At 43.0% G+C, this 57671-nt stretch carries 44 protein-coding genes (1 of these 44 cut by a window edge); 18 read left to right on the top strand and 26 right to left on the bottom strand.

Features of this window, described 5'->3' with window-relative positions; translation table 11 throughout:
* The first annotated feature begins 474 nt into the window (after positions 1–474).
* Positions 475–909: a hypothetical protein gene (locus tag ABH008_RS14465; protein ID WP_347986322.1), complete on the top strand. Its 435-nt coding sequence runs from the start codon at positions 475–477 to the stop codon at positions 907–909.
* Positions 910–983: 74 nt separating this feature from the next.
* Here the strand turns inward: ABH008_RS14465 and ABH008_RS14460 are convergent, their stop codons facing one another.
* The 5 genes from ABH008_RS14460 to ettA all read right to left on the bottom strand — a co-directional run bounded on the left by ABH008_RS14460 (position 984) and on the right by ettA (position 5840).
* Positions 984–1553, bottom strand: coding sequence for a hypothetical protein (locus tag ABH008_RS14460; protein ID WP_347986321.1), 570 nt, complete (start codon positions 1551–1553; stop codon positions 984–986).
* Between the two features lie 212 nt (positions 1554–1765).
* The gene (locus tag ABH008_RS14455) at positions 1766–2389 is read right to left on the bottom strand and encodes an RNA-binding protein (RefSeq protein WP_347986320.1); all 624 of its coding nucleotides are present in this window, start codon (positions 2387–2389) and stop codon (positions 1766–1768) included.
* Between the two features lie 40 nt (positions 2390–2429).
* Complete coding sequence (hflX, locus tag ABH008_RS14450; protein WP_347986319.1) at positions 2430–3698, bottom strand: ribosome rescue GTPase HflX; 1269 nt, start codon at positions 3696–3698, stop codon at positions 2430–2432.
* Between the two features lie 11 nt (positions 3699–3709).
* Complete coding sequence (gene hfq, locus ABH008_RS14445; RefSeq protein ID WP_347986318.1) at positions 3710–3955, bottom strand: RNA chaperone Hfq; 246 nt, start codon at positions 3953–3955, stop codon at positions 3710–3712.
* A gap of 220 nt (positions 3956–4175) precedes the next feature.
* On the bottom strand, positions 4176–5840 hold the full coding sequence (ettA, locus tag ABH008_RS14440) for an energy-dependent translational throttle protein EttA (protein ID WP_347986317.1): 1665 nt from the start codon (positions 5838–5840) through the stop codon (positions 4176–4178).
* A 249-nt stretch (positions 5841–6089) separates the two neighbouring features.
* On the opposite strand from ettA, the gene ABH008_RS14435 reads away from it, so the two are divergent.
* The gene (locus tag ABH008_RS14435) at positions 6090–6431 is read left to right on the top strand and encodes a hypothetical protein (RefSeq protein ID WP_347986316.1); all 342 of its coding nucleotides are present in this window, start codon (positions 6090–6092) and stop codon (positions 6429–6431) included.
* Positions 6432–6533: 102 nt separating this feature from the next.
* On the opposite strand, the gene ABH008_RS14430 is transcribed toward ABH008_RS14435, so the two are convergent.
* Both ABH008_RS14430 and ABH008_RS14425 read right to left on the bottom strand, forming a co-directional pair.
* Positions 6534–7364: a S1-like domain-containing RNA-binding protein gene (locus tag ABH008_RS14430; protein WP_347986315.1), complete on the bottom strand. Its 831-nt coding sequence runs from the start codon at positions 7362–7364 to the stop codon at positions 6534–6536.
* A 331-nt stretch (positions 7365–7695) separates the two neighbouring features.
* On the bottom strand, positions 7696–8616 hold the full coding sequence (locus ABH008_RS14425) for an NAD(P)-dependent methylenetetrahydromethanopterin dehydrogenase (RefSeq protein ID WP_347986314.1): 921 nt from the start codon (positions 8614–8616) through the stop codon (positions 7696–7698).
* A 292-nt stretch (positions 8617–8908) separates the two neighbouring features.
* Here ABH008_RS14425 and ABH008_RS14420 point away from each other — a divergent pair, with 292 nt between their 5' ends.
* Together ABH008_RS14420 and ABH008_RS14415 are read left to right on the top strand one after the other, a co-directional pair.
* Positions 8909–10537 carry a hypothetical protein gene (locus ABH008_RS14420; protein WP_347986313.1) on the top strand — a complete coding sequence of 543 codons (1629 nt, stop codon included), beginning with the start codon at positions 8909–8911 and terminating at the stop codon, positions 10535–10537.
* Positions 10531–11841 carry a hypothetical protein gene (locus ABH008_RS14415; protein ID WP_347986312.1) on the top strand — a complete coding sequence of 437 codons (1311 nt, stop codon included), beginning with the start codon at positions 10531–10533 and terminating at the stop codon, positions 11839–11841. Before ABH008_RS14420 ends, ABH008_RS14415 begins: the two co-directional genes overlap by 7 nt.
* A 14-nt stretch (positions 11842–11855) precedes the next feature.
* On the opposite strand, the gene ABH008_RS14410 is transcribed toward ABH008_RS14415, so the two are convergent.
* The 5 genes from ABH008_RS14410 to ABH008_RS14390 form a co-directional block, all read right to left on the bottom strand.
* Entirely contained in the window at positions 11856–12077 is a 222-nt protein-coding gene (locus tag ABH008_RS14410) for a hypothetical protein (RefSeq protein ID WP_347986311.1), read from the bottom strand.
* Positions 12078–12725: 648 nt separating this feature from the next.
* Positions 12726–14468 carry a DEAD/DEAH box helicase gene (locus ABH008_RS14405; protein WP_347986310.1) on the bottom strand — a complete coding sequence of 581 codons (1743 nt, stop codon included), beginning with the start codon at positions 14466–14468 and terminating at the stop codon, positions 12726–12728.
* 238 nt (positions 14469–14706) lie between these two features.
* Positions 14707–15708 (bottom strand): COX15/CtaA family protein, encoded by a 1002-nt coding sequence (locus ABH008_RS14400; protein WP_347989982.1) that lies wholly within the window; start codon positions 15706–15708, stop codon positions 14707–14709.
* 18 nt (positions 15709–15726) lie between these two features.
* A complete protein-coding gene (locus ABH008_RS14395; protein ID WP_347986309.1) occupies positions 15727–16569 on the bottom strand; it encodes an HDOD domain-containing protein in 843 nt (280 codons plus the stop codon).
* A gap of 14 nt (positions 16570–16583) precedes the next feature.
* Positions 16584–17435, bottom strand: a complete 852-nt coding sequence (locus tag ABH008_RS14390; protein WP_347986308.1) for a folate-binding protein — start codon at positions 17433–17435, stop codon at positions 16584–16586.
* Positions 17436–18033: 598 nt separating this feature from the next.
* Here ABH008_RS14390 and ABH008_RS14385 point away from each other — a divergent pair.
* The 6 genes from ABH008_RS14385 to ABH008_RS14360 all read left to right on the top strand — a co-directional run bounded on the left by ABH008_RS14385 (position 18034) and on the right by ABH008_RS14360 (position 24494).
* Positions 18034–18903: an HDOD domain-containing protein gene (locus ABH008_RS14385; protein WP_347986307.1), complete on the top strand. Its 870-nt coding sequence runs from the start codon at positions 18034–18036 to the stop codon at positions 18901–18903.
* Positions 18900–20093, top strand: coding sequence for a sensor domain-containing diguanylate cyclase (locus ABH008_RS14380; RefSeq protein WP_347986306.1), 1194 nt, complete (start codon positions 18900–18902; stop codon positions 20091–20093). The genes ABH008_RS14385 and ABH008_RS14380 overlap by 4 nt, the downstream gene beginning before the upstream one ends.
* 380 nt (positions 20094–20473) lie before the next feature.
* A complete protein-coding gene (ychF, locus tag ABH008_RS14375) occupies positions 20474–21565 on the top strand; it encodes a redox-regulated ATPase YchF (protein ID WP_347986305.1) in 1092 nt (363 codons plus the stop codon).
* 294 nt (positions 21566–21859) lie between these two features.
* Positions 21860–23005: an XRE family transcriptional regulator gene (locus ABH008_RS14370; protein ID WP_347986304.1), complete on the top strand. Its 1146-nt coding sequence runs from the start codon at positions 21860–21862 to the stop codon at positions 23003–23005.
* Positions 23002–23493: a DUF4411 family protein gene (locus ABH008_RS14365; RefSeq protein WP_347986303.1), complete on the top strand. Its 492-nt coding sequence runs from the start codon at positions 23002–23004 to the stop codon at positions 23491–23493. Before ABH008_RS14370 ends, ABH008_RS14365 begins: the two co-directional genes overlap by 4 nt.
* Positions 23494–23654: 161 nt before the next feature.
* Entirely contained in the window at positions 23655–24494 is an 840-nt protein-coding gene (locus ABH008_RS14360; RefSeq protein WP_347986302.1) for a GIY-YIG nuclease family protein, read from the top strand.
* Between the two features lie 56 nt (positions 24495–24550).
* On the opposite strand, the gene ABH008_RS14355 is transcribed toward ABH008_RS14360, so the two are convergent.
* Entirely contained in the window at positions 24551–25120 is a 570-nt protein-coding gene (locus ABH008_RS14355; protein WP_347986301.1) for a DUF4268 domain-containing protein, read from the bottom strand.
* A gap of 387 nt (positions 25121–25507) precedes the next feature.
* Between ABH008_RS14355 and ABH008_RS14350 the strand changes: the two genes are divergently transcribed.
* The gene (locus ABH008_RS14350) at positions 25508–25843 is read left to right on the top strand and encodes a hypothetical protein (RefSeq protein ID WP_347986300.1); all 336 of its coding nucleotides are present in this window, start codon (positions 25508–25510) and stop codon (positions 25841–25843) included.
* 11 nt (positions 25844–25854) lie between these two features.
* Positions 25855–26229, top strand: coding sequence for a hypothetical protein (locus ABH008_RS14345; RefSeq protein ID WP_347989981.1), 375 nt, complete (start codon positions 25855–25857; stop codon positions 26227–26229).
* Positions 26230–26244: 15 nt separating this feature from the next.
* Here ABH008_RS14345 and ABH008_RS14340 read toward each other — a convergent pair whose 3' ends face one another.
* The 7 genes from ABH008_RS14340 to ABH008_RS14310 all read right to left on the bottom strand — a co-directional run bounded on the left by ABH008_RS14340 (position 26245) and on the right by ABH008_RS14310 (position 38012).
* Positions 26245–26613, bottom strand: coding sequence for a type II toxin-antitoxin system death-on-curing family toxin (locus ABH008_RS14340; RefSeq protein ID WP_347986299.1), 369 nt, complete (start codon positions 26611–26613; stop codon positions 26245–26247).
* Complete coding sequence (locus ABH008_RS14335; protein ID WP_347986298.1) at positions 26610–26837, bottom strand: hypothetical protein; 228 nt, start codon at positions 26835–26837, stop codon at positions 26610–26612. The genes ABH008_RS14340 and ABH008_RS14335 overlap by 4 nt, the downstream gene beginning before the upstream one ends.
* Before the next feature lie 179 nt (positions 26838–27016).
* Positions 27017–28819: an ABC transporter ATP-binding protein/permease gene (locus ABH008_RS14330; protein ID WP_347986297.1), complete on the bottom strand. Its 1803-nt coding sequence runs from the start codon at positions 28817–28819 to the stop codon at positions 27017–27019.
* A 262-nt stretch (positions 28820–29081) separates the two neighbouring features.
* Positions 29082–29378 carry a hypothetical protein gene (locus ABH008_RS14325; RefSeq protein WP_347986296.1) on the bottom strand — a complete coding sequence of 99 codons (297 nt, stop codon included), beginning with the start codon at positions 29376–29378 and terminating at the stop codon, positions 29082–29084.
* Positions 29375–29842 (bottom strand): hypothetical protein, encoded by a 468-nt coding sequence (locus ABH008_RS14320; protein ID WP_347986295.1) that lies wholly within the window; start codon positions 29840–29842, stop codon positions 29375–29377. Before ABH008_RS14320 ends, ABH008_RS14325 begins: the two co-directional genes overlap by 4 nt.
* 64 nt (positions 29843–29906) lie before the next feature.
* Positions 29907–36440 carry an alpha-2-macroglobulin gene (locus ABH008_RS14315; protein WP_347986294.1) on the bottom strand — a complete coding sequence of 2178 codons (6534 nt, stop codon included), beginning with the start codon at positions 36438–36440 and terminating at the stop codon, positions 29907–29909.
* Positions 36441–36884: 444 nt separating this feature from the next.
* Positions 36885–38012: a methyl-accepting chemotaxis protein gene (locus ABH008_RS14310; protein ID WP_347986293.1), complete on the bottom strand. Its 1128-nt coding sequence runs from the start codon at positions 38010–38012 to the stop codon at positions 36885–36887.
* A gap of 415 nt (positions 38013–38427) precedes the next feature.
* Between ABH008_RS14310 and ABH008_RS14305 the strand changes: the two genes are divergently transcribed.
* Positions 38428–39396 carry a hypothetical protein gene (locus ABH008_RS14305; protein WP_347986292.1) on the top strand — a complete coding sequence of 323 codons (969 nt, stop codon included), beginning with the start codon at positions 38428–38430 and terminating at the stop codon, positions 39394–39396.
* 483 nt (positions 39397–39879) lie between these two features.
* Positions 39880–41151, top strand: a complete 1272-nt coding sequence (locus ABH008_RS14300) for a L,D-transpeptidase family protein (protein ID WP_347986291.1) — start codon at positions 39880–39882, stop codon at positions 41149–41151.
* Positions 41152–41679: 528 nt separating this feature from the next.
* On the opposite strand, the gene ABH008_RS14295 is transcribed toward ABH008_RS14300, so the two are convergent.
* The 6 genes from ABH008_RS14295 to fetB all read right to left on the bottom strand — a co-directional run bounded on the left by ABH008_RS14295 (position 41680) and on the right by fetB (position 49659).
* Positions 41680–42252, bottom strand: a complete 573-nt coding sequence (locus ABH008_RS14295) for a cohesin domain-containing protein (RefSeq protein WP_347986290.1) — start codon at positions 42250–42252, stop codon at positions 41680–41682.
* A 113-nt stretch (positions 42253–42365) separates the two neighbouring features.
* A complete protein-coding gene (locus tag ABH008_RS14290) occupies positions 42366–45062 on the bottom strand; it encodes a dockerin type I domain-containing protein (RefSeq protein WP_347986289.1) in 2697 nt (898 codons plus the stop codon).
* Between the two features lie 212 nt (positions 45063–45274).
* Positions 45275–47047: a hybrid sensor histidine kinase/response regulator gene (locus ABH008_RS14285; protein WP_347986288.1), complete on the bottom strand. Its 1773-nt coding sequence runs from the start codon at positions 47045–47047 to the stop codon at positions 45275–45277.
* A gap of 13 nt (positions 47048–47060) precedes the next feature.
* Positions 47061–47795, bottom strand: a complete 735-nt coding sequence (locus ABH008_RS14280) for a response regulator transcription factor (RefSeq protein ID WP_347986287.1) — start codon at positions 47793–47795, stop codon at positions 47061–47063.
* Positions 47796–48157: 362 nt separating this feature from the next.
* Positions 48158–48841: an ATP-binding cassette domain-containing protein gene (locus ABH008_RS14275; RefSeq protein WP_347986286.1), complete on the bottom strand. Its 684-nt coding sequence runs from the start codon at positions 48839–48841 to the stop codon at positions 48158–48160.
* Positions 48838–49659 carry an iron export ABC transporter permease subunit FetB gene (gene fetB / locus ABH008_RS14270; protein WP_347986285.1) on the bottom strand — a complete coding sequence of 274 codons (822 nt, stop codon included), beginning with the start codon at positions 49657–49659 and terminating at the stop codon, positions 48838–48840. The genes ABH008_RS14275 and fetB overlap by 4 nt, the downstream gene beginning before the upstream one ends.
* Positions 49660–50032: 373 nt before the next feature.
* Here fetB and ABH008_RS14265 point away from each other — a divergent pair, with 373 nt between their 5' ends.
* The 4 genes from ABH008_RS14265 to ABH008_RS14250 form a co-directional block, all read left to right on the top strand.
* Positions 50033–54517 (top strand): DUF6861 domain-containing protein, encoded by a 4485-nt coding sequence (locus ABH008_RS14265; protein WP_347986284.1) that lies wholly within the window; start codon positions 50033–50035, stop codon positions 54515–54517.
* An 11-nt stretch (positions 54518–54528) separates the two neighbouring features.
* Positions 54529–55335: a hypothetical protein gene (locus ABH008_RS14260; RefSeq protein WP_347986283.1), complete on the top strand. Its 807-nt coding sequence runs from the start codon at positions 54529–54531 to the stop codon at positions 55333–55335.
* A gap of 119 nt (positions 55336–55454) precedes the next feature.
* Positions 55455–56297, top strand: a complete 843-nt coding sequence (locus ABH008_RS14255) for a phosphate/phosphite/phosphonate ABC transporter substrate-binding protein (protein WP_347986282.1) — start codon at positions 55455–55457, stop codon at positions 56295–56297.
* A protein-coding gene (locus ABH008_RS14250) for an EAL domain-containing protein (RefSeq protein ID WP_347986281.1) crosses the window boundary here: on the top strand, positions 56294–57671 show its 5' portion. Its footprint extends 1010 nt past the window's final position; only the first 1378 of its 2388 coding nucleotides appear in the window; it begins with the start codon at positions 56294–56296; its stop codon lies beyond the right edge, outside the window. Before ABH008_RS14255 ends, ABH008_RS14250 begins: the two co-directional genes overlap by 4 nt.

Raw genomic sequence — 57671 nt, 5'->3', positions numbered from 1 at the left:
AAGCTGTTAACGAAAATCACAACCATAGCTTGTGTCTTCACCAAATACATGACCGAAATATTTTATGCTACTAGTGGTTTAAATGCAGTGAAAAAGCATGTAGCTAATCTCATCTTACAGCTATGCTTTTTGTTTCTACTAACCATCAAAGTAACTGTTTTATACACACATCAATTGATGTAGTGTATTGACTAGTTTATCTCGAATAGTCTTTTTATGACTGTTAATAGCCCGTTACTATTCAATTTCAATCCTTTAGTTTCAAAAATTTTAAACTTACTGAATAGCCCACAGCCAAACTATTACAGGTTAAGCTTAGCAATCATTTTGTTCTGCCATTATAATAAAGTGTTAAATATAAATTCTCTGTAAAATGGTATTTATAGAATTCTAACTAACCACACTGTATAAATGTTTAAACACACTGTAAGTCTATAATTTAATGGTATTACTAAATATATCCGGCCTAAGCAAATGGACACCATCGATTTAGAAATTAAAGCCAGCGCAGATTGGGTTTCGCGTGCATTGCTTGGTTCGGGTTATCGGGCTGACTTCTCGCCACAAAGTTTATTAGAAATTGAACGCTTTTTTAAAGAGCATAGTCAAGATGGCGTTGGCAAGCCCGGTGGTTTGCTGGTTAAAGATGTGGGTAAGCGTTTGTTTGGTCTCGGCTCCTATATGGGAGAAGTGGTACGCTTAAATAAGGGTGGTTTATGGATTTTTTATGAACCGGATACCAGGGGCGATGTTTGTATCGAATTATGCCTTCCCGATGGGCAGCGCTGTTGGCCTATACAATATGCAATACAACGCATTAAGTACGGTGCGGAAAATAGTGTAGTTAGTTGGGCAATTGATTTGGGTTTACAGATAAGATCAGAACCAGAGCCAGAAGTTGAAGCGTAATTTATAATTGGTTGGTGTTTGGTGCGGCTTGATAGCCTTAGGCAGAAAGCCTAAGACTATCAGCGATAACGGCTTTATTTATGGGTTTCGCATTTTTGTTCACTGCCACAGCAATCGGACATATTGCCGCCATGTTTTGCACAATGTTCTGCAGAGCAATGATGTGCTGCATTTCCATGATGATGTGCGCAATGCTCTGGACCACAGGCTTTGGCAGACTCTGCCGCATGGTGAGCACAATGTTCAGTTCCGCAAGCATGGGCGGCTGCATTGACATCACCTGTGCAATGTTCTGCGCAAACTTTGTCTTTTTCACCGGCATGTTCTGCGCAATGTTTTGCGCAATCATGCTCTGCTAAGGCTTTATGTTCACAATGTTTGATGCAGAGCTTACCTTTTTTACCCTTATGTTTAGCGCAATGCTTCACGCAATCATGCGTTTCTGTCGTTTGATGATGTGCGCAATGTTCTGGTTTAACTTCCGCTGTGGCGGCAGCTGGTTGGCTGGTGGGTGCGCTGACTGCAGGGATAGGGGCAACAATCTCAGGTGCTGCATCAGTAGTAATGGGTTGTTGTGTTTCGCAGCCAGATAATACTAAAGCTGCGGGTAAAATAAGGCTGATAAGTATGTTATGAAGAGTCATTGATTTTGGTTTTTTCTTATTAATGGTGTAGTTATTATAGCTTAAAAAAGGATAGGGTTTAATTAAACTATGTTATATAACATAGTTTAATTAAACCCTATCCTTTATGTTGTGTATTTTTAATCCAATAACTCAAAATTGCCAAAGTAACCGCCTAATTGGGCGCATTCACTTCAGCTAAATTGTCGTCGCAATAGGGTTACCCTATTCCGTTATCGCGTTGCTGGATTATCAAAGAATTGCGTTATATCGTTTAGTAATTCAACTTGCGCGCCCCGGCGGCGGTCACCCAGACGTTTTTGCCGTACATAAGGTGCAGAAGGGTGGGCGAGATCTCGGTTGTCATTTTTTATAGAACGTAATTTAAATTCACGGACAGTTACAATACGTTTTTTGAAACGGCTAAGGTGCAGTTTTTCAATTGCTTTTAAACCAGCCACTTTAGAATCTACATACACTAACCCATGAAATTCCAGTTCCAAGGTCTGTTTGTCGCGTAAGGTGAGAATTTCAACTTTGCTAACCCGTCCACTACGAAAAATCAGTAATCGTTTTAGCGCAGTATCAACAAAGTTTTGTAATTCAGCACGATGCGTATCTTCAGGGATGTTTTGCACAAAAAGCACAATATGCCTGTCGTCAATGGCTTGTTCAGTGGCAGTGCCCAGTAGATTATTAAATGCTTTGATGCGTGCGGATTGTAAATCTATACCGCTATCAACCGACACTGCAACTTGAGAAACAAAGTCGTAAGCTTGTTTATGAGTGACAGATAGTCCTCTTTTGTATGCTTCTGTTCTTAAATAGTCAACATCGTTTTTCCAGGCATCTGGCATGTTTGCAGCTTTTGGCTAGGTTGATTGATGGAGGAGGGGGTTAATTAAAATCGTCTACCACCTGAATTTCACGCAATAAACCCAGGTTTTTATTGTCAATTTCTATGGTTAACTGGCAATCGCCAAATTCGTCAAATTGTTCGTCTATGACTCGAGCCAAACCAAATAACTTGGCTTTTAAACCGGTTTGCCGCGCTGGCAAGATACATTTACGGATGACCTTGCTGCCAGTAAACAACTCGCAGAGTGCTTGTTGTAATAAATCACAACCCACACCAGTTTGTGCAGAAATCCACACACTAACGGGTTTACCAGTTTCGTCGTAATCTATATGTGGGCTAAAGTCGTCCAGTAAATCAATTTTGTTAAATATTTTAAGTTGCGGAATGGCTCCGGCCTCAATATCGTTGAGTACCTGATTCACCTGAAAGATAGTGTCGTCACGATCTTCTGCCGCAGCGTCTATGACGTGTAACAACAAATCTGCTTCACTGGCTTCCTGTAAGGTCGAGCGAAAAGCGGCTATTAACTCATGAGGTAAATGCCGGATAAAACCTACCGTATCTGCCAAAATGATTTCGCTGCCATTCTGTAAAGACAGCTGTCGCAAGGTTGGGTCAAGTGTGGCAAACAATTGATCGGCTGCGTAAATGTCGGCACCAGTTAAGGTATTGAATAAGGTAGATTTACCCGCATTGGTATATCCGACTAGCGATACCGCAGGTATCTCAGCTTTTTTGCGTTTGCTACGCCCTTGATGTCGTTGTTTTTCGACTTTTCCCAGACGTTGTTGGATCTGTTTAATACGAACGGCCAGCAAGCGTCGATCCGTTTCCAGCTGAGTTTCCCCTGGTCCACGTAAACCGATACCACCTTTCTGACGCTCTAAATGCGTCCAGCCGCGTATTAAGCGTGTCGATAAATGCTTTAATTGCGCCAGTTCAACCTGTAATTTACCTTCAAAAGTTTGCGCACGTTGCGCAAAAATATCCAGTATCAAGCCATTTCTGTCTACAACGCGCACTTCTAGAGCTTTCTCCAGATTGCGTTGCTGACTGGGCGTTAATGGATGATTGACGATGATAAGGTCAGCGGCATAAGTGCCAATGGCTACACGGATTTCCTCAACTTTGCCTGTACCAACAAAAAATTTTGGATCAGGACGATAGCGACTTCCAGTTACCACATGCACAGGCTGTGCGCCAGCGGATTTAGTCAGTTCTTTAAGTTCATAGAGATCTTCCTGGCCCGCTTGTAAATTCAGGTGAACGAGTATTGCTCGTTCACCTGCATCAGGACGTTCAAACAAATAGTCGCCTCTTAGCTTTCATTACCAACATCGGTAGTTTCACGTACCATACTGACATTTTTGCCAGGTACTATTGTCGAGATGGCATGTTTATAGACCATTTGATTGACAGTGTTTTTTAACATGACCACATATTGATCGAATGAGTCAACCCGACCCTGTAATTTGATCCCATTGACCAAAAATATAGACACAGGGATATGTTCTTTCCGCAGGGCATTTAAAAAATTGTCCTGTAAATTTTGGGCTTTCGACATCCTATTTCTCCTTATTATTGTTTGGTGTACTGATAATTAATTAATGCAAAAAGCCCATCAACACGATACAGCCTTAGATACTGGCATAGGTTAACATTACCTAGATTACCATTTTTGTGACGAATTTGGCGTTTTCAAGTTCCCGGCAAAAATAAATAATTTTCGCCAAATTATTCGTCATGATTACAGGCTTAGGTTATGTAGGCTTCTCCAAAATTGTTCAGACAATTTTTTTGTATTTTAAACGGCGTGGATTATCGGCATCCGTTCCCAGACGGCGATGTCTATCCAGTTCGTAATCGGCATAATTGCCTTCAAACCATACCACTTCGCTATCGCCTTCAAACGCCAACATATGCGTTGCAATACGATCCAGAAACCAGCGATCATGCGAGATTACCACCGCGCAACCAGGGAAAGCCAGTAAGGCTTCTTCCAGCGCTCTTAGTGTTTCCACATCCAGATCGTTGGTAGGTTCGTCCAAGAGCAGAACATTACCACCACTTTTTAGTAATTTTGCCAAATGCACACGGTTACGTTCACCACCCGATAATTCACCTATGCGTTTTTGCTGATCCTGGCCTTTAAAATTAAAGCGTCCTAAATAGGCACGTGATGGTGTCTCGTATTTACCTACCGTAATCATATCCAAACCATCAGAAACTTCTTCCCAGACAGTTTTACTATTGTTCATATCATCACGTAACTGATCAACATAGGACATTTGCACCGTTTGTCCTATGGTAATGTTACCCGAATCAGCGGCTTCAAATCCTGCCATCATTTTGAATAGTGTGGTTTTACCAGCACCATTGGGACCAATGATACCAACGATACCGCCGGGTGGCAATTTGAAACTGAGTTTATTGATTAGTAGTCTATCGCCGAAACCTTTGCTGATGATCTCAGCATCAATAACTACATCTCCCAGACGAGGACCAGGTGGAATATAAATTTCCTGAGTTTCGTTACGTTTTTGTGTTTCGGTCGATGCTAATTCGTCAAAGCGGGCTAAACGTGCTTTACTTTTAGCATGTCGGCCTTTTTGGTTGGATCTAACCCATTCCAGTTCGGCTTTCATGGCTTTTTGCCGAGAAGACTCTTGTTTTTCCTCTAGTTCAAGGCGTTTTTCTTTCTGTTCCAACCACGAAGAATAGTTGCCTTCCCATGGTATGCCCATGCCACGATCCAGCTCCAATATCCAGCCAGCCACATTATCCAGGAAATAACGGTCATGGGTGACAGCGACAACGGTGCCGGGGTAATCATGTAGAAAACGTTCCAGCCAAGCCACAGATTCGGCATCCAGATGGTTAGTCGGTTCGTCTAACAACAGCATGTCTGGTTTAGACAGTAATAAACGGCATAAAGCTACACGACGTTTTTCACCACCGGATAATTTGCTGACATCGGCATCCCAATCGGGTAGGCGCAACGCATCAGCCGCAATTTCCAAGGTACGATCCAGGTTGTGTCCATCACAGGCATTGATAATATCTTCCAGACGCGCCTGTTCGGCAGCCAGTTGATCAAAGTCTGCATCGGGTTCAGCATAGGCAGCATACACCGCATCCAGTTTGGCAATAACGGCTTTAATGTCTGCAACGGCTTCTTCAATATTACCGCGTACAGATTTAGTTTCATCTAATTGCGGTTCTTGTGGCAAATAGCCAATATTAATACCTTTTAATGGTATAGCTTCGCCTTCGATTTCCTTATCAATACCCGCCATAATGCGGAGTAGGGTAGATTTACCCGAACCATTTAGACCCAGTACGCCAATTTTGGCTCCAGGGAAGAATGACAGAGAAATATCTTTAAGTATATGCTTTTTGGGTGGCACAATTTTGCCAACCCGGTTCATGGAAAAAATGTATTGAGCCATTGTTTTTCTGCTGAAGAAAACGAAAGTTGTATTATACCGTGCTGGTAGCAAAATTTATGCGCGATAATTTTACCAGCGTTAAATTATGCCGCTATTGGGTGGCATAGTCAGTAGCGTAGGTTTAATACGCTGACGATTTAGCCATAGTATAGTCACTATCTATTGACAAAATCTGGCTATGCCTTTAGTTTTAGTGATCAACGTATTTTTACAATTCTCTATAATTGCCTGCCGTTCTAAGTATTTATTATGACAAAATTAACCTATATTACCGCGCTTTTTTGCCTTGTCTATGCCCATGTTAGCACTGCTGGAAGTTTGCAAAACGGTCAATGGACTTATTCTACTTGCGGGGATAAACCAACCGTGCCCGTCGTTAAGGATCAGGATGTTGATGCTTATAATAACAGTGTGAAAGCGATCAATACTTGGCAAGAGCAGGCCAATACTTACTATGCTTGCATTATTGCCGAAGCCAACAAAGATTCTATAACCATCACCAACAAAGCAAATGCCGAACAGGCCGTTTATAAGCAGGATGTAAACAATATTGTTTCAGCGTTGGATGCGGCAAAAAAGAAGTTTCAATAAATAGCGGTCATTATTCTAGATCATGTCAGGGCAAAAAATGTTTTGCCCTGTAACAGTCTGTTTTAGGGGGGGCTGCTGCTGATGGGGCTATCCTAGATGTCTTTAGGGAACTAGGCGTATGCCATGCTCTTCTATGCTAATTTTGCGCTGTTTATATAAGCCTCCAATCGCCTGTTTAAATACTTTTTTACTGACAGCAAACGTGTCGTAAATCATCTCTGGTGGGCTTTTATCCGTCAGGGCAATATATCCACCGTGTTTTGCCAGTATGGCAAGCACTTTTTCAGAGGTGGTATCCACTTTGATGCCGTATTTTTCCTGAGTTAGAGCTAAATCAATTTTATGATCAGGTCGGATTTTTTTGATGTAACCTGTTAGCTTTTGGCCCTTTTGCAAAGTTTGGAAAATCTCGTTTTTATATAATACGCCCCAATATTGGTGATTAATCACTGCTTTAACACCTAAATCGGTTTCTTCGGCAATGATTAATTCTACTGCTTGGCCTTCTTTAAAATAAAACGCTTGTTCTTGAATAAAATCTTCTAGCAGCATAGAGGCGGCGATGCGATTGTCTTCGTCCAGAAATAAACGTACCAGATAGTAACGGCCTTCTACCATCTTTGATTTTTGTTCACTGAACGGTACCAGTAAATCTTTTGGCAACCCCCAATCCATAAACGCACCGGCGTGACTTAAAGACACTACTTTTAACCATGCGACTTCGTCTACTTGTGCTTTGGGTATTTGCAGAGTGGCTTGTAGCTGATTTTTGCCATCTATATACACAAATACATTCAGCATGCTGCCTACAGCAAGTTCTGCAACCTGTTTTTCTAACAGCACAATTTCACCCTGTTCACCACCATCTAGAAAAACTTCCTGATCGCGAATTCGAATTATCGGCAAGGTATTAAATTTTCCAAAAGCAAGCATGATGTAAGTGTGTTAATTTATAAAGGTAAGCATTATAACCCGAGAGATAGTTTTACAGTTGGCTAGTGATGAAGTGATGTTTTCACCAATAGAGTGCGAATAGGTTTTATATTGGTGCGTTGTTAAGTATTTATATTGCCAATTGCGCTGACAGGCTGGCGTTTTCAGGAGTAAAAAAGCTGGTATCAGAATTGCATGTCTAGTAGTAAGTTCAAGTTGTGCTGAGCTTAGTCTGTTATTGTCATTGTCTCTATAGACTTAAGGCATCCTGTCACCTAAGCAGGATGCCTTTTTTTTATCCAGAAATATTTTTTAGTCTAAAGCTTAAATACTAAATAAGTTTTTCTTTAGCAGCTGCTTGCTTTTCAAGTACCGATAGGGCAAAGGCATACGCATCCGGGAAATCGATTAATGCCGCTTTAGCCCCAGTTTGAATTTGCTCGTAAAGACCAAACTGGGTTTTGTATTTCAAATTACCGATGGCCATGGGGCCAATACTGAGAAAGCGCGTGCCCGAATATTCGACTTCAGCGCCTAGGTCATTTAAGCCTACGCCAGCAACGCCACTGGGTGGCACCGCATTGGTATCGGCAACCAATACCAGTTTTTTGGCATGACTTAAAGAGCTTTCTAAAATTCTAACGCCGGCCCGAACAGCGGAAATCACCACTTCGGTGTCTTGTATCACTTGGTTTTTTTCATCATTGGTTTGTGCTGATACCCATTCAACCTCTGTTTCGTAACGTTCACAAAAACGCAATGCAGAGCGAGAATCATCATCAGCAACCAATTGACAGAGTTTAACCTTTGCACCCTGTTTTGCAGCTAAAATGGCAGTACACAAACCGACTGGGCCGCTGCCAAAAACAGATACTTTGCGTCCAGACAAACCTTGGGTGGTTTTTTCCCTAAGTACTTGTTCCGTAAGAGCAACAATACTGGCTGAAGTGGTATATGCGCCATTCGGATCAGCAAAAACGCCCACTTTAAAAGGGCCAACCATAGCGCCTTTAGCGTTTTGAAACATATCGGTGGCCAGGTGTACATCACGTCCGCCAATAAAAATACCCGTATCGTTAAATCGATTCGGTGGGCGACAAAAAATAGCATCCTGTACCATGCCTGCCACCTGTTTAGGTTCCAGCTTAGTGAAGGGTACCACCAAATCAAAGCCAGCATCTGCGGCTATAGTGACGTCAAATGGACTAATATTATCGCTGGGGGTAAGAAAATATAGGATTTTTTTGCTCATGGTGGTCGCCTTTTTATTTGTTTATTTTTGCAAAATAAAACTATAGTTGATCCTCATTTAATTACTAGTATTCCCGTAAAAGTACTCTATTTCAGGTAACCAATTTAAGTCTGAAAAATTCCATCTATACTTAATTAAATAGTCACTACTCACTCAGTTGGCCGACTGCTCGACACCAAAAGCCAAAATTGTTAGTAATTTAGCAGTTTAAAAAAGGCGAGTAGTTTCATTAAATGTGTACTGTTACTGATGGGTATATCCACTTTTTAGTTTAGGTCAGGTAATTTATACGATGACAACAAACGGCTTTAAATGCTTTTCACAGCTAAACCAAGAAGAAAGGGCTTTTGCTGAACTGCTTTGCTCTGGCAGTGATGAACGATCCGAACAAAATGCTGAAGGTTTGAATAAGTATGGTGGTGCAGCGTTCCCTCGTGAAACTCTCTCGTTTGGTAGTTGTACCAATTCCACTATTACGCCTAGTGGTTGGGAAGTTGCGCGTTTGGCATTAAACGCATTTCAGCAAAGAGCTGCAGAGGTGGGTGAGCTACAGGCGGCTGATGAAATCGGTATTAATGTTAAGGATCAGTTACTGTCCTTAATGAAATTGACCGAAATTGATGGCTTGCAAGTGGTGTTAACGCCATCGGGAACAGATGCGGAGAGTATTGCAGTGTATTTTGCAGCACTAGCCAGACAAAAGTCTTTGGTAAATATTCTAATGGGTTTAGGTGAAGTGGGCAGTGGCTCGGCTTTGGCGGCTGGTGCAAAATATTTTTCCTTACGCACGCCTACGGGCAAAGCAACCATTTCGGGTGCACCGCTAGATGCAGAATTGGCAGACAAAATTAATGTTCATCAGATTAAAATCCGCGTGGATAGTTCTGACGAACGCGCACCACAAGAATTGGATCTGGAAATAAAGCAATTGGTCGAGAGCAGTCTGGCTTCGGGTTCCGATGTGGTATTACATATTGTGGCACATAGCAAAACTGGGGTACATGCACCGCGCTTGGAAACCATGCACACCTTGTTAGCTGAACATGGTGAGCGTATTGTGCCTATTATCGATGCTGCTCAAGGCCGTTTTAGCCGCAGGGGCTTACGTGATTATCTGGCGCGTGGCTTTATGGTGATATTAACAGGCTCTAAGTTTTATGGTGGGCCACCGTTTTCTGGCTGCTTACTAATCCCTAAAAACCTGTTGCCGGAAAATGTCGATACTATTCAATTTTCTAAGGGTTTCTCCGAATATTTGACTCCGGCCCAATTACCTAAGCATTGGACAGCTGCACGGCAATCGTTAACCCCAACTATTAATCTAGGCCTGTTGCTGCGTTGGCAAGTCGCTTTGGCAGAAATGGTTGCTTATTATGATGTGCCTGGAGCTATGCGTTATCAGATTTTGCGATTTTTTGAATCACAAGCACCCATCATACTGGGGCGTAGCCATTGGCTGGAGTTGATTAATCCTTCCATACCTATTTTTGATGATGTTTTCGAACGTTTGTTACAATCCAAAACCACTGTGTTTAGTTTTCGGGTAAAAACGGCAGAAAACTATTCACAACAATTGGCTCAACCCGAATTGGCGCGTTGGGTACGTTGGATTAATCATGATATTTCTGCCGTATTAGCCGCTGATGCACCCGCAAGTATTTATGATGCCATGCGTACTTGTTTTCAGCTAGGTCAGGCTGTGCATGTTGGCGAAAAACCGACTGGCGAAGCAGATTATGTCATTCGGGTAGCCATCGGCGGTGCGTTGATTATTCAGGTGGCTAACGATTTAAGTGTTGGCACCACTTTTCAGGCGCGCTTAGCCTGGTTGGCTGCCAGTCTGGAACGTTTGCGGGTTAAAATAGAATATATTGCCACCCATGAAGCAGACTTGCTGGCTTGCGAAGCGATGGTATGTTAACAAATCAAGAGAAAACTTTTAACTGGCAATCAGGGGTAACGGACGGCGAAGCCGCTACGGTACTTGCCGCAGCAATAGCCGATAATGTGAATGGCGCACGGCCGGCTTTAATGTTTCATAATTTGGATGCGTTAGCAGCTCGAATTCAGCATTTGCAAAGTTGTTTCCCCGAACAAACTCTACATGCACTGGCCATTAAAGCCAATCCGTTACTGACACTACTACGCTTTGCCGTACATTGTGGTATGGGTTTGGAGGCTGCCTCGTTGGAAGAAGTTGCATTGGCTAGGGCGGCAGGTTGTCCTGCTGCTCATATTGTCTACGACTCACCAGCAAAAACCCGGCATGAATTGGCACAGGCACTGGCATGGGGGGTGACAATAAACGCTGATAGCTTACAGGAGTTGGAACGTATTAAGCGCATACTTGATACGTCGGTGAGTTCAAGTCTGATTGGGTTGCGGGTTAATCCACAGGTGGGCAGCGGCCAAATCGATATGTTGAGTGTATCGGGTCAATATTCTAAATTTGGTGAGCCGTTAAGTGAAAAACGCGGTGCTATTATTCAGGCGTTTCGCCGTTATCCGTGGTTACGAGCCTTGCATGTGCATGTAGGCAGCCAGGGCATAGCACAGCAGCAGATGGTGCTGGCAGTAGAGCGGATGTTCGAATTACGTGCAGAAATTCACGACCTTTTGGGAGAAGAGCGTATTCAGTCAGTGGATATTGGTGGTGGCTTGCCTTGGTGTTATCAAGATCAAGAGACTATTGCTACTCCAGCAAAGTATATGGCGGAATTAAAAAATCGCATACCCGCATCATGTTTAAATGACATTAGACTGATTACAGAATTTGGACGCGCACTGCATGCGGGTAGTGGTTTTGCCGCCAGTCAGGTGGAATATTTGAAAGAAGATATTGGTAAGCGCACTGCTGTTCTACATTTTGGTGCGGATTTGTTTATGCGTAAAGTGTATCAACCCGGCATTTGGCATCATCGTATTAGTGTGCATAACAGCGATGGTAGTCTCAAACTAGGCGAGGTGTTACCACATACATTGGTTGGGCCGCTCTGCTTTGGTGGCGATATTCTGGCTGATAATATACTGTTACCCGCTATTGAAGAGGGTGATTGGGTGGTTCTGTACAATACGGGTGCTTATACTCTAAGTTTATGGTCCAGACACTGTAATCGGGGTTTGCCTAAAGTAGTGGGCTACACACCTGATCCCGTAAGGTTTCAGGTGCTATTCGCTGGCGAAAGCCCGGAAGATGTGGTGCGCTTTTGGGACACGGTTGCGTAACAGGCGCAATTTTATCACTTGTGAGTGTGTGGTTGCTGTGGTGTCGCTGATCCGGCAGACCAATTGATACCCGATAAGGTGATGCCGCTAAGGGTACCACCTGAGATGTTTTTTTGTATGCCTTGAGTGCAAACTTTACCTTGATGATAGACCACTTTTCCATCAACTACGCATTTTTGGATGGCAAAGCTGGGCGGTGCAAAAATTAGTAATAGGGTAATCATTAAAATTTTCATGGCATTTTCCTGATAATAAAGAGTTAGGCTTAATAGCTACAACATCGTTACTACGCGTTGTTTTTGCTAGGTTGGCGTTACCATAAAATAAATGCGCAAGTAAAACTGGGGATAAGTCGCAAATTTCAGTTTCAGGTGCGGAAACTACAGCAGTAAAATTCATATCTGATAACTGCTTGGCAAATTTAGGCCATTCAGTTCTAGATTGCATGTTTTTTTGATGCTTTAAGTGACATAAAAAGTCCTAAAGTTAAAAAAAACTAGCGTATTTTTAGAGGTGGGGTAGAGTATTACATTGGTAACTTACAACTTAAAAAGATGCTGGAAATTTAATACAAACGCTGACAAGACATCTCTTTAGCGAAGGCATGTAATTTAATAGCCTATAACTATGTAAAGCACATGGCCACGATTTGAGTTTGCTGGCTGTGATTAGGTGTTTATGGTGCGGTTCGTAAACTCACCACACCCTACGAGGCTAGGGTAGAATAAGGGTGAGTAGATATTAATCGGTTTGCTATAGTGGTTTAAGACCGACAGCCGTATTGCGTTTAAATTTATACGAGCAACGTTGGTTTATCTGGTCATTAAGGCAATCTGCGTTACTCAACAACTTTTAAAAGTTGTTGAGTAACTAGCGACCATTAATTATTCGGCAGTTTTGGCTCTTCTAGATGGCGAACCCACGCGTTTTTTGCTTTTGTCTTTTTTAACCAGATTGCTGTCATAACGGGATATGTTCAGCGGTTTACCTACTACTCGCACTTTTTTCAATGCGTCTAGCAAGTCTTTCGGCATACCAGCTGGCAATTCCACTGTACTATAGCGTTCTTCAATTTTAATACGGGCAATATGATCACCGTCTATGCCGGATTCGTTAGCAATAGCACCCACAATATTACCTGGTTTTACGCCATCGCTATGGCCCACTTCAATGCGATACAGTTCCATTTCTACCGGTGTGGCGCGGCTTCTGTCGCGTTTTGGTCCACGGTCGTTATCTCTATCGCGGCCAGAAGAGCTGTGCGATTTTTCATCAGCATCCTTACGTGGTTTTTTGCTAGGTTCTTTCAGTAACAGCGGGGTATCACCCTGCAGCAGTTTTGCAAGAGCCGCAGCAATGTCTAATGCGGGTACATCGTGTTCTACATGGTATTGATTAATCAACTGTGTGTAAAAACTCAGTTCACCGGCTGCCAGCGTATCGGTAATACGTTGTTTAAAACGGGTGATACGGGTGTTATTAATAAATTCGGTTGAAGGTAATTGCATTTCTTCAACTTTTTGTTTAGTAGCCTGTTCAATGTTGGCCAGCAAACGTTTTTCGCGCGGTGAAACAAATAAAATGGCATCACCTGTACGACCTGCACGGCCAGTACGACCAATACGATGGATATACGATTCGGTATCGTAAGGGATGTCGAAATTGACAACGTGGGTAATACGATCTACATCCAGACCTCGTGCAGCGACATCGGTGGCGATCAAAATATCCAGCTTACCGCTTTTTAAATGATCGATGGCGCGTTCGCGAAGTGCCTGCGACATATCGCCGTTAATAGCGGAAGCAGAAAAACCGCGTGCTTCCAGTTTTTCGGCCACTTCTATGGTGGCGGTTTTAGTTCTGACGAAAATGATCATCCCATCAAAATTTTCGGCTTCCAGGATACGGGTTAGCGCATCCATTTTATGAATACCGCTGACAAACCAGTAGCGTTGACGAATATTAGCAGCAGTAGCTGTTTTTACCTTAATGGTGACTTGTTCTGGATTATTAAGGTATTTTTGCGCAATTTTGCGAATTTCCGTAGGCATGGTTGCGGAAAATAACGCAGTTTGGCGTGTAGATGGAGTCTGTTCCAGAATCCATTCCACATCGTCAATAAAACCCATACGCAACATTTCGTCGGCTTCGTCAAGAATTAGGGTTTTGAGTTGATCCAGTTTTAAAGTACCACGACGCATGTGATCCATTACGCGACCTGGGGTGCCTACAATAACATGTGCACCACGGTTTAATTGGCGAAGCTGTGTAGTGTAATCTTGCCCACCGTAAATAGGCAGTACATGAAAGCCTTTGATATGGGTGGCGTAGCGTTGAAAAGCTTCAGCAACCTGAATGGCCAGTTCCCGGGTAGGTGCCAGTACCAGTACTTGCGGATCTTTTTGTTTAATATCCAGGCGTGATAATACGGGTAAAGCAAAAGCTGCGGTTTTACCGGTACCTGTTTGCGCTTGGCCTAATACATCGCGGCCAGCCAGTACATAAGGAATAATTTCTGCTTGAATAGGGGAGGGTATTTCGTAGCCAACGCTTTCCAGTGCATTTAGGACGGATTCAGATAGAGCTAAATCTTTAAAGGAAGGCGTGTGGCTTGGAGCGTCAGACATGTATGATACCTGTAGAAAAAAAGAGATAGGCTGGTAAAAAACCAGCAATATTAACTATTATACCGCAAATAAAGGGTACGCTGCTTAACTTATTGATAAATCCAGTAAAAATGATGGAGTTAACAGTTTTTGTAACTACTCGCCCAGTTGCTCTGTTACCTGGTTTTTGCTCCCCGCATCCATTCTGATAACACCCCAGTCAGTAAACCCAGCAGTAAAAGCCAAGATTGTCATCCATTTAGCGGTTTTGAAAAACGGGTTGAGTAGTTAACACTTTTTTAGTGCTGTAATTCAGGCAAATAAAAATAAAAAATTGTGCACCAAAAATCAGATTCGCCATTAACAGATGTATAGGCTGAGCGACGACAGGAAAATCCAGTCTGTCTAGACTGACACCTGCCAGAATTGCAGTGGTAATTAAACCGATCAGTACATACGCCATGCGCCATAACAAACTGTGCTTTTCGGTATTTTGTCTAATTTTCCAGGCCAACCATAGATTTGTAAATAAAATTACCGATGAAAACGAGCGATGTATATAAAAAATAATTGGAAAGCTATCGCGCCAATACTGACGATCGATGTAACTGTGTTGGTGGGCTATAAAGTCCACGCTTTCCCGCACTTGCGTACCCATTGCTATCTGAATTAAGGTCATAAGCATGGCAACTTTTAAAACGGTTATGTGTTTGCGTTCCAGCCATTGACAGTCCAGATTAGCTAACAGATTTTTTTGTGAGCGGGCTATGGCATATATCAGTAAAGCAACAATAAATAAAGCCAATAACATATGCAGAGTAATCATGAAAGGTTTCAGATTACTGGCTACAACAGCCGAACCCAGCCAACCCTGAAAACCAACCAGAAAAAACACGCTTAATGCCAGATAAAAAATAGCTTTGTCGGTTTTTAAATAAATACGTGAAGACCACGCTGTTAAAAAAATTAAGAAACCTATGCTGACACCCACCAGTCGGTTGGTATATTCTGTCCAGGTTTTAACCGGATTAAAGTTGGTATTTTCGTAACCACGCGCGGCATAAATTTCGTGATAATTAGCGGGCAGCTGGTTTTCGTGCATCGGTGGAACCCATTGACCAAAACAAGTTGGCCAATCTGGGCAGCCCATGCCCGCACCCGAAGCACGCACGATGCCGCCCACCATGATTACGAAATACACAGCAAAAATGGTTAAGGTGCCTAAGCGACGAAAACGGGTTGCAGCAGCAGAGTCTGTCATCATTAAAAAGTAGTTGTGTTAAAAGAACGTGGCTAGCGTTAGTTCTATTTCATCAGACAGGCCTTCAATTTCAAGCACTTCCACATCGGTTTCCAGACCGAGTTTGGTAAATGCCGGTACTGTTTTCCAATCTATGCGTGTAGCCGGATGATCGGTGCCAATAATACTTTGTAAAAAGGCCACCTGTACCACATCCACATAATCTGCTTGTGCGCCAGAGTTGCGCTCAAAATTGATATACTCATAGGTGGCTTTTTTCAGCTCTGCCGGAAAATGCCAGGAATCCATAATGAGCTTGCCAACATGCGGATGGGCAACTTCTAGTAATTTGTCTATCCTGGAGGGGCTGTTTTTAAATTCTGGCATTTTGTCGACCAGGGCCAAAATGGGAAGTTTGCCAATTTGATGGATTAAACCCGCCAGCATGGCTTCTTCCTTATCAAGATAGGGTACATTGTTACTGAGCACCCGGCAAATTGCCGAAACATTTACGCTTTGCTCCCATATCTGCTGAAAATAATCTTTTAGAAGTGGTGAATGAGCATCAAACATTTGTTGTGTCACCAAACTGGTAACCAAGGTGCGAATGGTGCCGTTGCCTAATCGAATAATGGCCGTCTGGATATTTGAAATTTCGCTACTGCCGCGATACAAAGGGCTATTTGCCACCTGAATCAAGCGTGCAGACAGGGCCGGATCGGTCGAGATAATCTGAGCTATTTTGTTAGCAGTGACATTGCTATCAGATACCGCATCGCGCACTTTAATGGCAATATCCGGTAGTGTAGGCAATTTCAGTCGATTTGCCTTTAATTCGGTTTGTACATAGATCAAAAAGTCTTTAACTGAATTAATCTGCATATAAAGGTTGCCTGTTAAGTGATATCAGTTAGTTTAAGTGGAGTTTTATTAACATCATTTAGCGCAAGTTGTGCCGTTTCGGCTTCGGCTATCGATAAAACCATCAATAAATGCAGTTGATTGGCAAAGACGGCCAGCGTTAAGATGCTTCCTGCACTTTGCTGAGATAAGCTATCAATTACCGTATCACCCACTTGTGGCCAGGGATGTATTTCGTTGCATTCTGCCCTAAAGACAGTACGCTTGGCTTGACCCAGATAGTGAGTACGGGCAACGATTTCCTGGCCCGTATAGCAGCCTTTAGTAAAGCTGATGCCGTTGAGTCTATCAATGCCTAACATGTGGGGTGTATAAAGTTCCGTCTGCGTTGCAGCAAACCAGGGTAGGCCACTGCATATATCTTGGTAGTACCATTCGGAGTTATCGGTAGTACCCACAGTTTTCACGCCAGACCTAATCCATAAAAAACGTGTAACGGAGCCGGGTAGCTTAATACAGGCATAGATACCATCAGATTGCGGTGCAGAATATCCACCCATGATTTGCTGATCTGTTGCTTGAGTATCAATTTTTACCGCAGAGCGTAAAATATAGCGTTGTAATTTTAGCCTGACTATTTCTTGTATACTGGCAGGTAAAACCAGTAAGAAATCGTTGCCAACTTTTATTACCAGCAAAGTGCTGATCACGCGGCCTTTAGGGTTACAAAAGGCGGCCAGACTGAAACTATTATCTGTCAGACTATGGATGTCGCAGGTTAACTGGCCTTGTAAGAAATTTGCGCTATCTTTACCAGTAACCGTTAGTAAAGCCAAATAATCCAGACTAAATATTTTAGAGAGTATGGGATTGTCAGCTGTATGCAATTTTTATCCAGAGTTTGGTTTGTAATACTTAATTATAGACTTTTTTGCTAGTAACGATACAGCCTACATGCAGGATATTTTAAATTTTTTATTAGCATCAACTTTCAACAAAGGCATCAATCAACGCTTTAGATCAAAAAATAACCGGAAAAAAGAGGCTGAATGTCAAAACAAAATGATACTTTTGCGGAATTTACAATCAGGCGCTCTAAAAAATTATTGCTAGTCATTTGTGTGCTACATGTACTTAGTTTGCTAGCTATTTGGAGTATTTATTGGCCAATCACTATAAAATTTTTGCTGAGTTTGCTACTGATTGTCAGTTGCTTATATCAATATCACGCATATCAAACAACTCGTTTATTTCTGCGCTATACTTCAAACATTGGGTGGCGCTTGTATTTAAAAAACAGTGATCGTTATATAGATATTAAAATTAAGACCTCGTCGGTAGTCTGTAGGTTATTAACTGTTTTACATGTCACCAGTGAGCAACCCCAAAAAACGTTTGTCATATTTAATGACGCAATGAGTGATGACGATTATCGGCGTTTTATAATTTTGTTAAGAACGACTGAATTGATTTGATTTGAGGCTGATGAACATAAATACTAAGCAAGCAATATTATTGCAAATTAACAAGCTCAAAACACTGCCAGCTTTGCCTGAGCCTAGCTTGCGTATTGTGTCTGCTATCAATGATCCTTTAATTTCTACTGATAAACTGGCGTCTGTTTTGGCCTTGTCACCCGGATTGGTAGTCCGTTTGTTAGGGCTGGCAAATTCTGCTTATTTTGGTCAATCCAGAAACGTTACCGATTTATCGGTCGCAGTCTATCAAATATTAGGACTGGATTTGGTTAAAAGTCTGACGCTAGGCATCATTCTAAATGTTCAATTTAATGCAAAACAATGTCCAGCCTTTAATACCCGGTATTTTTGGATGCGCTCTTTGCTAACAGCAGTGGCTGCTCAAAAAATTGCCAGTGCCAATAAAATGAACCGATATGCTTTATCCACTGTGTATACCAGTGGTTTATTACTGTTTGTAGGCATGTTAGTTTTGGCTTATCTGCTTCCAGAAGAGATGGATAGTATTATCAGTCACAGTAAAAGACAGTCTATTCCTGTTACGGCAGAAATAGAAACGCGACTTGGCGATAGCCATTATATAATGGGCTATCATCTGCTGGCTAAATGGCAATTACCGCTGGTATTGCAAACGGTAGTAAAATTTTACAACGATCCCGATTTTCATGGCGAAGAGCGGGAATTGATCAATTTGTTGAAACTTAGCCAGCGACTGAGTGCCATGCTGCTGAATAAAAATGCCGTTGATTTGGATGAGCTGCATGCAATAGGTGAAGACTTAGCTATTTCCACAGCCGGGCTTGCTGCAATAGTGGATTTTTTAAGCGAAAATCGCGAAAATATACAAACGCTAGCAGATATTATAGGCAAAGGATGAATGCGCAAATCCCTGATGATTTTCCTTACGAATTAACCAGACACGGTATGCAGGATATTGTTCTTACCCTGCTGGACTCGTTATCTGCTATTAAACACCTTTCTGAAATTAGTTGTCACGCTGATGACGAAAAAACTCTGATAAAACAAGCCCTAACCACACTGATTCAAAATCAGGATATGGAACGTTGTTCGTTCTTTATGTTGAGTGATGATGGATTGTTAAGCAATGTCACTGGCCTTAGTATTGCAGAGCTTGGTAATGACCAGGAATGGCAAGTGCGCCCCACTACTTTTAGGATAGGGGAGGGCGTTATTGGTGCGGCCGCTGCCAGTGGCTGTATACAGCATTGCCAGAATTGTCAGGAAGATATGCGCATGAGTGAAAGTGAAGATAAAAATACCTTACTGGGCAGTATTATCAGCGCCCCGGTATTTACCTTACATCACCAGCTGATAGGCGTATTAAATGTCTCTCATCCTGAGCCATACTACTTTAGTGATTGGCATGTGCGTTTGTTGGAAGTGTATAAAAACGTGTTAGGTCAATTGATCACGAATCGGCGTTTATTTAGGCAAATGGAAATGAAAATTGCTGCGCGTACAGCCGATCTTGAACAATTGGTAGAAGAAACCAAACGCTTAAAAGATCATTACGCAAGTATGTCCATGCAAGACCAACTGACGGGCTTGCATAACCGCCGCTATTTTTATAATCAGGTAGAAATAGCCATTGCTTACCATAAACGCTATCAAAGTCCTTTCTGCTTATTGGTTATGGATATTGACCATTTTAAAAAGATAAACGACGAGTTTGGGCATGTATTTGGCGATCAGGTGTTAATCAGTGTGGCCGATACCCTAAGGCATTTGGTGCGTAGTAGTGATATTTTGGTACGCTTTGGCGGTGAAGAGTTTGTGGTTATTTTTATCAACACCAGTTGTCAGAATGGCAAAGGGTTTGCAGAAAGAATTAGAGCCGAAATCAAAGCTCTGGAATGGAAGTCTGCTGATACAACCGTTAAAGTAACCATGAGTATTGGATTGCACTGTACCAGCATGGAGTGTTGCGAAACTGAACAAGATTTGGATATTGATCAAGTCATCCATTGCGCCGACTTGGCTTTGTACAAGGCAAAAGAATCAGGTCGGGATAAAGTCGTTATGTACGAAGAGTCTATGCGCAATTAACTGGCTTTACTCTCATCTCTTCCTGTCCATCAGTTGATAATTATCCTTGCAAAGGTATAATCACCTGTCAATCTGACCCAGTATTAATCGTTGCAAAAGTTTTTGCAGCCTATATTCAACCACTGATAAAGAAAAAGACCGTTCGTCTTAACCTCTTTGATACAACTCAGGAGAGCTTTATCGAAAGTTGATAATGAAAAAGTCCGTTCGTCCTGAGCGCGTGGAAGGATGGACGGCCTTTTTCACGCGAGAACTTATGAAACGATTTATATAATCAGATACTGTAGTTAACAAAAACAAGCCCAGCACGATGCGGTTTGTTTTTCTACAAAAAATACCCTGCTGCTTGGCAATCTTTAAACTTTAGGAATAAGACATATATGGCTCTTTACTGCGGAATCGTTGGTTTGCCCAACGTTGGCAAATCTACTCTCTTTAACGCACTGACTAAAGCAGCAATTGCCGCCGAAAACTACCCCTTTTGCACCATTGATCCCAATGTTGGTGTCGTACCCGTACCCGACCCCAGAATGGATAAACTGGCAGAAATTGTAAAACCAGAGCGTATGTTACCCACCACTATCGAGTTTGTTGATATAGCTGGTTTGGTGGCAGGTGCCTCTAAAGGTGAAGGCTTGGGTAACCAGTTTTTAGGTAATATCCGCGAGACCGATGCCATTGTGCATGTAGTGCGCTGTTTTGTGGATGACAATGTCATCCATGTAGCTGGCAAGGTCGATCCGGTTAATGATATTGAAGTTATCAATACTGAATTAGCGCTGGCCGATATGGCTTCTGTGGAAAAAGCCCTGCAAAAAGCCGCTAAATTATCCAAATCGGGCAATAAAGAAGAATTGGCTCGCAAACAAGTACTGGAAAATGTACTGGAACATTTAAATGCCGGTTTGCCAGTACGCACCCTGGGCCTGGACGAAGAAGAAACAAAACTAATCAAAGACCTGTTTCTGATTACCATTAAACCTACCTTATATATAGCCAATGTACAAGACGATGGTTTTGACGAAAACCCCATGCTGGATAAAGTGCGTGCCTTTGCAGAACAGGAAGGCGCATCAGTGGTACCCGTGTGTGCGGCCATAGAAGCGGAAATTGTGCAATTGGACGAGTCGGAAAAACAGGAGTTTTTACAAGACTTAGGCTTGGAAGAGCCGGGCTTGAATCGCGTAGTACGCGCAGCATATAAGTTATTAAACCTGTCTACCTATTTTACTGCCGGTGTTAAAGAAGTAAGAGCCTGGACCATCCAAGTAAATGCCACCGCCCCGCAAGCAGCGGGTGTTATCCATTCTGATTTTGAAAAAGGCTTTATCCGTGCCGAAGTGATTGCCTATGAGGATTTTGTGACTTATAAAGGCGAGCAGGGTGCTAAAGACGCGGGAAAATGGCGTTTAGAGGGTAAGGAGTATAAGGTGCAGGATGGTGATGTTATGCATTTTAGGTTTAATGTTTAGCTAACTGCTCATCAAGTAAGTTAGCTTTTTGATGTTTGAGTTGCTGCAAACTGCTGTCAGCAACTCAGTCATAAAGGCCAAGGTTATCATTTGTCTTCAAGCTTCTATTAATAATCTAGTTAAACATTTAGTATTTATTTAAACCTGACCGTTTTTTTTCATATTTAAGTACGCTGGCAAAATCATGATTCCTGAAAACTAAACAGGTAAAATCTGGTCAATGATGCTCGAGATTTTAAGAAAATATGTTCTAGGCTAGTTTGCAATTATAATTAGTTTACTAAAACAGAGTACATGGCTATGACAACGGCAAAAATTAACACAGATATGCTGATCTGGGCGCGGGAACGCTCCGGCATCGCTGTGTCTGAATTTGCTCGAAAGTGTGATGTCAACGAAGAGAAGCTCTACAAATGGGAAACCGGTCAGTTGCCTTTAACCTTTAACCAGGCAATGCGTTATGCTGAAAAAGCGCATGTACCATTTGGCTATTTATTCCTATCCACACCGCCAGTAGACGCTTTACCCATTCCAGACCTAAGAACTATCGAAGGCCAAGGATGCAATAAACCTAGCTGTGAGTTACTAGACTTGATCAAGCTTATGCTGCTTTGTCAGGAATGGTACAAAGAGTATTTAAAACTTCAACTTGCTGAACCTAATCGGATTGTTGGACGATTTTCCGTGAATGCTGGCGTAATGGCAATCGTCCAAAGTATGCGAGCAGAGCTTGGCGTGGGCAAACACCCAAACCGGGGCAAATGGGAGGACTATTATCGGGATCTTATTAATAAGATAGAGGCTTTAGGTATTTTGGTGATGCGCCAAAGCAGCTTTGGTCATCATACTAGACCATTGCGAGTTGAAGAATTCCGGGGCTTTGCCATTGCGGATGATTATGCACCCATTATTTTTGTAAACCATGCGGACGCTTTGGGTGCTCGTCTTTTTACCCTGATCCATGAGCTTTGCCATATCTGGATTGGTCAGTCCGGCATATCCGATGGCAGTACAAAAACGCAACGGGAAGAAGAAATTCTCTGTAATGCCGTAGCTGCCGAGTTTCTCGTTCCGGCTGACGAATTTAAGTCTCTATGGAACAGTGACTTAGACAGTTGGCAGTTCAATTTGCCTTCACTGGAAGGACATTTCCATGTAAGTACATGGACTTTGGCCCGGAGAGCACTGACCTTAAACTTAATAACCCAGGCTCAATATCAAAATTACATTACCGATCAACAGGCTAACTATAAAGATCGAGAATCTAGTTCTGGGCCTACCTATTACCAGACGAAAAAAGCACAAATCAGTAATCGTTTTTCCCGCGCAGTGGTAAGTGAGGCTTTAAGCGGTCAATTATTATTGCGTGAAGCAAGCCAGATGTTGGGTGGCATTAAACCTGGCAAAATAGCCCATTTTGCCAAGGAGCTAGGCGTTTGAAATATCTGCTGGACTCCAATACTTATATACAAGCAAAGAATTTTTATTATGGCATGGATATATGCCCAGCTTACTGGGATTGGTTGGATCAGCAATTTCAGCTGGGTACTGTTGCCAGTGTCGATATGATTGCCAAAGAGCTGAAAGAGGGTAATGACGAACTAGCCCAATGGGTAAAGGATCGGCCTGAACACTTTATCAATAATGATGATGACGAAACACAATCTGTTTTTACTGAAATAGTACAAGCTGTAGTTGCTGGTGATTATAATCCTGGAAATCGTGATAGCTTTTTGGCAAAAGCTGACCCTTGGATTATAGCTAAGGCCAAAACAATAGGTGCTAGTGTTGTTACACATGAATCTCTGGCAGTGCAGAATACTAAGAAAGTAAAAGTTCCGAATATTTGTCGCCAGTTTGATGTGCCATGCCTAAATACTTTCCAATTTTTGAGGGAACTGGAAGCCCGTTTCGTATTGGGGACTTAGACAAAAAATAGCAGAAATAGAAGATGTACCACGTCAACTTGATAGTGGTGCCGCCATTATTGTTAGGAATAATAAAAGCGATACTATCGCTTTATTGTGTCAAACTAGATTTAGCGGTAGATATACCATTAACTATCTAATTCAATTTTATAGAATCAGTTATGAAGCAGATTGGAAAGACAATTCAGATCTATCTACCTGACGGTAATCCGCGTAGTTTAAAAATTGCAGAAATAACTAGTCGAACTGTTTCTGCTATTCTAATACCGAGATCGAAACTTGATGAGGCTTTTAAACGCGATGAGCTGAATAATGTAGGTGTTTATCTTTTATTTGGTAGCGATGAATCTAAGCCTCAAGTCTATATCGGGGAAGCAGAGAATTGTTTGTCCCGACTTAAGCAACACAATAAATCAAAGGACTTTTGGACTCATGCTGTCGCATTTATATCCAAAACCCAGTATTTCACCAAAACACATATAAAATTTCTTGAATGGTTCTGCTGCGAAGTTGCAACAAAAGCAAACCGGTACTCATTAGAAAACGGCAATGCGCCGAGTAAACCTCATGTTTCCGAATCTGTAGAGGCTGACTTATACGATAATTTTGAAACAATTAAGATACTGGCTTCAACGCTTGGTTATCCTGTGTTCGATGAAATAAGAAAACCAAAAACTATTGAAGTCATAATATGTAAGGGTAAGGATGCATATGCGGAAGGTGAGTATACAGAAGATGGGATTATTGTTTTTGCAAACTCAAAATGCAACTTAATTGAGTCAAAAACAGCAGGTAATTGGGTTGTCGGAATGAGATCGGACCTAAAGGAAAGCGGTGTACTTGCTGAGATAGATGGAGTCCTTGTATTCACAAAAGACCATGTTTTTTCTTCACCAAGCGCATCAGCAGCAGTTGTGCTGGCTCGACGAGCAAATGGATGGATAGAATGGAAATATAAAGACGGGAAAACACTAGATGAAGTTAAACGGCAAGCCAGTTAGATTGCCGTTTAAAATTAAGGATCTGTCTTAGATTTTTCGAGTTTAGCGAATACTCATTAGGCAAAGTCATTTTCTTTGGAAAAAACAGTCTGAAACTTGTAAGCAGTTTCTAGATACCATCTAAATGCATCTTCGCGGTTTTGGTTTTCGAAATTGAACGGTAATATTGCCAAAATGCGACATGCATTTGTTTTTTCTTCCCACAATAACCCATCAATTGCTAGTTTTTCCTCAATAATTTCTTTATTTGAAAGAAAGTCCTTATAAAGAGTTTTTTTGTTAGGAATGTATAGTTGACAACCAATCTCATTTCTTCTATTCCAAGCTGTCAACGAAATATAGTATTCGCTTCTTCCAATCCGAATATCGCAATAGTACTGTTCCCTCGTTGGCGGGTTCAATTGAATCGGGGTATCGTTAGTAACTGCAAATTTGCTGAGTTGTTGCCAAAATGCAAGTTTTGTAGATTCCGGTTCGTCATTTATTTTGGTTTTATTCTCTTCTTCAATATTCTCATATTTATCTAATATGCGTTCTATAACTGCAGAAGGGGTGTCGCCAAAACCAATTACGTATTTCTCTAGTCTTTTAAATAACTTATCTGAAACTCGTATAACAGGACACATGCTGGCCTCCTCTGTAAATATAAGTTACATTGTAACAATCCTATACATGTATGCAAAAAATATTTTAAATATTTTCCATCATTATTTATTTATATGTTTCAATATCAATAAGTTAAAATATATACTTTCCTTATTTAAAGCTTGTTACATCAAAGCCAGCTACTTGCTTTTTTCTGTGATTACTTAGTGCAACACAGATTTATGGCCAAATTTTGACATTTGTTTCCGATACTTCCCGTTTGTTACAACTCGCAGCCCGCAGTCATGGATAGACATAGAGTTGACTTGATGCACAATGTTACTTAAAAATTAGCTAAATTCGAAAGACGGTTGATTGAATACATTGATGAAGGCTGCTTTTAGTCTTCATTAATTTAGGAGACAACCATGCAATACAATCAAATACCCCTAGTACCTGCAAGTATTTTGAAGACCTATAAGGTCAACGAACCCAACGACAGCCGATTTACGTCGGCAGCTCGTTTGCTGCAAGCCCTTTGGAGCGAAGAAAAAGGTTTTCCAATTGGCGTTTATCGCACTGTCAAAGGTAAGATTCGTAAGTTAGGAAGCCGATTGGATGCCAAGTGCCCCAAGGAGGGTAACAATTTTCTTTCACCGGAAATTGCCAAGCTAGCTTACCGCGAAATTGGCGCAATGATAGAACAAGAACGGCTATGGAAAAACCTGCTTTCTAGTCAGCCACTTTGCTTTAACTTTAACTAGTACACTTTAACCTGTTTGGTGGCCTGAAGCTTAATTACGATAAAGCTAACCAATTTTTCCGGCACTTGTTTCCTGATTATTTGGAATCAGTGGAAGGGGTTTACTTTGAGCATTCGCCTGGGCGTGGCAATCCGGCCTTCACCGATGACAATACCGCTTTCGATGTATTCGTTACCTGTAATACCGTTGATGGTGAAAAAGGCTTTATTGCCATTGAAGTTAAGTATTCAGAATCGATGGCTGAACCTTTAGCAACCTTGCGGCCACGGTATGATGAGCTTTCCCAATTTGTCGGTGTGTATAACGATCCTGACCATGCGGCATTAAGAACAAATCCGTTACAACAGTTATGGCGAGAGCATAAACAAAAAAAGGGGTCGTGTTGAATTAATAATCCAACACTACTTAGTGTTCATACGCAACCATCGGTCTAGTGCGTCAAATTGGAACAGGTTACTCTCATATAAATCCATTAAGAACGTGTAAATGTCTTCCGCGTTAGCAGTGATTTCGATATCATTGATTGCTAAAAATGTGTAGGCACATGCGAAAGCTGTGCGTTTATTTCCGTCAATAAAAGGGTGGTTTTGCGAAAGGCTTTCCCAAAGTGCAGCGGCTTCACCTATCGAATCAGGATAATAGCCGGATTGCATCCGGAATAACGCAGCCTCAAGTTGACCTTGATCACGGGTTCCGTTTAACCCTCCATAACGTTCTATCTGATCATCATGGATGGCCAGAACTTCAGCCAGCGTCAGATAATCGGTCATTTAGCCAACTTTTCATACAGTCCAGAAAAACGGCCATGACTAGCCTGATACATTGCCATGACATGTGAACGTGGTCGCGTCTGCCTGTGTTTTTCAAGTAAATCGCTTAAAGCTTCGTCCATCAGCGTTTGTATTTGGCGGCCTTCTTTCTTTGCCAACTCTCGCACTTGAGCTAACACCATGGAATCAACTTGTGTGGCGAATTTTTCACGGATTTCGGGCATAAAAACCTCTTTAAACTTGGTTTAACCAAAGACAGTTAATCTATCATGACTCATCTTGATATTTCAAGATGAATTGTTGTGAGAAAGTTAATCTATGTACATCGTTAATATAGTACGAACCACATTGTTCGCGATCGATGCGGTACGTAAACTCACCACACATTAGGGCCCAACAGCGCTTAGTCAACAACTTTAGCTTCCTGCTGTTGCATAGCCCACATCTGCGCATAGCGACCCGCTTGATTCAGCAAATCACTATGATTACCCTGTTCTACTATTTTTCCTGCTTCCAACACCACAATTTTGTCTGCATCAATAATGGTCGACAAACGGTGGGCTATCATAATGGTGGTTTTGTTGACCGCCACTTCTCGCATGGCGTCTAAAATCGCAGCTTCCGCATGAGAGTCTAATGCCGAGGTTGCCTCGTCAAAAATGATAATCGGCGAGTTTTTCAACAGCACTCGGGCGATGGCTATGCGTTGTTTTTCCCCGCCAGAAACTTTTAAGCCGCGTTCGCCAACCAAGGTTTTATCGCCTGCCGGTAAACTGCTGATAAATTGTTCAAGGTGGGCCATTTTAATGGCTTGATCAATTTCCGCAGCACTGGCGTGTGGATTGCCGTAGGCGATATTTTCACGGATGCTGGTATTAAATAACACGGTGTCTTGCGGCACGATGGCGATGGCCTGTCGTAAACTGTCCAAGGTTACGGCATGGATAGACTGGCCGTCTATGCTGATACTGCCATGATTAATATCATAGAAGCGATACAGCAAGCGCGCGATTGTGCTTTTGCCAGCCCCTGAAGCGCCGACTATCGCCAGCTTACTGCCGGCTGGTATCTCTAACGTCAATTGTTGCAAGATGGGCCGCTCAGCACTATAGGCAAACTCAACTTGATGCCAATGAATTTGCCCGGCGCTGACGACTAAGGGTTTTGCTGCCGACGTATCTACAACCTTGGCTTTGCGTTTCAGCAAGGCCAGCATATTCTCGATATCCGTTAGGGAACGCCTGACTTCTCGGTAGACAAAGCCTAAGAAATTGAGCGGGATAAACAGTTGTATCATATAGGCGTTGATCATCGCCAAATCACCTATTGTCATGTTGCTGTCTATCACGCTTTGCGCCGCCATCAGCATCATCACCGTCATCGCAGCGGCAATGATAAAAGCTTGTCCGGAGTTGAGCGTCAGTAAAGTTAAACGATTTTTTAATTTGGCGGTTTCCCATTTCGCCAAAAAATCATCATATGTCTGCGCTTCATACTCTTCATTATTAAAATATTTAACTGTTTCGTAATTCAGTAAACTATCTATAGCCCTAGTATTGGTAGATGAATCGGCTTGATTGGCTGCACGTACATAACGATTGCGCCATTCCGTGGTGACGATAGTAAACACGACATAAATGAGCACTGCAACTACGATAATAACGGCATACCATACCGAAAATTTTACAGCAAAAATTCCGGCCACCATGCCAATTTCGAATAGGGTAGGTACAATGTTAAACATTAAAAACCGCATTAAAAAACTAATGCCGTTCGTGCCGCGTTCTATATCCCGGCTAATGCCACCAGTGGCGCGGTCCAAATGAAATGCCAATTCCAATGAGTGTAGATGTTTAAAAACCCGCAACCCTATGCCGCGCATAGCATGTTCAGTTACGCGGCCAAATAAGGCGTCGCGTATTTCTCCAAATATGACACTGCCAAAGCGTAACAAACCGTAAACGACAATAAACAGCAAAGGTAAATACAGTTTTACATGCAAACTTTTATCAACGCCATCCACAATCAGTTTTAATGCCCAGGGCATGAGTAAACTAGCCGCTTTGGCAGCGATTAAGGTCAACACCGCCCAAAACACATGACCTTTATAATCCCACAGATAAGGCCATAAAGTGCTGATGGTTTCTTTAATGCCTACTGTTAATTCCGGGCCGTGTTTGTTAACGACAGGATCCGGGCGCTTCATACCGCCGTACATAGGTGTTCCAATAATTTTATTAAAAAATAAGGCTTTAAAAACCGTATCTTGCGTAAAATTTTAATTTTTTACAAATAGTCAGTTGAGCAGCCACTTTTAGCTTGAGCTTAATTTAACACGACCCCTTTTCTATATTTTTGAATATTAAAGAAAATTCGCTTAAGTCAGTGCCATTCGGAACGTACCCTATTTAGTGTACTGAATTGTTCACCAACGGTACGGTTCGTAAACTAACCACACCTTATGGCTCTTAATTTTCTGTTTCCCACTCTTGCGCATAACCCGCTTTAATCAGATAGGCTCTGAGGCTATGCATAATATATTCATTATAAGCTTCCAAATTATGGTAGCCAGCGGCAGCAATGCCATGTTCGGCATCTATGACTGACTGATCGACCATTAGCCAGAAAAATTTCGATAATTGCTTAGCTTCATCCGCATTTTCTACATAACCTTTGTTAATAATGGCGACTATGTTAAAAGCATGCAATTGATGGGCATAATGTAAAATGATGTCTTTCTCTTCGGGAAATTTATAGTCTATCATTTTAAATAACTCCCAATATTGGGGAATACAGCCATTCTATTGGCAATAATAGTTAGTTTTTCTACCAGAGCATCGACTGACATACGCTCCGTTACCGTTAATAAATAATGTTGATTATCGCGCTGATCGACGACAAATTTTAAACCTGTAGGCAGAGCAAAGCTTTCTAATATCCAATTTATATCGATTGATTTATCCTTGTTCCATTTGCGCTTTAATTTTATTTGGTCTTTAAGATGAGACCAGCCTGACGAAAATGATAGGCCCATTTTGTCGCTAGGTTCAACCCAATTTTTGCAGGGCGAAAACAAGTAATCTTTTTCTCGTATACCTTTAATTACACTGCCTTGGCTATTATCAAAATACAAAGTGGGGTGTTGTCCAGAAACTATGGTCCTGGCTCTAAACTCCCCTAAACTTTTGATGTATTCACGTAAATCATTGACAGAATTTAATTGCATCATATTCAAATAACAGTTTTTAAATTGAAATAAGTAATTAGTTTTCTAATGACATGTATCAGCCTGCCTACTTATCATTAGTCACCTGTATTTTATCGGCCATGCCCCGGTACTGAATCTCTGTATCATACATGCCTTCTGCAAATACGGGCGGCACCTGATAGCTACCGGAGTTTAGCGGTTTCAACCTAAATTCGAAGTATTTCTCGCTGCCGTCCAATGCGCCAAATAAAACCAGGCGATCTTCCTGTACATCAATATAATCGGGTTCCCAAAGCGGTTTTTTGTCTATAGGTAACGATTTGCGATTGGCCAAACCTTGTTCGCTAAGGTCAATTTCAAAGCCGCCGGGTATTAACATCACTACCGCTACATCTTTCATGGCTTTATCGGGATGTAGGGCAATGCGGATGTGCAAATTGTCCTGTAAGCCTATGCTGCTGACTTTTTCGCCTTTATCGTTTAGCAAATCGCGGTTAATGGTGATTTTTTCGGCTATGGCCTTGCTAGGTGCAGCCAGATCGTAGCCGGTTTCGCTCAGTTGATAATACAGGTTAAGGTTACTTTTGCCTTGTAACTGCAGCGGTTGTTGATTGGCTAGCAACGCGACGGTTTTGATGGTATTACCGTGTAATTCCAACTGTGCAAGTGGTGTACCCGCCATTATCGTAAAGCTTTGTTGTTGCTCCTGGCTAAAGCGTGTCCACAAATTGCCCATGCCTAGCAGCGACAGTGAACCACGGAAAGAATTCATACGCTGTTTAATTAAATCCTGGCTTAAAGCCAACAGATAATTGCCAAATTTAGGGTCTTGCGTATCAATTAACGCGGGTAGATGTTTGCCCACCAGGTATAGATACAAACTCAAGTCTTCTGGATTATTCTGTAAACTGGCGGGTAATTGCCCACTGGTTTGCCATTGTTTCTGGATACCCGCCAATAGCCGGTTGGCATCCTGATCCAGATGATGAAGCTGGTATGCTGCACCCAGCAAAAAATTCACCCGATTATCAGTCTGTGTGCCACTGGTTTTTTGTTCTGCCTGTAATTGTGCTTCGAATGCGCGCAATCGTTCGGCAACATTAACGCCATTACGCGCCAGCAGATAGAACGCATATGCCTGCGCTTCAAGCGCGTAAGAGTCATAGTACTGGTCTTGCGAGTAAGTGTCGGCATATTGCAAGGCACGGCTAAGCATAGCTTCCGGCACTTTTTGTCCCCGTTCTCTGGCTTCCAGTAATAAGTGGGTGGCATACATAGAGTAAAACGGTATGCCGTCGTCAGCGGCTGTCCAGTAGCCAAAGCTGCCGTCATGTTTTTGCCGGGTTTGCAAGATATGTACGCTACGTTCCAGCAACTTTTCCACATCATGTGTCGACAACCCCAATTCTGCATTGTTACCCAATACTACCGCAGGAAAAGCCTGACTGGTAATCTGTTCGGTACAGCCATACGGATAGTTTTTAAGGTACTCAATAATGCCACGCAGATAGGCTGCCGGCGTTACCGATACCGATAGCTCGGTTTGACGTTGTTCATTATATAACTGGCGTTTTTGCGACAGGTTTAGGCTGTCACCTTTACTTTGTTGTTGAGCGGTTAAAACACCGGCCTGTAAAGTGGTTAGTAAGGGTTGGGCAGGGCGGATGCTCATTTCTTCGTTATAGTCGGCACTTTTGCCGCCACCGGTCACTTGGTAATGTACGTTAACGGCCCCCAGTTTTTCGTTGGCGCGGGCATGAAAGCGCACTGTACCATCTTGTCCCGGTGCTAGCGTCAGGGTTTGGCTAGGTGCTGATTTAATGTCCAATGCTTCGCCAGCATTAACGCTGACTTGTAAAGCCTGTGCGCCAGGCACACCACTGGTATTGGCAACCAGTACTCCCATATCAAATTCATCACCTGGCGCGGCCACCCATGGTTGCTGCGGCTGGATAACATAAGCTTGGCTGGCCACGGTATGTGTTACGGGTACTGCCAGTTTTCCAGCGTTTGCGGACACGGCCAACACGCGGATACTGCCATTAAAGTAATCCGGTACCGGAATCTGCAGGCTGTGATCACCCGGTTGCGCATCGATAATGCCCGACCAGAAAGCCATTGGCGCTTTATGTTTACGCGCAAAGGGGTTTTTGTATTTACCCAATAGTTTGTCTTCATCACCGCCCGGTAATGACAGGTTTTGTACCAAGGCAAAATCCGGCAGTATCATATCCAAAATTTGATGGGTTCTGACTTGCAGGGCGCGTTTTCGGAAAAAATAATCCAGCGGGGTTGGATTGTTGTAATGAGCAAATTGCAGTATGCCTTCATCAACGGCATACACCACCAGTTTTGTAGCTTCTTTGACTTGATAATGTACTTCCAAATTGGTGCCCGGTTGTACGGTTTCGGGTACTTTTAAGCTAACATCTTGGGTAAAGCGTTGCCGGGAAATACTAAAGGGCACCACGCCATAACTCAGCGGACTCATAAAAATTTCTTTGGAGTCCATGGCGCGCACAAAGGCTACAGACAAATACGCGTTACCACTGATGTTTTTGGGCAGGGTGATATGCTGGGTAGAGGCTGTGGTAGTGGTCTTAAACCATTGACTGCTTAGCAGGCCATCCTGTTCCACGCTTATCAGTCCAGCGCCCTGATAAGGCGCAACAATTTCAACGTCTATGGTTTCACCCGCTTCGTATTCTTTCTTGCTCAAGTGTAAGTTTAGCTCGGCATTGTGTTCGATATTGCGTGTCACATTGCCACTACCTGCCACTGAATAATCTACCCGATTTAATTCTTCGCCCTGGGCATTTTTAAACACGACCAGGAACTGGCCGGGATTGGTGCTGGGCAAGGTAAAATCCAACTTGCCGTTGTTTAGGGTGAGTTGTCGGGTTTCTAAGGCTTGCTGACGTTGTACCGATTGGTATTGATACAGACCATCCTGACGTTGTACTAAAGTAGAAACGTAACGATTTTCTATAATTTCGGCCGATAGTGTTTCGATAGCGCGTGGTTTAAAATCTGCCCCTAGTGCCAATAAATGCAAGTTACGTGGTGTGTCTTTGGGGATGAAATCAAGGCTACCATCGGCACCATACCCTAATAGATAAGCTTGTCTGGAGACCAGTGCGGTAGTCATGGAAACTACAGAACGCCCCGCATCTTTTTCGAAACCTTCACCCGCCAGTGTAATTTCATACACGGGTTCACTAATAGCCGCTAGCGGCAAGTCGTAACTGGCTTCACCTTGAGCATCCGTTTTGGCTTCGCCTAGTGCTTGCGGTAAATCGGGTATTTTATCCGGCAAAGTGCGGCGGAAGCGGTAATCGTTATAGCCGGGTACCAGTCCTTGCCAGGGGCGGAAGGTTAGTTCCAGTTTGGTCACATTACCTGCTGCAGGCGTACCAAACAGGTTACGCACGCTGACTCGCGCTTTAGCTGCGGTGGGGCTTAACCAGCCAGTAGCAGGCGCAGTAGGAATATCGGTTTTAACTTGCAAGTGGTCGGGTTGAAATTCTTCGACTCTAATCCGGGTACTGCCCAGCGATTTTTTGCTTTTATCGGCCATTATCAATTCGACTCGATAAGTACCGGTTTTACCTGCATCTAAGCTGGTCCAGTTAATTTCTTCAAAACCTTCGGCACCAAAGCTTAGTGTATGACTCCATACTTCTTGATTTTCGGGATCGCTAATCACTACTTTTAAGGGTAAACCGGCTGGTAGCGCAGACCAGTCACGTTTACGTAGCAGCAATCCTATATGTACGTTATCACCGGGTCGATAAATGCCTCGATCAGAAAACAGATAAGCTTGCAGAGTGTCGGCCTGATCGCGTAATCCATCGGTATCGAAGCGTGCAAAGTCCAGTTGCCGATTATCTCGATTAAAAGGCAGGAAGGATAAATCACCGGCTTTTTCTGCCAGATAAACGGTAGGCGTTTTTTCTGCTTTTAGTCCTTCGGTGGTGGGAAAGCTGACATGGCCTAGATTATCGGTTTTGCCAGAAAACAAGGCTACCCCGTTTTTACCCAATAAGGAAATTTGTGCGTCGGCAACAGGCAAACCCGTACGGAATGACATGGCAAACACTTCTTGTTGACCATTAGCGGCCGATTTAACCAGTAAACCCATATCGGTCAATAACACCAGGCGGGTGTCGGGTGAAGTGTTAACGGTACATTCATCCGGTGCTTGGTTGTCGGCGGCTTGCTGATTTTCGTCATCTATTGGAGTGTCAGCATTGTCTGTTTCAGCATCGGCACTGGTTTCTGTGCCGTCTGTGTTTCCACTGTATTGTGCATCATCGCTGCTGACTTCCGGCTCTGGATTATCTTTGCAGGTGTCGGGTAATTTTTCGCTGACTTTGAGTATAAACAGGCCGCGCGGCGGAAAGCCTTGCGTGCGGGTAAAGCGGGCAAAATCCACTGCAAAATAGTGGCGCTGCATGTCTTTATCACTGGGTAAGGCTTCATCATATTCAAACTTTTCTGCAAAATGTTCAATAGGTAGATTAAAGCTGGGATTTTCGAAATTGCCCTCTGTAAAATGCACCACGTGATGCATGTTATGTGGCAAAACTCGCTGTAATTCTACATGCACATTATTCACGCCACGTGCTGTAACCCCCAGTTTTTTGTTACCACTCAGACTTAACAGGGCACCTTCATGCAGAATTTTTAGTTCGCGCTGATTGGCACCAATTTCTTCCAGAAAGCGTGCATCCTGATGTAAGCTAAAGCCATCCAGGCTTTTAAGGCCCTGTTTAACGATGATCAGCACTTGTTGATTTTCCGGAGCTGTAAAGGTGAGGTGTTGCACCGTTTTATCTTCATTATCTGCATCTTGCCATTTAAGCGGTATGCTAGTGGCTTGCTTTAGTACCTCTGCATCCACTTGATTGGCCGTTTGCCATTCGGTCAAGTCTTTCTGTGCACAAAAAGCCGGTCTGGCCGGATTTTTAATTCGGCAATCGGGTAATAGGTACAAGCTAACCGCCTGTTCCAGGCTGGCGGGGTCTTGCAGGGCAACGCTAGTGCGTAAAATCAGCAAGCGCTCCAGGCTATCGTCGGCTTTAATAATGCTTTGCACACTCATTTCCGTGACTTTTAGATAGTCGCGAGCGCTGGGTATAGATAGGATGCGCGTGGTTTCATTTTCTGTACCTGCGCCACCTGCGGCGGCAACGATACCTTTATCCAGCACTAGTTTAATTTCGCTGGGTGCTTCTTTAATGGGGATGGGCGTTGTTTTTAAATAAGCCAGTTTTGGATCTTTTTCGTCGTAACTGATTTCGTAACCGACAGCATCACTAAATTTTTTTGCCGGTAACTGCCGAGACCAAACTGCGGTTTTGGCATTTAATATGTCGCGGCCGGGCGGGTAATTAAAATTAAGGGTAGCCGTCGCGCGCTTTATTTTGGGGTCTTGTGGATCTGTGTATAACTGCAAATTACCAACCTCTGCTTGCATGGCTGGAATTTTAAGGGTGTTGCTGGGTTGTTTTTGTTCAAACACACAGGCGGGAAATACTTCCGCATCGACGCTTACTTTATAGCTGATGCCAGGTTGCAGGCCGTCCGCAGACGTTGGCGTAAATATTAAATCGCCGCCCGCTGCTGCTTCGCCGTAATGCCATGTACCTGCAACCGCAGGGGTAAGTGCAATACCTGATTTTACTTCAGCACCGGCATTGGCTTTTGTTGCAGATTCGCTTAAAGCTTTCCCTTGCAAGTTTACGCTGATTTTACCTTCATCCAAACTCAGTGCAATGCTTTTGACGGTAGGTATGGCTTTATTGTCCGCATCAAATTTATCCCAGTCGCTACTTACCAGCTTAAGCTGGCAATCCGGTGGGTTGTTTAAGCTAACTTCGTTACTGGCCTCTAGGCTGGCTTGTAAGTCATCATCGTTAAATACAAAATAATTGTTTGCTCCCGGTACTTTACTTCCCGGTTTGCGGGCCATGACATGCAACTTTTCGTCTTTGAATGTAGCGTGTATCGTTGTATCTTGTGCGGGTCGTACTTGCGGATCGCTGCTAACAGTTAGGTGAGTACCTTTATTAACATATAAGGCAATGTCGCTGCCGTTTTCCAGTGCAGCGCTAAGCGTTGCATCGACGACGGGATAGTTAAAATCTAGAATAAATTCCAGTGTTCGACGTAAGGGGGCATCCTCGCTGTCTAGCCATTGACAAGCCTGTTTAGTCACTTGTAACGCTGGGGTATGATATTGCAGGCGGGTTTGTTCTAAGCTATAACCATTACGCAGTTTTAAGTCTTGTAAAGAGATTTTTAAATTACTGTCCGGAGTAAAGGTTCTGTCAGACGGGTAAAACACCAATCGTGATGGATCTTGCCAATGCCATTCGCCAGCGATGGACGGTTCTATTTGTGGCAAAAAATCCACCAACGCCTGACCGTTATCGGTGGTGGGTGCCAGCGCTTCGGTAAAATTAAGTACCAGTATCGGTGTCCAAAACTTATAATTAAGTAAATAAATGGCGGGTGGGGCAGCCGATTTGTTATCGTCACGGCAACCACTTAACAATGTTGTCAGTAATCCAAACAGTAACACTACGGAAAAAACTTTACCCAGTACCCTAGCCATTTGCCATTTATCCTGTCTGAATGTTGTCATTATTATGATTATTTTTAGTGCGACAGGTTTTGTGGTTTATTTTTCAAGTTTGCTGATGACAAAGACGGTTTGTATAGAGCCTTTCGATACTACTTAGTAGCGTTTAGTCGAATGGGGTTGGTCTTTGTCATGCGAGAACTGATGAAAAGATTAATATACCTACTAGGTAACATCAAAAAAGCCGCATATGTCTCAGCTTATTACGAATGTTGATCTTTGTAAATCATTAAGCTTTAACTGCCCAAAATACACGGCATATTTGGTAAAGTCACCCGATATTAAGCATACTTGACTTAGCCGCAAACTCTGGGAGTTACAGCTAAAGTCCAGTTTAAAAAAGTAAAAAATAGTTTACCTGATCGATAAATTACATAATTTCTAGGCTTAAAAGGGTAAATATGCTTGATTAAGAAATTAAGCAGTATGACACAACAAATCAGCGTTATTTTCTGCACTGGCTGCCATAAGTTCCAGATTAGCCAGCACTTGCAAACTGGCCTGTTCCATCTTTCCCGTTTCCTGCAGCATGGTGTTTACATCGTCAGCGCTGTAAGCTTGTAAGGCTTTGATAGCGGATTGGTGCACAATAATATGCGGATGTTCAATGTCATGATATCCAGGTAATTTTGAAAAGCAGTCATGACCTTCACCTTTGTAATACCATTTGCCAAGTCGGCACTGAGTATGTTCTGCAAAATCAGCTGATGTTTTTTGCGACAAATGAAACAGTACTTTATATACTTCAAATTTAAAAATCAGATGATCAATTTTTGCCAGTTCGCAGAAACTTCTTAACGACGAAGCGGCAATCACTTTTTCCATGGTTGCAGAAAAATGTAACAACTCGTGCATGGTACCCGTAGCCCGTTGACCCTCTTCACTAAATTGCAAGGCGCGTGAGGATAAGTTTTGCATTTGTTGGCAGGTATTGCCACTGTTATCACGTATTGATGCAGCCAGATTAGCAATTTTATTGGTAGCTTCTGCTGTGCGTTGTGCTAATGTTCTCACTTCATCGGCCACAACCGCAAAGCCCCTGCCATGTTCGCCTGCACGTGCAGATTCAATTGAAGCGTTTAGTGCCAGTAAATTAGTTTGGGTTGCAATATCGTTAATCAATTTTACGACGCCAATAATTTCCCTAGAACTTTGATCCAGCGTACTGGCTTGATCTGCAGTTTCAGTCGTCGTGTCGGCCAAATCTGCTAAGTTTTTTGATATACGCTCAATCGCTTGACTACTAGTGATCGATATACCTTGTGCTTCAACTGCTCGGCCTTTTTCATCATGCAGGCGATTAGCCAAACAGAACAGACTGCCTTGGGTATTGAGTAGCGATTCTCCAAAATTTTGTAAATGACTAATAGTGCCTAATAAATGTTGTAATTGCGTTTCCGCAAGCTGTTTGGCTTGATTCGATTCTTGTAAATCCTGTTGTAGAGAACTGATTTGCTGATTCTTTTTCTGTAAGTTATCCTCAGCAATCACTAATGCTTGCTGTGCTTGCTCCAGTTCGCTTTTACGAGTGAAAATTGAGAACATTGGCTATCTCCGTAGTTTTTATAGTTTTAATAGTACAGGCATGTAAGACCGTTGTTGGTATTGGGTATTTCATCTGTCTATGTGGGTTTTAAATTAAAAATGACTTGTCTTAATTCTAGACCATTACATAAGAATGGAAACTTAATTAATTGATTATGACAACCTTTAAGCAGAAAAGTTAATTGGGTAGTCATTACAGTATCGTTTTGATGAGGAGTTTGCCTTTAGGTGTCCTTAGTTGACTTTAGCTACTGAAATAACTTAGAAATGCACGGTTGCTATCGGTTACTACGGCATTAACGCTAACGCTATCAGTTTCCATTGGACAGAGTGGTTTTGACTCAGTAAATCCGTTATACTTAAAAATAAACTAATAGTGCCAATAAGGTACAGTATTTTATTGCTTGGGGGCGTTATGTTTGATTTACAATCCTTGGATATGTTAATTGGTCTGGTAACAATTTATCTATCCATTGCACTCGCCTGTACTGCCATTGTTGAATCGATAGCCACTTTTTTTGATATCCGCAGTAAGAATCTGGAAAACGCCCTACAAGAAATATTGGCCTGTCATATCAGTCATCCGCTTATATCGGATTCTCCTTGCAGTGTGGAAGAGCCTGAGCAGACCTTTATGATGAAGTTTTTTGCACATTCATTAGTTAACTCCCTAAGTAAAGGTGTTAATGGTCGGCCATCCTATATACCACCAGAAATATTTTCACAGGTCGTCTGCGATATACTCACTGAAAAAGGCACTAAAAGCCTGGATGTGGGGATAAACAACTTACCGGAATGCCGCTTAAAAAATATTTTGCGTATATTAAAAGCCAAAGGTGCGCAAACGACAGAAAGCTTTGAATATAATCTGGAAACGCATTTTGATCGAGTAATGGATAGGGCGACAGGTTGGGTTAAAATCCATCAGCAAAAAATGGCTGTTTTTGTATCATTTCTGCTAGTAGTGTTGGGTAATGTAGATACTTTCGCCATTGCTAATGCTTTTACTGCTAGTTCACAGTCGCGAGATGCTTTGTTGACACAGGCTAGCACTTTGTTGGCGCAGAGTAATAATCAAGTTTCGCAGCCTGTATCAACAGGCGGTGATGCAATTAAAAATATTCAACAGAGTGCAGAGCAGGTTAAACAATCTGTACAGGCATCAGTAACATTGTTTGAAGCTGTCGGTTTACCATTGGGTTGGAAAAGTGTTGATATTAATCAATATAGTGCTAAGGATTGGATTTCAAAAATTGTGGGCTGGTTAATTAGTATTTTTGCTGTATCACTGGGTGCGCCTTTCTGGTTTGATAAGTTGCAAAAAATTGTCAATATACGGCAGGCCGGTATTAATCCGCGTGAAAAAAGAAAAACAGCGGTATAAACGAGTGTTTTGCTGGCAGTGAATATAAAGTGTTAGTTTTTGTTAACAATAAAAGTCAGCAAGCGCCAACCGTTGTCTCGTAAATCTTATCTCTTGGCGATTTGCCTAACTTAAGCAACAAAAGGTTTTACAAGCAATTTAATAGAGAGTAGACTTTAATATTAAATTTATTAATATCATTAGTTTATTAGATTATTGTTAAGTTAATTATTAACTAAAAGTGTTGCTATTCACCTAGGGTAAATCAATCCTGATAGACAACAAACAACGTATATTGGAAGGGTAGGAATCCACCACCTAAACTAAACCAATAACACTACTGAATTTTATCGAGTCATTGGATTGAAGTTAGCTAAGAATAAATACAATTTGAGGCAAACTTTAAGATTAAGCACTAGTCTTGTCATTGATGTACTTGCTATGGATACAATCAACATTAAAAATAATAAGATTTTATGTCAGCCGCTGATACTGATACTTTTTATGGCTGTTTTTATCAATGGCTGTCAGCTTTTGCCTTTTTCCCAGGAACCAGAGCCGCAACAGGTTGTGTGGACGGTAAAAGCCGATGAAGTGGTGAGTCATGAGTTTACTCTGCAACCAAACCAAAACCTTGTGGGTAGTTTAGCCAGCGTTCAAGCTAGGGACAACGATACTTTGTCGGATATTGCCCGTCATTATGGGCTTGGATTTAACGATATTGCCTATGCTAATGCCGGCATGGATCCGTGGACACTACACAATACGCAATCAGTAATATTGCCCTTACGTTTTATTTTGCCTGAAGCGCCACACCACGGTATCGTACTAAATTTAGCAACTATGCGCATGTTCGTTTATCCCAAAACCACATCCAATATGCTGTTTACCTTTCCCGTTGGAGTCGGTCGAGAGGGCTGGAATACGCCATTGGGACTCACCAAAATTATTAGCAAAAAAGTTAATCCGGATTGGATTGTGCCTGAGTCAATTAAGCGCGAACATATTAAACAGGGAGATCCATTACCTAACGTGATTCATGCAGGTCCCGATAATCCGCTGGGAAACTACGCCATGCATACCGGATTTAACAGTATTTTGATTCATGGTACCAATAAACCCTATGGTATTGGCATGCAGGTCAGTCATGGTTGCGTTCAGCTGTATCCAGAGGATATTGAATCGTTATTCAACAAAGTGGAGGTTGGCACCCCAGTGCGTATTGTCCATCAACCTTATCTGGTAGCTTGGGATAACGATATGCTGTATCTGGAAGCACATCCACCCTTAGAGAAATGGCAGAAACAGCAAACACATTTACAAGCCGATCTAAAAGTCCAGCTTAAAAAAATTGCTGCCGAAAAACATACGAAGCTAGATTGGCTTAAAGTGGCAGATGTGTTGAAACGTGCCGATGGCATACCTACACCTGTGTTGGTTAATGGAGAAAATTTATATGAACTAACCGCTCATGCCATACCCCTGCAACATCCTGATCAATTGGCAAATCAACCGCAGGTGGTTGAGCTGAAAGACAGCGATTGGTCGTTACTAACGGATCGGTTTCCTAGTGCCAGTGAGGCGCAAAAACTAGCCGCTATGCTAAATCATCTGGAGCCACAAATCCCAGCGCGGATGGTTGCAAGTGCGGGTGGTTATCAGGTAATTGCCGGACCCTTTAAAACCAGCAAAGAAACGCAACAAAATGCCAAACGTATCAAGCAGTTTTTTGAATTGGATGTGACCGCACGGCCGCCTAAAAAAAGTGTAGGTTAATTAAGATTGACTGACAAAAAATATTGAACTAATTCTTTAAGTAGGTGCAAATATTCAGTTTTTGTTTAGTGGCTCACAGGGTATTAGCTGCAGAACGAAGAGGCTTGAATAGTATTAAAAATACCACAGGTTACTTTAGCACTAAAGTCTAAACAAAATTTATTAACTTTTTGAATACTTGTCATTATTTGTTTCACATCAATAAATAGAGTATTACATTGGGGTTAAGATAAATTTTTTGTGACAGAGTGAGGCAATTTGTCGCACTCATGATTTACATTTTGTTAATAGCAGCGTAATCTTTTTTCCGTAGTGTTTGATTGAATTGTTAAATTCCATAGTTCCTTCCTTTGTCCGGCTTTTAGCCGGATTTTTTTTATCTGCGTAGTTGCTTTTCTTTACCGAATTACTTGGTGATGTAGCAATGCAAACTTTGCCCCAGTGAGTTCTATTCATTATTTGTTTGTTCTGGTAATCAATGGGGAATATGCTGTATTGCAATATTCCCCAAACGTTGTGTTTTTTAGGCTATTGATAATAACGTTTTCTTTGTCCAACAAAATAAATACCGATCAAACCGGGGATTAACAATTCAAAAGTAGGTAGCTCCGGCACCACAGATATAGAACTGTTTTGGATAGCCACGGTAAGTGAATTACCATAAGCATCTCCCAGTGCCTTTAGCGACAATGAGACAGGACTGGTGCCTTTGCCTAATGTGTCGAATGTTAGCGTTGCCAGTGTAAACTGATGTTGTTGAAAGACGTTTAGCGCACCTGCCGAATCCAGAGATAGTTCAAACACCTCGACATTTCCCGCACCTGGAGTAACGGATTGGATATCGCCCAAACCGAACAGATTTAATCCTGTGCCAAATTGGATACTGGAATAAGCCAACAAGGTAGAATTGAAACTCAGGCTTAAATCATATGTTCCCAATGTCAGGCCACTACCTAAACCAGAAATGTCAATATTGAAGCTAACCTGGCTGCCTTGAGCTACGCTTTGTGTTGTTGGATCTATCGACAATATTGGGGTGGCATAGGCGATATTCATACTGCCACTGAGGAATATGCTTAATGCTAAATATTTAATGTTCATAATGCTTACCTTGTTTATAAATGGGAATTTGAGCGTAATTTGTTGCTGGTTTTGCCGAAATTCCGACCACTTTTTCAAAGGTGGTCGGAAAACAGCTTAAACACTTACTATAGCTAGGATGCACATTGGGAATGGGTGCATTTTGTGACTAAAATACGCATATCCAGAGCGTTTAAGAGGCCATCGTGATTTAGGTCGCGAATATCAGTAGGACCGCTTGTATTGGTGTTAAGCACTTTTTGTAGAATCGCCAGATCTTTAGTATCGACTATTCCATCAGCGTTCAAGTCACCAATTAGCAAGAAATCCGCTACGATAGTCTCCGGCTTATTAATGTTGGGTACTGTAAACGGATTGTGGATCGATTTGACGAAATCACCTTGAAATTGCTGAAACAGGTAATTGCTTGTAGGTGTTGCCTTAAGGTTGGGTGTACTATTGAGATCATACCAGCCTGTTCCGGTAGCGGAACCGCCTGTTGCGGGTACGCTTTTCACAGTCAGCAGATATTCAGGTGTAAATTTGCCAATTAGTACTGCATCTTTAACGCCGACATGTACAGCTTTGTTTTGCGAACCCCCGTCCATCCAACCGTTAAATTTTAAACGGGTGTCCGGTGAGATTTCCATCACAGGGTGGAGGCTGATCTCATGGTTGCTGTTAGTCAATACCTGTACATCAGCAGGAAGCGCGTAATCCTTGCCGTCCACATTGATGTGCGGAGCAACGCTGATACTTGCTCCAGGAATTTCCGCTTTTACATGCAGGGTTACACCGGGAACATTAACGGTAACAGGGATGATGAGTGGTGCTTGAAGAAACCCGCCGGTAGCTGGATCAACTTCCCGAATCACGATACTTTCATTGAAACTGCCCGGTGCAGACCCCAACAAAGATTCAACCTCGACTTGCGTACCTGATACGGTTGCTTTCAAATGACTGCCAGTTACTTGCGTTTCCAGTTTGCCACCCTTGCCGCCCAGCACGTTGATAGTTGCGTTTTGCTGAGGCGCTAAACTTAGGCTATTTGGTGCTGCAGTAATTAGTCTGGCTATGTGGTTCAGCCAGATCGGGTCGCTGTCAGGATTAAATGGGTTTGCGGATAGCCTGTCGCGGAAGGCAATACTGAAAAGATTTTGGTTTTCTTGTCCGCCAGCAGGCGCCCAAAAATGAAATTGTGCACCAAACTCCTTCTGACAAACGCTTTCACCTTGCGTCCATGCAGCTCGGGTTTGAGTGACGGCCCAGGTGTAGTCGGCAGGATGATCGGGGTCAGGGAATATTCCTGTGGAAGTCTTAGGTCCAGCGCAGGCAAAAGCATGTTGGTTGCTTGCGGCATCGCTTAGCCAGTGGCCTTGTTCATAAGCTTTAAACGTTGCAAGTGGATTGCCGATAAAGGTATATTTCAAAGCCATGGCTGCCGGTCCATCGTTGCCAAATTCGTTTATTCCCCAACTCCAAATGAAACTAACTCGACGGACATCTGGATCGGGAAATGAGTAATTCCATATAGTGTAAGTTTTGTAACAGTCACTGGTAACATCTATGCCAGCGCAAATATCATATTGAATTGATGCCTGACTGGCTCTTGAACCCGCCAGTAGAAAATCGAGATTGATCATGGAGTAACCGCATTTGGTGGCATCCGCTATGGCTCCTTCGCCTAGTGCGCCTTTCGGTCCTGAGGCAAAGAAATTACTGCCGCTACGGTCTTCGCCGACATATGACCATTGGTTAGGATTGCGTGCGGCAATGGGGAAACCACCCTGGTTTTGGCAAGTCGGGTAGCGGTAACCGGACGTGTCAGTATAACCATCATCAATGACATATTTAGACCAATCCCAAGTGGTATTGGTGCCAGTATCGCTAAATACAATCACCTGTTTGCCTGCGCCGCGCAGTTCGCGCAAGCTAGGCCAATGGTCAAGGGTTGAGCCATCTGCGGGTGGCTGGTAAGCCAGGTTGCCAAGTTCGATGTTGATGGCATCGTCTATCCAGTAATAATGAGCTTTATCCAATTCACTCGTGCCCAAAAGACGAATGATAATAAATTCACCAGGATTCTTTTTCAGCCATTCAGCCACTTCGTGCATGCCCAAGGCATACAAGCGGCCTTCGCTGGAAGGTCCGGCCAAGCCAGTGTCACTGATCAAATCAGATACCGTATATGTTTTGCCAAATATTGAAAGGAGGTCCTTCAAAATTTGATCTGGAATTGTAAAATAGGCTGATGGAAAATTTTTGCCGTCGGTGGCACAGTTGATGAAGTTGTTTGATTCGTCCAGAATGCCGTATGCGGTATTGTGACAGAGTCGAATCTGCCCGCTATAGAATCTTGGATCCATGCGGATAATGCGCATACCCTCTTGAAGTTGGTCGGTCATGCTCAACACCTGGTCGGCGGACAAGGAGGATTTTGCATTGTCGGCATAAGTGCTATAGGAATTATGCGACCCTAAATAATTACCCCAGTTAGCTTGCTGATGTGCACCGATACCGTACATCTGTTCCTGCATGGCAAAGCCGAGCCAACTGTTGGGATTGGCGAACAGGTTTGCATGACCGGTGGAGTTTCTTACGCAAAGGTTGCCGGAAACGGTCAGACCTTTATCGCATTTCGGTAACAGTAATGGATCGGAGTACATGTTGATCGCAAAATCTGAAGTGCTTACACAGGCGGCCATGTTCTCACCACCGCAGATAAGAGTAGTATAGGGGCTGGAAGCATAGGGATCGGCAGCCGTTTCGGTTATCGGCATACCTGCGCATAGCGCAAGGTAGCCTAATAGGGAAAATACCTTTATTTTCATAACTTGTCTCCTTCAGGGTTGTTATTTAATCACAGCCGCTCAAACGCTCATGGCCTGCATAAACCCGCAAGCTCTGGCCGATAGCAACCGGAAGCTTCTACACCGGCGCACTTTCGCCGGATGCCCATAAGCTTATTCGTAGCCAAGTTTTTCCGATATAGTCCATTTTGACTATGATTAGCCTTTAAGATGAGTTGCCTTGATTCAGATATTCATAGCCTAGCTTGGTGCGGCAAAGCGGACAACAAGGCGCGTAATTGCGCAGCGTCCAGCGGTTTATGCAGTACCGGCAAACCGGAAGCCAGCGCCGTAGCAATTTGCTCGCGGCTAATATCGCCGGTGACAATGGCAGCAGGCACCAGTCGCCCAAGTTTGTCATGCAGATGGGAGACCAGTTCAGCACCGTTCAAACTACCCTGCAAACGGAAGTCGGTCAGGATAATGTCCAGGTCGTGGTGGTCATCAGCAGCTGCTAAAGCCGTTTCCGCGTTCGCTGCCGCCACGCAGTGACAGCCAAAACGCAGCAAAACGGTGCGGATGGCATGCAGCACCATAGCATCATCATCCACGACCAGAATTTTCAATTGCGGCAGCAGGTCTGGCCCGGCCAGGGTTTGAGCAAACGTTCCGTTTTCAGGTGGCTCAAGCTTCGGCACTGAAATTTCAAACACACTGCCATATTCGAATCGCGACTTGACTGTAAGTTCGTGATCAAGCAAATCAGCAATACGCTGTACGATGGCCAAACCTAGACCTAAGCCCTTTTTCCGGTCACGTTCCGGATTGACCAGTTGTTTAAAGGCCACAAAAATCTGGTTTATTTGGTTGTCCGGTATGCCGATGCCGGTATCCCAAATCTGTACAATCCAGTTGCTTTGCCGTCCGCGCAACGTTATTAGCACGCCGCCTGCTTCCGTATAGCGAATCGCGTTGGCGATAAGATTGCGCAAGAGTCGTTCCAATAAAATGGGATCGCTGCCACACCAACAGGGACGGCAGGCCAGACGTAGCGTAAGCCCTTTTAAATTAGCCTGCGGTAAAAATTCACGATGTAGGCGCTCTAATAGGGCATCCAAAGAAAAACGGCTAATCTGTGGTGATATGCTACCCGCATCGATACGAGCCATTTCCGTTAAGGCATCCAGCATATCGTTGATCGCGGCACCGGCTTCTATGGCCCTTAATACTAATTCCTGTTCAGGACGCCCAACCAAATCCATGTGTAAAATATCCAGATATAAGCCTTGTGCATGCACGGGTTGTCGCAAATCGTGACTGGTGGCAGCTAATAGCCAGGATTTTTCCAGATTGGCTTGTTCGGCGGCCTGCTTGGCAATGTCAGTAGCCTGAATTTGCAAATGCAGTTCGTCGGCCAGTGTTTCTTTTTCAAACCGAAGTTTGATTGCGCTAATCAATACGTTTTGTGCGTTTTCGGCATAAAGTAGATTGATCAATGTGAATAATACGGTTAACCCAGCGACTTGCCAATACAATGCCTGCCCTTCCAGAGCTAAGCGAGCGATAAAAGGCAAAGCCGCAAGCAGTACGTAACCGTAGTAAGCCGGTTTAAATGCGGATAAGGAAGCCACTGATCCAGCGATCATGCCAGCCAATACCAGCGTTAGCAAAATCAGGACTTGTGCTTCTGGTTGGAAAAACAGATAAAAGCCCGCTCCCCATAACAAACCGGAGAAACAGCAGCCTAATGCAAACAACCAACCCCAGAACAAAGGCCGGGAATGTTGGTCGACTAAGCATTGATAGCGTCGCATCAGTGCGTAGCGCACACTATTAACTATCATCAAGCAAATCAACCACACAGACAAGTGCCACGTCTCTGCCTGTGAATAAAGGATCAAGGCTAAAATCACTGCTGCCAGCATGCCGCCGAACAATACCTGGGGGGCGTGTGCGTAAAGTATTTTGATGCGCTCCGCTACGAGTGCTGTAGGGCTTACTTTATATTCAGTAATTCTAGGCTTCATGTAACACCGTTGTTTAGGCAACCAAACCCAGTTTCTGCGAAATAATGATGGCTTCGGAACGGTTTTTACCACCCAAAATCAGCAAAATTGCGGCAATATGGTTTTTAACAGTGTTTTCAGATATATTAAGATGTCGGGCGATTTCCTTATTACTCCAGCCTCGACATAGCCAGCGCAATACTTCCAATTGGCGTTCGGTTAATTTTATGGGTTGGGTGTTGGAAGCAGGTAGTATAGGTGGAGTTGCCAAAATGGCAGCTGTTTTTGCCTGGCCAGTTAACCACACGCTTTCTCCCTGACGGATTTTTTGCAATGCCATCGCAAAAACCTGACTATCCGTAGATTTATGAATGAACCCCTGAGCACCCAGACCCAAACAGCGTCGCGCTAAAGCCAAATCATCGGTACCGGACAGTAATATCAGCGACACAGTCAAGTGGGCTGCGCGGTACATTCGTACCAGAGCTTCGCCGGACAAATCCGGGAGATTAAGGTCTAGCAGCACGATGCGCCAATCGTGACCGGATTTTAACAATTCCAGACCTTGTTCCGCTGTTTCGGCTCCGAAAATACTGGTATCGTGAATGTCCATTCGGTTTAGCATCAAAGCTACGCCGGACCTAAACAATCCATGGTCATCTACGATCAGAATTTTCATACTGCTATATCGATTCTGTGGCTGAAAAGGGTTAAGAGTTGATTCGTTGTAACTATGCCGTTCGTTTTGGTCATCTACCCGGTTATTCATGCCAAGTTTGCTGACAGAGCACACAGTAAATGCGATTGTGTTGACCAGTTATCTACAACCTAGGCACAAAATGCCTTGCAGCCTTTATTAAGCTGTTTTGAAATATTAGGTGATTTTGACGACTAGTATTTTACTAAAACACGCCTATAGCAATTGCTGTTATGTTAAGCCGTAATAGCATAGGACGAATTAAGTGCGAGTAAGATTTAGTTTCGAAGCGTATCTTTCTGTGTTCTACCCAAACGACAACAAGCGCAAACTGCAAACCAGCTAAACCGCATAACCCACGCCAATAGCATGGAAATGTTCAATATACACTAATTTTCATGATAACCACTTTTTAAAGCATTAATCCATCTGGTTCAAGCAATGGTTAGTCTTCCTTGTTCCATTTTCCATACTTTATTAGAGACTCTAGCTGCTTGTGCTGGGTTATGGGTGACCCAAATATAAGCTCTGCTGTCTGTTGCCTCTGCAAACCAGCAAGCGACAATTTTTTCAATGGCGGCACTTTTTTCGGCATCCAGGGCTGCTGTCGGTTCATCCAGTAACAATATTTCCGGTTGCAATTGAATGGCTCGTAATAGGGCGGTAATTTGTGCTTCACCGCCAGACAAATTTTGAATGTTTTTCTGCAAAAAAGCCGTATTTAAGCCTATTTCTGTTAGAAAATTGGTGATGATTAATTCCGAATATTGTTTACCTTTATGCGTTTTTAGCTTAAAAACTTGTTGCAGACTATCGGCTACGCTGCCGGCACCCAACGCGGGGAGTTGATGTAGATAAATGACATGACTGCGATACAGTGGCATGTCTATTTTTTGCAGGTCTTTACCTTTCCAGATAAATTCACCTTTATCGACCTTTTCCAGCTGAGTGATGCTGCGTAGTAATAAACTTTTACCCGCCCCAGAGCCACCTTGCAAAGAAATGCGGTCTCCGGCTTGTATTGAAAGAGATAGAATTTCCAGCAATGGTTTTGCCGCAGTATTACCGTTAAACTGTAGTCCTTTGATAGTTAATAATGGTGTAACTGGATTAGTCATTTCAGCCATTTGCGCGCAGGTGTTTTAATAACGGGAAGGGGTGCAATAAATTGATGTGCCGTATTGAACATTTGCCGATAACCCAGCAGAACCACGCTAATGGTGCCAAACATGGTTGTGGCGGCTATCAGAAACATGATCACAATCTGATACTTTACCGCCTCTAAGGGATCAACGCCTGCCAATAACTGCCCCGTCATCATCCCGGGTAAACTGACCAGACCTACCACCATCATAGCATTGGTCATGTTAATCATACCTGTGCGTATCGCGGTCACCAAGTGCGGGTGAGCAGCTTCCCAGCGTGTGGCACCTAACGCTAACTGACTTTCCACTTCCTGTTTTCGGGTAGACAGTTCCACGCTTAATCTCTCAAGTGCCAAGCAAACGCCGTTTAATGAATTGCCCAACACCATGCCCAGTAATGGAATCAGATATTGTGGCAGATACCAGGGGATTAACTTAAGAATGCCAAACACGGCAAAACCAGTGACGAGCCAGGCACTGCCCCAGATAGAAATGATGCTATGTAAGCGCATCCCCGGATAATGAAATTGGCTGCGGCTTGCGGCTGTATATCCGGCTACCACTGTCATTACTACAATAATAGACAAAGATAGATACCATTGATTATGAGTAAACACCCATTGTAAAACGAAACCAATCAGTAGCAGTTGCACTACCGTGCGTAAAGCGGAGATAAACAGTAAACGTTCCATACCCAATTTAAGGTAGAGCGACAATATGCCATTGACTACCACCAGACTTGCTGCCAGTAAGACTTGTAGATACGAAAGATCTAGATAGGTGGTACCCATACAGGTAGGTTACTCAATAAAGTTTATGTGTATGTTCAAGTACATCTGGAAATAAAATTATTATTTATTTCCAGCGATTAACTGGGAACTTCGAAAAACCATCCTTCGACAGGCCCAGGGCGAACGGTGTCACTTATATATCAATAGCTTACTATTTTCGCAGAGCTTGTCGAAGCACAAAAAACAGGTTTTTCGAAGTTCCCAACTGTTTTAGTTATTAGGTAGAGCTGTTGCATTAATCAACTGATTATGGTTACTAATTTTGCAAATTTCATAGGGTAGGTAGATAATAACGGATAATTAAAGGCACTGTTGGTATAAACAGCTAATTTTTTGAATTTTGGATTAACCGGACGCTACACAGAATATTGTTATGGGCAATAAAAAGTTCCCAGATTGTTATGATACCTGGAACGGACAGCGTATCCATCCAAACGCTCCAGCAGGTGGTGGAGGCCCAGGGATTTTTAAAACATCATTGCCGCTTGGTGTTCAGTCTTTAAAGCCTACTAGTAACGAGAAACCACTTCTTGGCTCGCCAGTGGCCAAACAGCTTACTCCACAGCAAATTTTATCACCCAGTCTATTTGAAAGAATTGATGCCATAAAATCGGCCTATACCGAAGCTATATTAAAAGCGCCCGCAGCTATCTATGCAGAAACAGGTTATCAGCTTGGACTAATTCTCAAATCATTTCTGCCTGGATTGTTGAATATGTTAAAAGTGCTAGGCATTAGCACTATTGCCGGGGCTGCAATTGGTGGCGGTATTGGTTTTCTGTTTGGTGGCATTGGTGCTGCACCTGGTGCTGTGGTGGGTGGTGAATTGGGTATTGAAATTGCAACTGCAGTTTTTACCTGGATGGGGCTAGGTTTTTTAGTTGTTGCTATTGTTGACGGCCTAACAGAATTTGATCAAGTGCTTTTAAATGCTGTTCGGCGGGCTTGGCATGCTCCCGAACATACTTCACCCACTAAGCAAAACGAAATCAATGCTGCTGCCTCTGAGCTGGCACGCGCAGTGGGTATTATTTTTCGCTTGATGTTACAGGGAATATTAGCCTATGTATTAAAGAAGGGCGCAGTTTCTGCCAGTCGGGCCAGTTTTGCAACGGTAGGGTCGGTTAGTAAGATAGGGGTTAATGCCAGTGCTGATGCCAGTATGGCCGAACTAAGCACTTTACTCAAGAATAGTAAATTACCACCTGAGTTTTCAAGCTGGTTAGAAAAGAATTGGGACGATATCAGCCATAATCAGCGTCTGCAAGCACAAGGTCGGCTTAAGTCTGCATCGAGTGTCAATCAACCGATGCCGGGCAGGAGTGGCACAGCCGAAAGCCCTTCTTCATTATCGGAAAATAGTGGTGGTAAGTCTGCATCCTCGGGTGAATCGACTGCCGCAAAAGACGCTGAGGCTGTTACGGAAACCTCTAATGAAACAGCCTGCCCTGTGGGTAGCAAATGTAGCAAGGCTGGTGAACCTATTAGTATGGTCACTGGCGAGGAAATGTTGGAGCGGGTGGATTTTACCTGGGAGGGGCCTTTACCTTTAATCTGGCGGCGCTTTTACCGTAGCGGACAATCAGATCGAAACTTGCAATTAGGTTTTGGTTGGTTAACGCCGCTGGACGAATGGCTGGATGTAGGCGAACGAGCCAGTTATCGTAATGCCGATGGACAGAGCATTGATTTACCTTTGCCAGCAGTTGGACGCTATAGTGTCAATGTGCCGGAACAAATTCGCCTGTACCGTGATGTGGGCCAATTTCGCATTGTTGATGCCAGTGGTTTGGAGCATGTTTTTAGTGGCACAGAAGGGCGCTGCCGTTTAAGTGCCTGGCAAAATCATTATGGACAAAGTTTGCATTTTCATTGGAATGGCGGCGTAATTAGTCGTATCTCCACTAATTGGAATAAACATCTGTTATTGGAGCGGCAAGGAAATCTGATTGTTGCTTTACAGCCTGCCGAACGAAATGGTTCAGATTTTGTAGCGATAGGCGAACCTTTAGTTGCGTATGCTTATAGCGAATCGGCTGATCTAGTTGCTGTTTTTGACCGACTTAAGCAAGGCGAAACTTATGCTTATAATCAGCATTTGCTAGTGAAACGGAGTTTGCCCAGTGCTTTTAGTTTTTATTTTGAATGGAATGCAGAAACGCCCCAGGCTAAATGTTTGCGCAATTATGGCGACAACGGTATTTACGACTACCGATTTGAGTGGTTGCCAGATGGCATAAGTCATGCGATTAATTCGCACGGTGGTGTGAGCGTTTATCAACACAATGCTGAAGGTCAATTAATCTACGCCCGTAGTCCGGAAGGGCTAGAAATTCGCTATCACTACAATGCTGCTAAATTATTGGTGCAAACTAATGCGCCTGGTGATGCAGTGACTCGTTTTGCTTACGATACTGAAGGCAGATTGACATCTATGATCAATGCTGTTGGACACAGCCAGCGCTTCAAATATAACAAACAAGGTCAGCTAGTCGAAGTTGTTGATGCGCTAAATCAACGTTGGTTGCGGCATTACGATCAGCAAGGTCGGCTTGAAGAAACTATTGCTGCCAATGGTGCCGTCACACGTTATAGCTATAATCAACAAGGTTTAATGACCAAGGTTGTTAACGCCTTGGGGCAAGCGCGCAGCTTGTTATGGGATCAAAACATGCGATTGTTGGGTGAAACGAGTTTTGATGGCTTTAAAACGCGTTATCAGTATGATCTGCAAGGGCGAATTATCGCCATTATTAGCCAAGATAAACAGACTACCCGTTACGACTACGATGCGCTGGATAGAATCATCGCAGTACATTATCCAGATGGTAGTACTACAAAAATGCGCTATAACGTTTCAGGACATCTAAGTCATTTCATTGATGCACAGGGGAATACTACCGAATATCGTTATGACGAGGGTTTGCCGCAGCCTAGCGCACGCATTAATCCACTTGGGCAGGAAATGCGCTATTGCTATGATGCTGAACGTAATCTTACTGCTTTGATCAATGCAAAAGGTGAAACTTATAGTCTAAGCTACGATAAAGATGAAAATCTGCTATCGGAATGCGGCTTTGATGGGCGTTTACAGCATTATCGCTACAATAATGCCGGACAATTGGCCGCGCATTTACAAGCCACTGAAAATGATGAATGGCAAATTACCCACTTTGAGCGTGATCGTTTGGGGCGTTTGTTAAAAAAATCCGCTCCAGATGGTAGCGTTACCCAGTATGGTTACGACCAATTGGGGAGATTGCAATTAGCCAAGAATTCCGATAATACCGTGCTTCTTGGCTACAATGTATTAGGCTTGGTAAATCAGGAAAATCAAAATGGGGCGCTGGTTCGTCACAAATATGATCTGTTAGGGCGGCGCATACTGACAGACACACCCGATCAGCATCGTATTGAGTATTGCTTTGGCGAACGCTATCTGGATAGTATTAGCTTTAACGGGCAAACACTCAGTGCGCATGGATATGACGAATGGGGTAGGGAAGTCAAGCGTAGTCAGGGCTTGCTTGATACGCATTTTGATTACGATCCGCTAGGACGTTTACTAAGACAACGTACCGTTAATCACGTGCAGGATCGCACCGTACTGGGACGTCAGTATAGTTATGATGTCGCTGGAAAACTGAATATGCTGGAGGATCTGCGCCAAGGTATTAATCAATATCATTACGATCCTGCTGCGCGTTTAATACGCACCGAAGGTTTAAATCCAGAACTATTCGTGCACGATCCGGCAGGTAACTTGCTGGGTGCAAATCCAGAAACTGGGTTGGTAGTGGGTGACCGACTAATGCTCATGGGTGATCGCCATTACCGTTATGATGATGCCGGTAATCTGATTGAAGAAAAGCGCGGCAAAGAAGGAAAGATAGTTACCCGTTACCACTATAACAGTGATAACCGTCTGTTTAGGGCAGAAACACCGCAAGGTAGTACCGATTATCGTTACGACGCCTTGGGGCGGCGCATCGCCAAACTAACCCCGCAAGGCGAAACTCGTTTTGTGTATGATGGGCCGCGCTTGTTGGCGGAAATCGATGGGCAACGTAGTCGCACTTATGTGTTCGAACCCGGTAGTTTTCGACCACTGGCGTTTATTGAGCAGGAGAGTGTTAAAGCAACTAGCGCTATTTATCATTATCACCTGGATCATCTGGGTACTCCTAGAGAGTTAACTGATGCGCAGGGTAAGATTGTTTGGTCTGCTCAATACCGGGCTTATGGTAATCTGGCCTTGGCCGATGTGGCTGAAATAGATAACCCACTCAGATTTCAAGGGCAGTATTACGATCAGGAAACCGGATTGCAATACAATCTGAATCGCTATTATGATCCTAATGCAGGACGGTATATTCATCAAGATCCGATTGGTTTGGTGGGTGGGGATAATGTTTATATATATACCCAAAACCCGACTAATTGGATTGATCCTTTTGGTTTGGATTGGAATTATTTTCTGACCAACTCAGACGGCAAAGTGTATTATCATGGTCGCGCCTCTGATAACGCTACCATGCAAGATGTAATCAATCGCCATGCCAATAATATTGGTTCTGATGGTGCCAGATTTGGGGAAGGGGATACAATCACTCAGGTGACTGCTTATGGAACTGATTATGATCTGGTACGCGGTATTGAACAAAGAGGTATTGAAGAAAATAATTTGTTGGGTAGAGGAAGTGATGATGTAAGAGGTAATTTAATTAATGGTATTTCTGAAGCGAAACAATCAACACCCAAAGGAATAAGCAGGCTAGATGATGCAGATGTGTTTCTGAGTCAAAAAGGGGTATCAAAAGTGAGTGAACTACCCGCACTTAAAGCCAAGTGCTATTGAAAGGTAAACAGATGAATGAAATTGATGCTAAAGCACTTAATATTTTAAAAAAATATAATTTACTTAAGCCTGATGCCACTAGCCCAGAAGATTTTTTATTAGCGCAACAAAAAGGACTCATGTTTGACAAGGTGAATGTCTTTCATGATGAAGCGGTAAATAAATGTTTTGACAGTTTTTCTAATGCCAGAAAACAGCATTTTACTAATCTGTTTTTAGTGAGTTTGAGTCAAAATAGGCTTGATTACCGCAGTGGACTTGCAGCTTTTGCCATTATGCAGTCTTTTCCAAATCATGCGTTTGCTGGTACCAATCCTGATTGCTGTATAATTTGCTCATACCCACCGAATAGAGAAGTGAGTTTTTCTGCAATTAATCAATTCAGATTTTTATGTGGTGGTTTATACTCTGCTAAGCCGACGGAAATATATTTTTTTCTGGATCAACACAATGCCTTGACAGATATTTATCCAAGCGCTGTAGATTTTGAAATTTTTCTAGAAATTCTGCAGGTTATCAAGTCTGTAGACGATACTTGTACTGTGACTACGCTGCAAAAAATCCTGAATAAACTACCATCATTTCGATCTACAAAAGAACAAATCAAATATTTTCTGGAAACTTTAGGCTATTGTGGAATTTTAGAAACAGCTAACCACCCCGGTTTATTGCATCAATACGTCAATCTGGGCCTCGCGCCACGAAAAACCCATAGTTCAGACTGGAAGTATCCAGTAGATTTTTGGACCGGAAAAGACGGCATTAATCTGGAGGCTTTGCAATTTTGGTTCGGAGCTTACAAGGAACTAAATATTTAATGACCGATAACGCGGAATACCCTACACTTTTGCCATAAAACTACAGGTTATGCTTGCTACCTTAGCTTAAGGAATGATAGCGTACAGTTACTCTGTCGTTCATCAGTCTTATGTGCAAAATGACTTCTGTATTTTATCGCATTTTTAGTCTGTGTTTTCTGTTACTGGCGGCATCTCCGGCTGTTGCCCAAAAGCCGGTACAACAACAGTATAGTTTTTATGTTGTGCCTCAGGCTGCTCCATTGGCTATTCATAGCGCTTGGTATCCGGTTTTAGAAAAATTGAGTCAGGCGACTGGTTTGGTTTTTGATTTACATGTGATAGCCACTCTTCAAAGCTTTGAAGTTGCATTATTGGGCGATGAACCTGATTTTGCCTTTATCAATCCTTACCAATTTCTATTAACCAGTCGCCAACAACTCTATATTCCCATGTTACGGGATTCCAGTCAGTTATTGACAGGCATTCTAGTGGTCAGAAAAGACAGTCCGATTACGTCTATTCACGATCTGAATGGACAGACACTGGCTTTTCCATCCTCAAATGCTTTTGCTTCTTCGTTGTTTGTCCGTTCTGATTTGGCTACACAAGGCATATCTATACATCCAAGCTATGTTAATACACATACTAATGTTTATCGGAGCGTGCTATTGGGTGATGTGGTTGCGGGGGGTGGTGTTAATAATACCTTTATACGTGAACCACTGGATGTGCAGCAGCAACTGCGAATTTTGTATAGAACGCCAGAAACTATTCCACACCCACTGGTTGCCAATAGACGTATCCCTGCCGCCGTAAGAGAGAAAATAACTAAAGCATTTATTAGTCTGGCAGCAGATCCAGCAAATGCGACCTTATTTAATGCCATTCAAATTCCGCAACCAGTTGTAGCCAATGCGAGTGATTACGAGGCATTAAAAAATTTGCATCTTGAAAATTTTGTAGTTAAGAGCGTTGAATGAAATTCATGCCTAACAGATTGCTGATTCGTTTAACCCTTTTGGGTTCTATTGGTGCGCTTATTTCCATATTTGCACTGGGTAGTTATATTGCCTATGTACAACGAGAGCAAGCGCTAAACGAAATTTTATTAGAAGCAAATATGCTGGCCACCGGACTTGCTAATGCCATAGCTCCCATTTTAGTGGTCAGAGACTATGGTAATGTCGATTTAACTGCCATGCAGTATACCGCCCATCCAAAACTGACAGGATTGTCTATCACGAATGCCAATGGTCAAATCATTTACCAAACCAAACTAGATCCGTATAGCAAACAATTTAACATCATGCATTCGGGCATGTTGACTTTACCCACAAAACAAAGTGTACAAGCTGAGATAGTGGATGCACTTATCATTTCCTGGCAACCCATTAATGCAGGAAAAAATATCGGTTGGGTACAGGTAGAACTCTCATTGGCACAAATTAACGCCAGACAAGCGCAAATTATCATGACCAGTATCGTCGTTGCCATTTGTGCCGCTTTATTCTCTTGTTTAGTATTAGCCTTAGCCTTAAAGAAGACTATCAAGGAGCTACGTGCAGCAGCAAAGTTTGCCAGTTCTTTGCCAGAAAAGCAGGGGCGTACTCTCCAGAACAGCCTATCGTCTTTGGAAATTGAGATGCTCGTGTCTGCACTGAATAGGGCATCAAAAGAGCTGTATGTTCAAGACGAGAATATAAAGTTGGCGGCTATGGTCTATCAGGCCAGTAGCGAAGCGATGTTGGTGACAGATGCACATAATCATATTATCGATATTAATCCTGCTTTTACGCAGATGACGGGTTACTCCCTGGCAGAAATCGTTGGTACTGATTCCCAGTTTTTAAGCTCGGGACTACAGGATACCCATTTTTATAACGATATGTGGGAGAAATTAAATGAAAAAGGTGTTTGGCAGGGTGAGGTATGGAGCCGCCGCAAGAATGGGGAGATTTTTGCAGAGTCTTTGACTATAAATACCATTTATCATGAGGACGGTACCGTGCATCGCCGTGTCGCGCTTTTTTCTGATATTTCCGAGAAAAAGAAAACGGATGAAATAATATGGGAACAAGCTAATTTTGATCACCTGACCCAGTTACCCAATCGAAGTATGGTTTATAACCGTTTGGATCAGGAAATTAAAAAATCGCATCGAACAGGATTGCCTCTGGCAATCATGTTTGTTGATCTAGATCGCTTCAAGGAAGTTAATGACAGTTTGGGGCATGAAGCTGGCGATAGCTTGCTTAAAGAGGCGTCCAAACGCATGCTGGGTTGTGTGCGCGAATCTGACACAGTGGGCCGCTTAGGTGGGGATGAATTTACTGTATTTCTCAGTGAGCTGGAAG

This window comes from Methylomonas sp. AM2-LC (genome assembly GCF_039904985.1).
Classification (GTDB): domain Bacteria; phylum Pseudomonadota; class Gammaproteobacteria; order Methylococcales; family Methylomonadaceae; genus Methylomonas.
Note: the sequence above shows the minus strand (reverse complement) of the source record. Positions and strands in the feature narration are given on the sequence as shown.

Bases quoted from the DNA above. Each gene is read 5' to 3' on its own strand.
- ABH008_RS14315 (WP_347986294.1), bottom strand. From the start codon at position 36,440: ATGGCTAGGGTACTGGGTAAAGTTTTTTCCGTAGTGTTACTGTTTGGA.
- ABH008_RS14405 (WP_347986310.1), bottom strand. From the start codon at position 14,468: ATGTCTGACGCTCCAAGCCACACGCCTTCCTTTAAAGATTTAGCTCTA.
- ettA (WP_347986317.1), bottom strand. From the start codon at position 5,840: ATGGCTCAATACATTTTTTCCATGAACCGGGTTGGCAAAATTGTGCCA.
- ABH008_RS14260 (WP_347986283.1), top strand. From the start codon at position 54,529: ATGAATGAAATTGATGCTAAAGCACTTAATATTTTAAAAAAATATAAT.
- ABH008_RS14320 (WP_347986295.1), bottom strand. From the start codon at position 29,842: ATGATGCAATTAAATTCTGTCAATGATTTACGTGAATACATCAAAAGT.
- ABH008_RS14380 (WP_347986306.1), top strand. From the start codon at position 18,900: ATGAATGCGCAAATCCCTGATGATTTTCCTTACGAATTAACCAGACAC.
- ABH008_RS14350 (WP_347986300.1), top strand. From the start codon at position 25,508: ATGCAATACAATCAAATACCCCTAGTACCTGCAAGTATTTTGAAGACC.
- ABH008_RS14335 (WP_347986298.1), bottom strand. From the start codon at position 26,837: ATGCCCGAAATCCGTGAAAAATTCGCCACACAAGTTGATTCCATGGTG.
- ABH008_RS14400 (WP_347989982.1), bottom strand. From the start codon at position 15,708: ATGACAGACTCTGCTGCTGCAACCCGTTTTCGTCGCTTAGGCACCTTA.
- ABH008_RS14340 (WP_347986299.1), bottom strand. From the start codon at position 26,613: ATGACCGATTATCTGACGCTGGCTGAAGTTCTGGCCATCCATGATGAT.
- ABH008_RS14290 (WP_347986289.1), bottom strand. From the start codon at position 45,062: ATGAAAATAAAGGTATTTTCCCTATTAGGCTACCTTGCGCTATGCGCA.
- ABH008_RS14385 (WP_347986307.1), top strand. From the start codon at position 18,034: ATGAACATAAATACTAAGCAAGCAATATTATTGCAAATTAACAAGCTC.
- ABH008_RS14395 (WP_347986309.1), bottom strand. From the start codon at position 16,569: ATGCAGATTAATTCAGTTAAAGACTTTTTGATCTATGTACAAACCGAA.
- ABH008_RS14465 (WP_347986322.1), top strand. From the start codon at position 475: ATGGACACCATCGATTTAGAAATTAAAGCCAGCGCAGATTGGGTTTCG.
- ABH008_RS14285 (WP_347986288.1), bottom strand. From the start codon at position 47,047: ATGAAGCCTAGAATTACTGAATATAAAGTAAGCCCTACAGCACTCGTA.
- ABH008_RS14355 (WP_347986301.1), bottom strand. From the start codon at position 25,120: ATGTGTCCTGTTATACGAGTTTCAGATAAGTTATTTAAAAGACTAGAG.
- ABH008_RS14410 (WP_347986311.1), bottom strand. From the start codon at position 12,077: ATGAAAATTTTAATGATTACCCTATTACTAATTTTTGCACCGCCCAGC.
- ABH008_RS14435 (WP_347986316.1), top strand. From the start codon at position 6,090: ATGACAAAATTAACCTATATTACCGCGCTTTTTTGCCTTGTCTATGCC.
- ABH008_RS14265 (WP_347986284.1), top strand. From the start codon at position 50,033: ATGGGCAATAAAAAGTTCCCAGATTGTTATGATACCTGGAACGGACAG.
- ychF (WP_347986305.1), top strand. From the start codon at position 20,474: ATGGCTCTTTACTGCGGAATCGTTGGTTTGCCCAACGTTGGCAAATCT.
- ABH008_RS14305 (WP_347986292.1), top strand. From the start codon at position 38,428: ATGTTTGATTTACAATCCTTGGATATGTTAATTGGTCTGGTAACAATT.
- ABH008_RS14430 (WP_347986315.1), bottom strand. From the start codon at position 7,364: ATGCTTGCTTTTGGAAAATTTAATACCTTGCCGATAATTCGAATTCGC.
- ABH008_RS14325 (WP_347986296.1), bottom strand. From the start codon at position 29,378: ATGATAGACTATAAATTTCCCGAAGAGAAAGACATCATTTTACATTAT.
- ABH008_RS14275 (WP_347986286.1), bottom strand. From the start codon at position 48,841: ATGACTAATCCAGTTACACCATTATTAACTATCAAAGGACTACAGTTT.
- ABH008_RS14425 (WP_347986314.1), bottom strand. From the start codon at position 8,616: ATGAGCAAAAAAATCCTATATTTTCTTACCCCCAGCGATAATATTAGT.
- ABH008_RS14415 (WP_347986312.1), top strand. From the start codon at position 10,531: ATGTTAACAAATCAAGAGAAAACTTTTAACTGGCAATCAGGGGTAACG.
- ABH008_RS14460 (WP_347986321.1), bottom strand. From the start codon at position 1,553: ATGACTCTTCATAACATACTTATCAGCCTTATTTTACCCGCAGCTTTA.
- ABH008_RS14420 (WP_347986313.1), top strand. From the start codon at position 8,909: ATGACAACAAACGGCTTTAAATGCTTTTCACAGCTAAACCAAGAAGAA.
- ABH008_RS14310 (WP_347986293.1), bottom strand. From the start codon at position 38,012: ATGTTCTCAATTTTCACTCGTAAAAGCGAACTGGAGCAAGCACAGCAA.
- fetB (WP_347986285.1), bottom strand. From the start codon at position 49,659: ATGGGTACCACCTATCTAGATCTTTCGTATCTACAAGTCTTACTGGCA.
- ABH008_RS14300 (WP_347986291.1), top strand. From the start codon at position 39,880: ATGGCTGTTTTTATCAATGGCTGTCAGCTTTTGCCTTTTTCCCAGGAA.
- ABH008_RS14455 (WP_347986320.1), bottom strand. From the start codon at position 2,389: ATGCCAGATGCCTGGAAAAACGATGTTGACTATTTAAGAACAGAAGCA.
- ABH008_RS14280 (WP_347986287.1), bottom strand. From the start codon at position 47,795: ATGAATAACCGGGTAGATGACCAAAACGAACGGCATAGTTACAACGAA.
- ABH008_RS14370 (WP_347986304.1), top strand. From the start codon at position 21,860: ATGGCTATGACAACGGCAAAAATTAACACAGATATGCTGATCTGGGCG.
- hfq (WP_347986318.1), bottom strand. From the start codon at position 3,955: ATGTCGAAAGCCCAAAATTTACAGGACAATTTTTTAAATGCCCTGCGG.
- ABH008_RS14330 (WP_347986297.1), bottom strand. From the start codon at position 28,819: ATGAAGCGCCCGGATCCTGTCGTTAACAAACACGGCCCGGAATTAACA.
- ABH008_RS14255 (WP_347986282.1), top strand. From the start codon at position 55,455: ATGACTTCTGTATTTTATCGCATTTTTAGTCTGTGTTTTCTGTTACTG.
- ABH008_RS14360 (WP_347986302.1), top strand. From the start codon at position 23,655: ATGAAGCAGATTGGAAAGACAATTCAGATCTATCTACCTGACGGTAAT.
- ABH008_RS14295 (WP_347986290.1), bottom strand. From the start codon at position 42,252: ATGAACATTAAATATTTAGCATTAAGCATATTCCTCAGTGGCAGTATG.